The organism is Rhodoferax ferrireducens (assembly GCF_003347515.1).
GTDB lineage: Bacteria > Pseudomonadota > Gammaproteobacteria > Burkholderiales > Burkholderiaceae_C > Rhodoferax.
Window position 1 is genome coordinate 1 of sequence record NZ_QEII01000313.1, and the last position, 57,132, is coordinate 57,132.

Here is a 57,132-nt window from a genome sequence, read left to right on the forward strand (position 1 = left end):
TTCGCATCCGCTTGAACTACGCCTTCTGATCGATCGAATCCCCCGAACTTAACCACTCGGGGGATTGCGCTTCTCTTTTTCCAAGATGGGGATTTACAGGTGCTCGCAAGAGCACCTTTTTTTCGTCGGTGTAGCCGGCCCGCATGGCGTTGATTTGGTCCTTCGTTGCTTCCTTCCTCACAATATGCGGCGGACCAGACCAATCCGGTTGACGCGCAGATTTTTTGTCCCTAGTATCTTTTTCATCCAAGACACACGGAGGTCATCATGGCCTCACAGCGCGGATGGCTTCAATCACCAAGGGAGTATGGATATGAGCTGGATCATCTCGTTGATTATTGGCGGCATCGTTGGCTGGTTGGCGAGCATCGTCATGAAGACCAACGCCCAGATGGGCTGGATCGCCAATGTGCTGGTGGGCGTGGTGGGCTCGCTGCTGGGCTACTGGATCGCCGGACTGGTGGGTATCGCCGCCACCGGCGGCCTGCTGCGCTTTGTGGTCGCGGTGGCCGGCGCGGTGCTGCTGATCTTCATCCTGCGCAAGCTCGGCGTGTTCGGGAAAACGTAGGGCCACGTAGCGCCGAATCCCGCAATAGCGGCATTGCGTCGGTCAAGTCGGATGGAATGACCAAGACGGTGAAGGACAACACCTGAATCGATAGCGCGCCTTAGCGTGAAAGTCAGACCTGCGCCGCCCTGATCAAATCAGCCGCCTTCTCGGCAATCATGATCACCGGCGCATTGGTGTTGCCCGCCACCAGGCGCGGCATGACGGAGGCGTCCACCACGCGCAACGCCTCAATTCCGCGCACGCGCAACTGCGCATCTACCACGTCCAGGGTCCCCGGGCCCATGCGGCAGGTGCCGGCCGGATGGTAGATCGTGTCGGCGTGGTCACGGATGAAATGCTCGATCTCGGCGTCGGTCCGGGCGCGGGCTGACGCCGCCAGCTCCCTGCCACCAATCGCGGCCAGCGCGGGCTGCGCAAGAATCTGGCGCATCAGCTTGAAGCCGCGAATCAGCCGATCCATGTCGTCGCGCTCGCCCAGAAAGTTGGGGTCGATCAAGGGCGGCTCGAGTGGGTCTTTGCTGGCCAGGGTGACGCTGCCACGGCTGCGCGGGCGCAGCAGGCAGACATGGCACGAGTAGCCATGACCGAAGGTGGTGGTGCGGCCGTGGTTGACCAGTTTGCCGACCACAAAGTGCAGCTGCAGGTCCGGGATCGGCTCGCTGACCTGGCTCTTGATGAAGCCGCCCGCCTCGGCGAAATTGCTGGTGAGCAGGCCGCTGCGGTGGCGGCGCCATTCGAAAATGCCCTGGATGGCGCGCACCATGCCGCTGAAGGAAAGACCAAACAAATCCTTGGCCTGTGGCGCATCCACCACCAGCACGACATCCGGGTGGTCATGCAGGTTTTGCCCCACGCCGGGGAGGTCGTGCAGGGTGGCGATGCCGTTTTCCAGCAGGTGCGCGTGCGGACCCACGCCCGACAGCATCAGGATCTGCGGCGACTGCAGGGCGCCGGCGCACAGCAGCACCTCGCGCGAAGCCTTGAGTTGCTTCACCGCGCCCTCGTGATGGAACTCCACGCCGACCGCGCGTTTGCGCTCCAGCAGGATGCGGGTGACGTGCGCACCGGTGAACACGCGCAGGTTGGGGCGCGTCAGGTTGGGCGTCAGGTAGGCCTTGGCGGCACTGAAGCGCTCGCCATTTTTGTGCGTGACCTGGTACAGGCCGACGCCGTCCTGGCGCTCGGCGTTGAAGTCAGGGTTGGGCTCGAAGCCGGCCTGCAGCGCGGCCTCGACAAACACCGGACCAAAGCGGTTGGGCTGGGCCAGATCCATCACGTTGAGTGGGCCGCTGGCGCCGTGGAAGGCATCGGCCCCGCGCTGGTTGTGTTCGGCACGTTTGAAATAGGGCAGCACGTCCTCATAGGCCCAGCCGGGGTTGCCTTGCGCCGCCCAGTGGTCATAGTCGGCCCGGTGGCCACGGGTGTAAATCATGGCGTTGACGGAACTGGAGCCACCCAGCACCTTGCCGCGTGGCTGGTAGCCGGCGCGGCCATTCAGGCCGGCTTGCGGCACGGTCTGGAACTGCCAGTTGGCCTGGCCCGTCTTGGCCAGCACGGCCAGGCCGGCCGGGCAGTGGATCAGTACGCTGGTGTCGGGCGGGCCAGCTTCGAGCAGGGCCACGCTGATGTCGGGGTTTTCGCTCAGCCGCGCCGCCAGCACGCAGCCGGCCGAGCCGCCGCCGATGATGAGGTAGTCAAACATGGAGTTCTCCCGGGCACGTTGAGAATCATTTTGCGGTGTGCCCGGCGTGCACCTTACCGCAAACGCTGCCCGGGTTTTAGAGGGCCGGCCCCAAGGGCACAGCCGCAGAAGCCCACGACGAGATGGCTGCTTGATTATTGAATTGTACACAATTTAATTGTGTGCTACAATTCAACCATGACAACACAACATCCGGCCCCCGCCTCCGATCCCGCCCTGCTGCTGGACAACCAGTTGTGCTTTGCGCTGTATTCCACTTCGCTGGCCATGACCAAGCTCTACAAGCCGCTGCTGGCCGAGTTGGGATTGACCTACCCGCAATACCTGGTGATGTTGGTGCTGTGGGAACAGGATGACGTCAGCGTCTCCGCGCTGGGCGAGCGCCTGTTTCTGGACTCCGGCACGCTGACGCCGCTGCTCAAGCGCATGGAAGGAGCCGGTCTGCTGCTGCGCACACGTTCCCCGCAGGACGAACGGCGGGTGCAAATTTGCCTCACCGCTGCCGGGCGCGAACTCAAGGCCCGGGCCGCCAAGGTGCCGGCTTGCGTGGTCAGCGCCACCCATTGTCCCGTCCCCGAATTGATGGCGCTGACAAAGACCGTGCAGGCCCTGCGCCAGCAATTGGCGGCCTGATGCGCCACTGATTTTTCTGCCCTCCCTTTTTTTAACCCGCTTCACCTCGAAGTATTTTTCCAAGGAAACACCATGGTCACCAAAGTCGAAAAAGTCGTTTACCAAGCCCACGCTACCTCCACCGGCGGCCGTGACGGCACCACCAAAACATCGGACGGTTTGCTGGAACTCAGGCTGGCCGTGCCCAAGGAAATGGGCGGCGCCGGCGGCGGTGTCAACCCCGAGCAGCTGTTTGCCGCGGGCTACAGCGCCTGCTTCATCGGCGCCATGAAATACGTGGCTGGCACGCAAAAGCTGGCCATGCCGGCGGATGCCTCCATCAACGCCACCGTGGGTATCGGCGCCATTCCGGCCGGCTTCGGTATCGAGGTGCAGATGGTGGTGAACCTGCCAGGCATGGAGCGCGAAGCCGCCCTGGCGCTGATCAACAAGGCGCATGAGGTGTGCCCGTATTCGAACGCCACGCGCGGCAACATTGAAGTGACGCTGACGCTGGCGTAGTCTTCCTGTCACCTTGGTGGCCCGCCCCGGTTGTCGGCGCGGGCCACATCGTTTATGGTGCGCCCATGACGACACTTGATTTTCTGGTCCGCAAAGACCAACTCGCCAGCACCGAGCTGCGCAGCACGCCAGACCGGCCTTTGGACAGCGGCGAGATCCGCTTGCGCATTGACAAATTCGCGCTGACCTCCAACAACATCACCTACGCCGCGTTTGGCGAGGCGATGAATTATTGGTCCTTCTTCCCGGTCAGCGCCGCTGACGATCAGGGCTGGGGCCGCATTCCGGTGTGGGGGTTTTCTACCGTGGTGCAGTCATTGCATGCGGGTGTGGCGGTGGGCGAGAAGCTCTACGGCTACTACCCCATGTCCAACAGCGTGGTGTTGCAGCCCACGCGTCTGTCGCCGGCCGGATTCTCGGACGGCGTGGCGCACCGGGCCGGCCTGCACCCGGTGTACAACCAGTACCAGCGCTGCAGCGCCGACCCGTTTTACACCGTCGACAGTGAAGACACGCAAGCGCTGCTTCGGCCGCTGTTCATCACTTCGTGGCTGATAGACGATTTTCTGGCCGACAACGACTTCTTTGGCGCGGTGGGGGCAGAGGGCCAACCGGCGCTCATGCTGCTGTCCAGCGCGTCGAGCAAAACGGCGTATGGCACGGCCTTCCAGCTGGCCCAGCGCCAGGGGATTGAGGTGGTGGGCCTGACATCGGCGGGCAACGTCGGTTTTTGCGAAAGCCTGGGTTGCTACCACCGCGTGCTGCGCTACGACCAGCTCGACCAGATCGACGCCGACGCGGCCTGCGTCTACATCGACTTTGCCGGCGATGCCGGGCTGCGCCGCGCCATTCACACCCGTCTTGCAAACCTGAAGTACAGCAGCTCCATCGGCGGCACGCACGTCGAACAACTGGGCGGCGCCCAAGACCTGCCCGGCCCCCGGGCAACGCTGTTTTTTGCCCCGGCCCAGATCAAGAAGCGCAACGCGGATTGGGGCGCGCAAGGGCTGGGTCAGCGCCTGCTGCAAGCCTGGCAGGCCTTTGTCGCCCAGGTCAACGACCCGGCGGGTCCGTGGCTGATCGCAGAGCAGCATCAGGGACCGTTGGCGGTGCAGGCCGCCTACCAGCAGGTGCTGGGCGGACGCGGCGACCCGCGCCGGGGGCATATGCTGTCGCTGAGCTGAAGCGGCCTGGCCCTAGGACGTTTCGCGCCGGGCCTTGAATTCGCGCAGCTCGTCATGCAGGCTGCGCACCTCCAGCCGCAGCGCGCCGATCTCCTGCATCAGGTCGCGCTCGATCTGGCGCTCTTCGGTTTCAACGAACATGGCCGCCACCGAGGCCGTGACCAGCGACAGCACGGCCAGGCCGAGCAGCACCACCAGCACCGAGAACATGCGTGAGGCGTGAGTGCTGGGCACGATGTCGCCATAGCCCACCGTGGCAGCCGTGGTGAAGGCCAGCCACAGGCCGTCACTCAAGGTGAGGGCGCTGGGCTCCACGATCCAGAACCCCACGCCGCCCAGGCCCAGGATCAGCAGACAGAGCAGCAGCGAGTAAATCAGGCCGCGCCGGGTAATGAATCGTTTACGTTGTTGCCATTTCATAACCGGGGACTGTACAGGGCAGGGTTGGCGCAGAGGTTTGATAATGGGCACATGTTGTCAACTTCCCCCACTTCTTCCAATCTTCACGCGTTCGAGGGGCTGACGCCCGACGTGGTCATGGACGCGCTGGCCAGCGTCGGCCTCTATGGCGACGGCCGGCAACTGGCCCTGAGTTCGTATGAGAACCGCGTCTACCAGCTGCACCTGGAAGACGGCCCGGCGGTGGTCGCCAAGTTTTACCGTCCCGAGCGTTGGAGCGAGGCGCAGATTCTGGAGGAACATGCGTTCTCGGCCGAGCTGATGGCGGCGGAGATTCCGGTGGTCGGGCCGCTGGTCTTGAATGGCACGACACTCAATCACTTTGGCGGCTTCGCCTTCAGCGTCAGCCCTAGCCGGGGTGGCCGTCCGCCCGAGCTGGACGACCCGGACGTGCTGGAGTGGATTGGCCGCTTTCTGGCGCGCATCCACACCGTCGGCGCCGCCAAACCTTTCGTCAGCCGGCCGGCGCTGGACCTGCAAAGCTTTGGCATCGACTCGCGCGAATGGCTGCTGAGCCACGACAAGGTGCCGCTGGACGTGCAGTCGGCTTGGGCCAAGGTGTCGCAGGATGCTATTGACTTGATAGCTGGTTACGCATGTCTAACGGGGGCTGGAGGCAAAAAAGACCCTTATTCCGAGCCGATCAAGCAGATCCGCCTGCATGGTGACTGCCATCCAGGCAACATCCTGTGGACGCCGCTGGACTCGCCGGCCAGCGCCGGACCGGGACCGCATTTTGTCGATCTGGACGACGCCCGCAGCGGCCCGGCGGTGCAAGACCTGTGGATGCTGCTCAGCGGCGACCGCCAGCAGCGCAGCCGCCAGCTCGGCGCCCTGGTTGACGGTTACGAGCAGTTCCGGGAATTTGACCGGCGCGAACTGGCGCTGATCGAACCGCTGCGCACGCTGCGTCTGATTCACTACAGCGCCTGGCTGGCGCGGCGCTGGGATGACCCGTCATTCCCCATCAACTTCCCCTGGTTCGGCTCCAGCGACTACTGGCAGGGCCAGGTGCAGATGCTGGAAGAGCAGATGGAAGCGATGCAGGAAGAGCCGCTGGTGGTGTGAGAGCCCCGGCGCCTGGCCACCTCAGCACTTGACCCACGTCGTTTCGGCTCGTTATGATCATTTAATCGATCACCCATCGATTGCCGTGCCCATCATCGGGCCTGTTGCGTCTGTCCACCAAGGAGCTATCCATGAGAATAACGCTATCCCTGATCCCTGTTGCCGTGCTGCTCGCCGCCTGTGTCACCACACCGCCGGCGCCATCGGCGGCCGCGCAACTCGCACCGACCCAGGGCAACACGGCGATCGGCAGCGTCAAGTTTGTCAGCCAAGGCGGCAAGATCATCGTCAGCGGCGAGGTCAGCGGCCTCAAACCGAATGCCGTTCACGGTTTTCACATTCACGACAAGGGGGACTGCTCCAGCGGGGACGGCATGAGTGCAGGCGGGCATTTCAACCCCGAAGGAAAACCGCATGGTGCCGCTGACGCCGCGACCCACCACGCGGGTGACCTGCCCAGTTTGAAAGCCGATGCCCGCGGCGTCGCCACCTTCAGCTTCGAGTCCACGAGCTTGAGGGTCGGCGAGGGCATGACGGATGTGATCGGTCATGGCCTGATTGTTCACCGCGATCCAGATGATTTCACCACCCAGCCTACCGGCAACTCGGGTGCACGCATCGCCTGCGGCGTCATCACGCGCCGGTAAAGCGCTAGTCAGGGCCGACCCGCTTCAATGGATGTGCGGTCCGGCGTTACCCGTCGGCTCGGGTGAACTCCGGTAGCCACGCAGCTGCGCATATCGCGCATTCTGTTCTGCGCTGAGGATCGCAACCTGGTGCAGATGTGCCTCCAAGTGTGTTTCGCGCACTTTGGCCTGGAGCACGCCAATGTCCTGGAGCGATCGGGCCAGCAGTTCGGCCGTCACGGCACGGCTGGCGAACAGCCGGTCGAGTTCGCGCTCTTGCGCGACCAGCGCCTGGCCTAGCGGAATCGCTTTCGCGGTCATGGCGGCAAAGAGGGCTTCGGTGCGGCTGCGTTGCTCAGGCGTCAGGGCCAGCGGCGTGGCAAGCTCCAGCACGTGAGCCGGACCCGCATAGCCGTTGAGTTCTGCAGCCCGGGCCAGACCCATGCCCTTGCCCGACAGATAAGCACTGATGTCTTCGGGGGACAGGGCCTTGATGTCGCGGTCCTCCTGCCCGGCATAGGCCGACGCAGGCGCGGCCATCGACACGGAGGGAGCCAGGCAAAGGGACGCGATCAGGCAGAAAAAAAGGGGAAGCTTCATGTGAACCTCTGGTGGTAAATGGGGTGGTTGACGGTCAATCAGGCTGCGATTTTCTATCGCCAGAGGCGTCTTCACATATGATTTCGATCATATGACCGCAACCGATACACCACCGCTGCCGCCGGCGCTTCAGGACTTGCTGCCTGCGGACCTCCGGCCCGCCTGCACGTATTTGAAAAGCAAACGGGGAGATCGCCTGTTCACGCTCCGCAAGAAGCCGCAGCGGATGTTTTATGTCGCCAGTGGCGAAGTGGTTTTGCAGCGCGTGGGGGTGCAGGGTGACAGCCTCGTGCTGCAGCGGGTTCGCCAGGGCTTTGTGGCCGAAGCCAGTCTGCAGTCAGCCCATTACCACTGCGACGCGGTGGTGACCTCCCCGGCGGATCTCATTGCCATTCCGATCGAGCCCCTCAGACAAGCGCTGGTGACCGATCCCGCATTTGCAATGCGCTGGATTGCCATGCTGAATCAGGAGCTGAAACGACTTCGGTTGCAATGTGAGCGCCTGTCCCTGCGCGGTGTGGCGGATCGATTGCTGCATTTGATAGAAACAGAAGGCGAGCGCGGGCGCCTGCCGCTCCGGGCCGGGTTGAAATCGGTGGCCGCAGAACTCGGCGTGAGCCATGAAGCCCTGTATCGAACCGTCGCTGAACTGGAGAAACAACAGGTGTTACAGCGCGCAGAGGGGGAGTTGCGGATCCTTTAACCCAAGACAGAGACTGCCAGTGGCGACCGCCGCCGGGATGATCCTTCTTTCTAGCAAGCCCCCGGCTTTTGATACCAGACGATACAGGACGTGCTGCCGCTTAATGCAGTCCCAACGGAACAAACCGGGGTCACCGGTGTGGGCAGTACAACGTCCGTCGTCGCAGGCGGATTGGCGGGATCGAGCGCTGAATAACTGGCGGCATAGCCGATGGAAGAAATGGCGATGTTGCCCGCGCCACTCTTGACCCAGGCGTAGCCAATCGGCCCACATACCGGCCCAGGCGTCATCCACGCCACGTCACCTCCTGCCACCACCGTACCGCTGGTGACCAGCGAAAACAGCGCAGGCGTGGCGTAGACGGCATATCCGTCCTTCGTCTGCAGAAGCGCACCGCCACCGGCAAAGACCGACAGCACCAGCAAAAATACACCACGACCCGATTTGCGGCGGATGAACATCAAGCCGAACAGCGCGAGCATCACGGCCATGGACGCCGTCAGCCACGGCGAGAGGGGCACCGGACTGACAGCACCGCCCGCCCCTGCAAAACCAACAATCACTTGCGCCGATGTGGTCTGCGCGAACGTACCGGCGAGCAAGGCTGCGCCGCCATGGAGAGATAAATCCCGTATCTTCATTTGTGTTTCTCAGTCGTTGATCCATCCCATCCTATAAAGCCACCGTTCGCCAATCGTTCACAGCGTCACTCACCCCGACCATGGCTTAAACACCACATACGCCTATGTCAACTGGCGACCCCTTGTAGTTTGTTTTGGAACGGCAAGCGCCAGTGGGTGTCGCCACACAAGTGCCCGACGTGGCTGTACCGACCACAAGGGCGCCGTTGACATAGGCTTTCTTGCCATAGCCAATGTCGGCAGCTGCGGCCGGAGCGGCCGCTTCCGTGGTGTCCACCACGTTCAAATGGCCACTCACCCCGAAGATGCTCACACCCCGGGTTCCGTCCGTCCTCAGACGCGGAAAGCTTTGGCCAGTCGCGTCGAGAATCCCGGCCAAAACGGGTGTCACGATGGCGGCAAATGCCAGAAGTAGCCATGCATCAAACTTGCGTGCTGAAAACGCCATATTTCTAAAATCCGGTTGATTCAACGTATCCTATAAACCCACCGTTCGCCAATCGTTCATGAACTCACACCCCCCTGATCACGGTCTCCAGCTGATGTTGCTCGGTGGCTTCGAGGCGCGCCTGCAGGGCCGCCCCGTTCCCGGGATCACCTACAACAAGATGCGCGCGCTGCTGGTTTACCTGGCGGTGGAGCGATCGCAGGATCACCCGCGGGAGGTGTTGGCCGAGCTGTTGTGGAGCGGCAACGACCCCACCACGGCGCGCGGCAATCTGCGCCGGACCTTGTCGGACTTGCGCCGGGTGCTGGAGCTGCCCAGCGGCACCGTCATGTTCGCCACCAGCAAGCACACCCTGCGTTTCATTCCGAATGGCTACGTCGATGCGCTGGACTTCACCGGTTCCATGCCAGCCGGGGCCGAAGAGCGGCTCATGGCCCTGTACTGCGGCGAATTCCTGGCGGGCCTGTCCGTGCCGGACAGCCCGGAGTTCGAACGCTGGCTGCAGATCCAGCGCGAAACCCTGCACCGACGCGCCCTGGCCTTGCTGGAGCAACTCGCGAATCGCCATGCGCAGGCGGGCGATAGCGGCCGGGCGCTGCCCTTCGCCTTGCGCTACACGGAGCTGGACCCGTGGGACGAGAACGCCTGCTGCCGGGTCATGCGCCTGTATGCGTTGAATGAGCAGCACAGCGCGGCAGCGCGGCACTACCAGGCCTACTGCCGCCTGTTGAAGGACGAGCTGGGGGCCTTGCCCAACAACGAAACCCGCCAGTTGGCTGAACATATACGCCATGGCCGGCCCGGCGCTGATCTGCCGCAAGCCGTCCCAACGCCGTCACCCGTCCTGGCGCAGCCGCAGGCGGAACGGCGCCAGGTGAGCGTGCTGTACTGCGAATTGACGCTGACCGCGATTGACGATCTGGATGAGGCCATGGCGCTGTTGGCCACGCCCCAGGCACGCTGTGTGCAAATCATCCGCGAGTTTTCAGGGCATATCGTGCAAACGCATGGCGGCGGATTGCTGGCCTATTTCGGTTATCCGCAAGCCCGCGAAGACGCGGCCCGCCATGCGGTGCAGGCGGCCCTGGCCATGACGCGCGAAACGGCCTACGGCATTGAAATCCGCACCAGTGTGCATACCGGACTGGTCATCACCGGCGGCGCGTCTTCCATGCCCGACACCGTCGGCAAGACCTCCCGGCTGGCCATCCAGTTGCGCCAGAATGCGGGGCCTGACGCCGTGGCCATCAGCCAGGACACACACGCCCTGGTGTCCGGCTATTTCGACTGCCTCAGCCTGGGCGTGCAACCCATGCCCGGCCTGGCGCAAGCGCTGGAGGTCTTCAAGGTGCTGCGGGAAAGCGGTGCGCGCACCCGGCTGGATGCAGCCGGGCAGTTGACCCCGCTGGCCGGTCGCCTGGCCGAGACCGCGCAGCTCATGGGCTTGTGGGCCACGGCCGCGCAAGGCGCGCGCCAGGTTGCGCTGGTGCTGGGCGAGGCCGGCATGGGCAAGTCCCGCCTGCTGCACACCTTGAAGGCGCGACTGGCGGACCAGCCTCACACGCTGCGCGAGTTGCGCTGTTTCCCGGAGTTCAGCCAGTCGCCTTTTCAACCGCTGATCGCCATGCTCGAGGCCATTTTTGGCTTCACGCACGGTGACACGCCGGCCGCCAGGTGCGCGCGGCTGGTGCAGTACCTGCAAGTCCATTTCCCGGCCTCGGCGCCACAGGCCATTCCGCTGCTCGCGGAACTGCTGTCCCTGCCACCCGTTGCGCAGTACCCGGTCCCCGATTTCTCGCCGCAAAAACAGAAAGAACAGACGATCGCCCTGCTGCTGGCCTTGCTGCAAACCCTGGCCCTGCAACAACCCGTGTTGCTCATCGTGGAAGACCTGCACTGGGTCGATCCCTCCACGCTGGAATTGTTGACCCTGTTCGTGGAGCAAGCGGGGGCGGGCGCGATTCTCGCGGTGTTCACGGCCCGGCCCGACTTTGATCCGCCCTGGCGGGAATCGCTGGAGTCCACGCTGGCGCTCACGCCACTGGGCGAGGCCGAGGTGCTGGACATGATCGCGTCCTTGCGCGCGGACATTCCGGCGGCGACGATACGACGCATCGTGGAACGCGCCGACGGGGTGCCGCTGTTTGTCGAGGAGATGGCAAAGTTTGCGGGCCTGGACCATCAAGCCGGCGTGCCCAGCACGCTGCACGATCTGCTGGCTGCACGAATGGACACCCTGGGTGAGGCGAAGTACACGGCGCAGCTGGCGGCCACGCTCGGGCGCGAATTCAATCTGGAGGTGCTGCGCCAGGTCTTCCCCCAGGGTCCCGCCCCGCTGGCGCAGGCCCTGAATGCCTTGCAGGAAGCCGGCCTGATCTCCAAGACCAGCGAGGCGGCCTGTCAATTCAAGCATGCCCTGATCCAGGAAGCGGCCTACCAATCCCAAACCCGGGCGGCCCGGCAGGAGGCCCATCAGCGCATCGCGCAGGCCCTGCAAAGTCACTTCCCCACCGTGGTCACGACCCAGCCGGAATTGCTGGCACGGCACTGGTCGGCTGGCGGAGACACCCGCCAGGCCGTGACCTACTGGGTCCAGGCCGGGCAACGCGCCGCCCAGAGTTCCGCCAATACCGAGGCGCTGGGCCACTTCAACGCCGGCCTGCAGCTCCTGATGACGCTGCCCCCCTCGGCCGAACGCGACCCGCTGGAATTTGCCTTGCGCGTGAACCTCGGCACGACACTGTGCGCCACGCAGGGCTATGGCAGCGCCGAGGCGGGCGCGGCCTATGGCCGGGCACTTGAATTAGGCGAGGCCTTGGGCGATGGCCCCGGCCTGTTCAAGGCGACGTGGGGTCTGTGGCTGGGGTCGAGTTCGCGCGTCGGGCACGAGCATGCCCTCGAACTGGCGACCAAGCTGCTGCAACTGGCGCAGCAGGACCGGGATCCGCTGCGACTTCAAAAAGCCCACTACGCCATGGGCAACAGCCTGCTGTGGACCGGCCAACTGAGCGCAGCACGGGCCCATCAGGAACAGGCCATGGCGCTGTACCAGCCCTCTCACCACGACATCATGGTGCGCGAGCTCGGCGAAAACATTTGCGTCTCGACCGGCTCCCAGCTGGCCTGGGTCTTGTGGCTGCAGGGCTTTCCGGATCAGGCGCGGGCCGTCGGCGAGCAGACGCTGACGCTGGCGCGCCAGGTCAACCATCCCTACAGCCGGTGCTATGCCAAAGCCCACGTCATGGTGCTTAGCCGCTGGCTGAGACAGACCGACACCACCCGCCAGTTAGCGGAAGAAACCATGGCGCTGGCCCACCAACACGGGTTCCCGCTCTGGCTGCTCTCGGGCCTGGCGTTCCAGGGCTGGGCCCTGGTTTTGCAAGGCGAGGCGAAAGGCATCGCCCAACTGCAGCAAGCGGTTGACACGGTTCGCGCGGCCATGAGCGGAATCGAGGCGTTCTTTCTGGCGCCGCTGGGCGAGGCCTGCCTGCATTTGGGGCAATGGGAGCAGTCCGCGGCGGTGGCGAATGCCGCCCTCGCGGTCGTGCACGCCAAAGACGACCGCTTTCTGGAAAGCGAGATTCTTCGCCTCAAGGGCGAATGCCTGTTGGCCATGCCCTTGTCCGACACGAAAGAGGCCGAAACCTGTTTCAACCAGGCCCTGGCCATCAGCCGGCGCCAAGGAGCGAAGTCCCTGGAACTGCGGGCGGCCACGAGCCTGGCCCGGCTCTGGCAGCAGCAAGACAAAAAAGAGGATGCGCGCACGATGCTGGAGGACATCTACAACGCGTTCACGGAAGGCCTGGACACCGCCGATCTGCAGGATGCGCGGGCGCTGCTGGATGCGGATGCACTGCACGAACCTGCTTGCTACTAGTTTAATAGCTGCTTGCGCAAACAATACGCGGGCTAGAGGCCTGTTTGATATAAATCACTGGCTCAGTACGGCAGGACGCTCACCAAGCCACGGTACAACTGGCTGGGCGATACTGGTTTGTGCAACAGCGGGACGCCGCTGGCCTGGGCTTCGCGCAGGCGGTCGGGTGCGGTGTCCCCTGTGATCAGCAAAGCGGGCAAGGCGTCCCCGGTCAACTGGCGCAAGGCCACAATGGCCTCGACCCCGGTGCGCTGCTCGCGCAGGCGATAGTCGCTGACCACCACATCCGGCGGAAGGCGGCGTGCCAGTTCAAGGGCCTCCTCTATCGATTCCGCAACCTGGCATTCACAACCCCACGCGCACAGCAGATGCAGCATGCCGGCGCGCACGCTTTCGTCATCGTCGATCACCAGCACGCGCACGTTGAGCATCTGTGTCCGCCCGAGATCGACGACGGCCGGCGCGACAGTCACGGCCGTCGTGGCCAGCGGCAGGAGCAGGCGAAACACGCTGCCGCGATGGGGCGTGGAGGTCAGCGTCAGGCCATGGCCCAGGGCGCGCACCAGCCCGTCCACAATGGCCAGGCCCAGGCCCAGCCCCTTGCGGCGGTCCCGCTCGGGATTGCCCAATTGGTGAAACTCCCGAAACACCTCGCGTTGCTGCGCGGGCTCGATGCCCAGGCCGGTGTCCCACACCTCCAGCACGGCCTGATCGCCATGCCGTCTGCAGACCACCAGCAAGCCGCCGTGGTCGGTGTAGCGAATAGCGTTGGATACCAGATTGCGCAGGATCAACTCGACCAACCCCACGTCGGACTGCACCAGCAGATCCGTTTCGCGCGAACGGTACGAGAGGCCTTTCGCGTCGGCCTGCCGCTCAAATTCCCGCTCGATCTTGTTGAGCAAAGGCTGCATCTGAAACGGCAGCACCTGGGGCTGGATCACACCGGCCTCGATGCGAGAAAAGTCAAGCAGGGTGTTGAGCATGTCCGCAGAGGCTTCGCTCGCCGCGCTGGCACTGGCGAGCAGCTTGCGCTGGTGCGGGCTCAGGTCCGTGCACGACAGGACCTCCAGAAGCAAACCCTGGGCGTGAATCGGTTGGCGCAGATCATGGCTGGCCGCCGCAAGAAACTTGGACTTGGCGGCATTGGCCTGTTCGGCCTCGTGACGGGCCTGTTCGGCAATGGCGGTCTCCATGCGCAGTTTTTCCATCAGCTCTATATTCTCAAAACGCAGATCAATCGACGTGCGCACCGTGCGGGCGGTGTTGACTGACTGGCCCAGCATGATGACCATGTACAAAAAACCGGCGACGGCCAACGCGGTGTACGCCGGATCGCCCAATAAAAGAAGCTTGACCATGGCGACCATGGTTATGAAGGAGGAAAACGCGGCAAAGACCGGCAGCACGGGTGACAGGATGGACATGGCATTGGCGGCCACGGCGGCCAGCACGGCAATGACCAACACGCTGCCGGCCAGGGTACTGGTATCCAATGCAACCCAGGGCAACGCGCCCCAGACGGCGCCATCGATGCCGTTCAGAAAAATCAGAGCCCAGACCACACGGGGCGCCGCATCCCGGCCCATGCCGCGGGAGAGATGGCGACGCCCATGAAGCCAGCAGCCGAGTTTGGAGATGATCACGGCAGCGCACCAACCCGCGAGGTCGGTCGAATCCGCGTTGTGGGCCAGCACCCAAAACAGAAGGATCACGATCAGACAGGTCGGGATGACCGAGCTGCCCTGGTTGCGCATCGACAACCGCAACTGCTCCACCAGAACGCGCCCTTCGGCCAGCTGCAGCAGCTTGATCCTCATGCGGCCGTCATGCCTCAGCCCACCAGCGCCTGACAACGCGCGGCGAACACGGCTTCTGTGCGGCTCGCCACGCCGAAAAACTCCAGGATGTCCTGCACATGCCTGCGCACGGTGTTGTCCGACACCGTCAGCTGGCGCGCAATGAGCTTGTTCGAGAGCCCCTGGTGCAGCAGTTCGAGCACCTCGCACTGACGTGGCGTCAAGCGCCGCGGCGCGGCACGGCTGGCAATGGATGGCAGGCCGCCCACGCTGCCGCGCAAAACCAGAAGGATGGCTTCCACAATTTGTGCGGCCGCCTGGGCCTTGGACACAAAACCGGCGGCACCCCGCGCCAGCGCCAGACGCACGGTCTCAGGCTCATCATGGGATGACAACATCAACACAGGCGTCATAGGCCATTTGTGTTTGAGCAGCCCGATGCCTTCAAGTCCACTCAAGCCATTGAGCCGGATGTCCAGCAACACCACGTCCACATGGTCGGGCGCGCCGGCCAGGGCCTCATCCAGGGAGGCCGCCTCGAAAATCCGGGTACCCGGCATGGCCGTGCCAATGACCATTCCCAGCCCGATACGGAAGATGGCGTGATCGTCAATTAATGCGACGCAGATGGAACTCATGGGTCATTTCATCACGGCGCCGATGCGTCGGGCATGGTCTTTATGGACCATTTCAATGTGCTGCATTGCTACGTACACTCGCGCCCTGTAACTATTTGTAACGATATTTCCTAGCACATCATCCTTTGCATTTGTTTGATCAACCTTAGTAAATAGTAACAAGCTGTTGCCGAATCGTAAACAAATGCAGACAAAGCCCCTGTGGCTGCTTGTTTTCTTCCATTTTTCCTTACCTCTGAGAGGGCACCATGTCTAAATCCCTGTTGTGCGGCCTGCGCCGCGCTCAATGCCGCAGCAGCGGTGCGGCCCGTCGTCAAGGCGGCTTTACCCTGGTCGAAATGGCCATCGTGCTGGTCATCATCGGGCTCATCCTCGGCGCGATCACCATCGGCAAGGACGTGCAGCGCAACGCTGAATACACCAAGGTCAAGCAGAAGTTTGTCGACCAGTGGGTGCTGGCTTACAACGCACATACGCAGCGGACGGGAGTGGTGCCGGGGGATAGCCAGACGGCGCCGCGTTTGATGGTTAACGGCTCGAATTACAACACTGCCTACACTCCAGCCGCTGCCACCCCGCTTTCGGGTGGGAATATGACTGCCGTGCTGCCGGCGGCCGTCACTTCGATTTGTCATGGCGTCATCGGACCGGGTATGACAAGAGCCACCCAAAACGCCACGGGTATCGGTGAATTTGACCTGCGCACCATGATGTTGCAAGTCGGCGTGCGCATGCCCCCCGGCCGGGCTGAGGGCTCCGAAGACCGTTACGTTTACCTCGACTCCAATGGCAACCCGCAGGAAATTCAGGTTTGCTTTCAATGGAATCCACCCATCACCCCCTCTGGCGCAGGCAATGTGATGGTGATTTCCGGTTTGACCCCTGATCTGGCGCGCTCGCTGGACCAAATGATTGACGGCAAGGCTGATGCGCAGGAAGGCATGTTCCGCCAACAAGCTGTCGCCAACGGCGTAGCCAATGCGCCGGGCGTCCAGTGGGCTGCTAACAATACATTCGCCCAAGCCGCCGCCGCCCCCGCAGCCAGCGGCGCGGGGGCGACACTGGATGAAGATCAGGTCTTCACTGTGGTCGCCCATTACAAGATGAACCAATAAGCGCACGACAGGAACCACCATGGCAACCCAAAAAACAACGTTTTCCGCCCGTCACCAGCATGGCTTCACGCTGGTCGAAATGGCGATCGTGCTGGTCATCATCGGCCTCATTCTGGGCGCACTGGCCGTGGGTAAGGACGTAATGCGCAACGCCGAATACCAAAAGGTCGGCAACAAATTCATCTACGAATGGAAGAAGAGTTACGACGGTTATTACCAGCGCGCCGGCGTGGTGCTGGGTGACAGTCAGGTGGCCCCGACCAATATGGTCAACGGGGATGAAACCAAAATTGGCGGCGCACTGGCTTCCGTTGGCAACCTGAATGGCGCACTGGCGGGCGTGCCTGCCAATTACACCAATACCGGCCTGCGCATCTGCAATGGTCAGGGTTTTGTCGCCGATTCCGTCGGTACAGGCGACCCCGCTCTGGCGGTCCAGAATCTGCGTGCCCTGATGCAGCGCATTGGCAATCGCATGCCGCCCGGACGTGGCGAGGGCAAGGAAGACCGTTACGTGTACACCGACAGCAATGGCAACCCGGCCGAATTGCAGGTCTGCTTTCAATTCAATCCGGCCGGAGAAATTCAGGGGGCGGGCAATGTGATGGTCATCCGGGGTTTGACGCCGGATCTGGCGCGTTATCTTGACCAACTGGTGGACGGCAAGCCGGACGCGCTGGAAGGGCGCTTCCGCCAGCAAAACAGGTTAGCCAACACCACATCGACGGCAAATCAGCCGGGCCTGCAATGGGCCGCCAACAACACTTTCGGCCAAACCAATGCAGCTGCCGCCACAGCCTCCGGCACGGGCCTCAGGCTGGATGAAGACCAGGTGGTGCTGGTGACCGCCATCTGGGTCATGGACCAATGAACACCGAGACGTCGGGCCAGGATGTTGGTGCCAGCCGGCCCGGCCGCTCTACCGGGCTGATGTTGCTCGGCGGCGCGGTGGCCGTGCTGCTACTCGGCGTGCTCGGGTTTGACCAGGCCCGCGCGGCTCGCGCCCAGGCGCAACGCGCCATGGCCGATGTGAATGCGATGCTGGCGGACGCGCGCAGCCACGAGGAATTGGCAAAGCGCAACCGCGCGCTGCTGACCGTCTCCGGCACCGTGCAGCAGCGCGCCGAGGCATCCCTGGTGCTGCCGCGCTACTGGAGCGAGCGGCAGATCAGCCTGCGCCAGCAGAGTTTGCCGCGTGAGCAGTTCAATGCCGTGCTGGTGTCCACCGCGCGCAACAGCAACCAGCTCTTGAAACTTGAGGAATTCGACGTGGCTGTGACGCACCCCGATGAAGGTTTGTTTGATGCGCTCGCCGGCGCGCGCTATCCGGTGATGGTGAGCCTGCGCGGCTCGCTCAATTTCCGGATCTCGGATCGGCCGCTATGAAGTCCGCCTTGATACTGTCCTTGCAGGGCGTGTGGTACAGCGAGCACGACGGTGTCTGGGAGACATCGTCCGCCCAGCCGCTACTCGCTCCTCAAAGCCGCATCCTGACTGATTTCGACAATGCGCCGTCCGGTGTGATGGCCGTCGACACCCAGCCCGATTTCGCCGCCGCGGTCATCGAGAAGCACCTGCGCTCCGAAGGCCTGATCGATGGCGAGGCGCATGTGCTCGCGCACCGCATCCTGGCGGCAGGCGGCGGCTCCCGCGCCTACTACACGGCGGTGCCAGTGGCGGCCTGGCAGGATTCGTTCACCTGGCTGCAACAACAGCCCTCCGTCGGTTTGCTGTTTTCGGTCGATGCCGGGATGCTGGCACTGGCGCAGCGCCATGATGCCGTGCTGTGTCGCACCGGGCGTCAGTTCCGCTTCCTGCTGTCGCAACCGGGGGCGCTGGTTTATCTGTCCACCACGGCTTTCTCAGACGACCCCGACGACATCGACACGGCGCTCCTGAACCTGGTCGAGCAGGTGCGCGCTCAGTGGTTGCCACGCCACGAAAAAATGGCGCTCTACTGGTGCGATCTGCTGGCGCCGGACCTTGACGACGGTGCACGACTTCACGCCATCGCTCATCGCCGTCTGGGCGTCAAGGTCGAGTCCGCGCCGGTCGCCCGCTTTACCTCGGAGAGCGGCGCATTGCGCACCGCAGCCCACGCGATGGCGCAAGCGCTCTCGTGGCGCGCTGCGGTCAATCCGTGGATCGACCGCGTCGCCGCGGCCGCGGAGCGCTTCAGCCTGCCGATCGCGGGCGTCACGGCCACCTGCGGGATCGGATTCATGCTGGTCGCCGCCGCCTGGGTCATGCAAACCTTGCAATTGCAGGCGCAAGAGGGTCGCATGCGCGAAGAAATCGCCACCATCACCAGCCGCAATGCCGGGCTGGACGTGGCACCGGCCACCCTGTTGGCCCGGCAAGCCGAAACCCTGGGTTTTCTGGATGCACTGGCAGGCGCTGCCGCCAGCCCTGATCTGCTCGGATTTTTGGACACGGTTCGCAAGGCGTCTGACCAGCGCGTGCGCGTCATGCGCGTGCGTCTGTTGTCCGCCGAAGGACCCCAAGCGGGCTTTCGGGTGGATGGCGTGCCAGTCAACAACGCGGGCTCCGAGCGCGCCCTGTCAGGATTCCTGGCGGCCTTGCGTGCGCAGGGCTACGAGGTGAAGGCAGAAGACCCGGGTTACCAGACGCAGCAACCGGGTTTCTTTTCCTATTCTGTCCGCCGGATTGCGCCTGTCAGCGCAGACATATCATGAAGAAATACGCCGCATTGCTGCTGATGGTGGCCAGTCTCGCCGCGCTGGCCTGGGCCAGTGTGCTGGCCGTGCGCCTGGCCTTGAAAGCAGCGCCGGCATGGTCCGCTTCGGCACCTTCCAGCCTGCACGGCAAGGAAGGCGAAGAGGCGCTGCAACGCTTGCGCAGGATCGATCGCGTGCTCACCCAGATTGACGCACTCAAGCCGCTTGCCTCGCAAGTGGCGACAGGACCGCTGGCGCAACCCGCACCGCCGCCACTCGCGTCGCTGGTCAAACCGGCCGTGCAAGGCAGCACCTCGCAGACCGGTAAAACGGTGACGGTACTGGCCAAGGAAGCACCGGTCATTTCCATGGTCTATCTTTCCACCGACATGCAGCGCGCGGTGATCAACGGCAAGCTGTATGCCAGTGGTGACAGCATGCCCGATGGGGGTCGCTTGGTGGCGATCAGCCTGAACGAGGTGGTGATTGATTACAAGGGCCGGCGCAAAGTGCTGTCGGTACCGCGTAGCCAGGTCTCGGGCAGCACCGCCAGACCCCTGGAAGAGAAGTAGGAGATGGTCTTGAACAAGCGGTTCATGGCTCTGGTCGCGCTGGTTCTGGCCTTGCTGGCCATTGCCATCGTGGTCGGCTGGCGTGCTTCGTCCACTTCTGAGCCACTACCCGGGTCAACGGTCTCGGTGGCGCCGTCGCTAGCCCCGCCGTCCGCCCCTGCCGCAAATTTACCGCGAGCGGGTGACGGCGCGCCGCCTTGGGCGGCGGGTGGCATCCCATCGTCCTCGCAGGTGCAGGCGCAGGCTGACAAGCCGTTGAATGGCCTGCCCATGACGACCGGGCCGGCGGCGACCCAGCGTGAGCTCAAGGAGCTGGAAACGATGCAGCAGGAACTTGCCAACGCCATGCGTGATGGCAAGCAGCCCGACCCCAAAAAGGTCGCAGAAATGCTGACCCGCCTGAAAGAAAAGCATGGCTCGACGGTGGCCGGTGTCAACCTGGATGCCGTGATCAGCAATCTGCAAACTGCGACGGAAATGCAGGCACTGGCACTGGAGATCCAGCACGAAAGCGCCAAGCCGGGCGGTGGTGACGGCAAGAAGATGCAAGGCTACGTCGCGCAGTTGACCAAGTTGCAGTCCCGGATGCGCATGGACATTTCGGTACCCCAGAAACCGGAAGCCACCAAATGACGGGCTCCCATGGCGCTTGTCCGCGCCTGCGCGGATTTTCAATGATCGAGATGGCGGTTTCGCTGGTGGTGATCGGTCTGATGGTGTCGGGCAGCGCGGCCTATCTGGGCCTGTTCAGAAGCGGCAACCAGCTGGGGACCGACGCGCAACTGGTGTCGCTGTCGGAGAGCGTCATGTTGTTTGCCGGCATGCGCAGTCGCTTGCCGTGCCCGGATACGGCGGGCGACGGCTATGAGGCGCTGGTGGCCGGTGCCTGCCCGGCCGGCACCCAGGTGGGCTGGCTGCCTTATCTGTCGATGGGCCTGAGCCAGCCGTCAGCGCGGCAGCGCGCCATTTACGGCGTGTACCGCAACCCGGCGGCCGATCTGGCTGTGAGTACCGCTCCAGCCACGGTCCAGACGGCAGCCGTCCAGCTTGTGCCCAACATCGCATTCGTCTACGTGACCGGCGACGGGACGACGGCCCAGGGCGCCCAAAACTGCGCCGCGAATGTCGTGAGCAATCCGGCTTTTGTGCTTCTGGCGTCCGGCGAAGACCTCGATGGCGATGGCCTGCAGGTGGACGGCATCCACAACACGCTGCCTGCCAACGGGCGTTGCTTTGCATCACCAACGCGCGCAGTGGACACCAATTTCGACGATCGCACCCTGGCGATCAGTTCTAACGCCTTGATGGCACGACTAACCAACAAATTATTGTGAAAAGGCGAGCGACGCAATGAAGATTTTTCCTCTATTCCCCCAGCGCCAGGCGCTCTACAGCGGTCTGCCCCGCGCAGTGTTTCTCCTGGGTGGCGCAGCCCTGCTGGCGGGCTGTGCCAACACCACACCTCGCAGCCTCGGCACCCTGCCGCCCACCGACGAACAAACCATCAGCAAGCTCACCGCCAATCTGGCGCAGGAGTCTGCCAAGCTGGCCGCCGCCCGCGACGAAACCCGGCAGCTGATTGAAAAGAGGGCGGTCCAGCCCGAGCCGCAGGCGATTGCGCCGCGTCACGATCCGATGGAAGACATCATCGTATCGGTCAAGCTGCAGAACGCCACGCTGAGCTCGATGCTGCAGGTCTTCTCGGACCAGGCCCGCATGAACATGCTGGTCGATCCGGAAGTGCTGGCCATCGACAAGCGCGCCAGCTTCTACCTGAACCGCGTCACGGCACGCGAGTTGTACCGGCACATTCTGGATGCCTTTGACCTGTCGGGTCAGGTTGAAGGGAACACCACGAAGATCGGAATGTTCGAGGAGCGATTCTTCAACATCGACTTTCTCAATTCCCGCATGAGTCTGGATGTCACCGCCGGCGGCAATGTGTTCGGTGCCAATACCGGCGGGACGGCCGGCGACCAGATACGCGGCAATATTTCCCTGAGCGGTGGAACCGGCAAGCAAATCGAAAGCTACGACCAGCTCGAAACCAACCTGAAGCAGCTGATTGGCGCCAAGGAAGGCGAGGCCAAGCAGTCCGACAACAAGGAAGAGGACAGAAAACGCACGGTCTACAGCCTTAACAAAAGCTCGGGCACCTTGTTTGTACGCACGCGGCCGTCGCAGATGCGCATGGTCGAAAAAATGATCGATCGCTACAAGGTGGTGCTGCGCCGCCAGGTTCTGATCGAAGCCCAGTTGCTGGATGTGGAACTCAATGACCAGTTCCAATACGGGGTGGACTGGACTTTGCTGCGCAACAACGTCGCCGGCATCGTGGGCGGCGCACCCATTGCGGCCAGCGCCGTGTCCTCGATACTGTCCAGTACCGGTGAAGCAGCGGCGGCGCGCACACTGATCTTTCCATCACAGTCCATCGGCTACGCCGAGGGGCGCTCGGCCGGGCTGGCCTACACCCGCGGCAGCGTTTCCGCAGCCATCAGCCTGTTGCGCGGCTTCGGCAACGTGAAGGTCCTGTCCAACCCTAGCATACGGGTGCGCAACAACGTCCCGGCGCTGTTGAGCGTGGGCAGCTCCAACCGCTATGTGGCCAAGTCCTCGGTGACCGTGACCAATCCGGGTGGCGGCGCCGCCACCACGACGGCCGATGTTCAAACCGACTCAGTCTTCAGCGGCGTCATCATTGGCGTGGTTCCCTTCATCGGGGATCAGGGCAATGTGGAGTTGCTGATCAATCCGATGCAAACCGAAGTCGACGCGGTCAGCCTGGAGTTGCAGGATGTGGGCGGCGGCAACAAGGTCACGCTGCCCAAAGTCAGCTTCAAGGGCATGACCACCACCCTGAACATTCAGGATGGCGACACCGTGATCATTGGCGGCCTGATCGACCAGAACACCTCCGGCACCGATCGCGGAACGCCCGGCCTGTCCGACGTGCCTGTGTTCGGCAAGATGTTCGGCAACGAATCGACCAACCATCACAGCCGCGAGATGGTGATTGTCTTGAAGGTGAAACTGCTGTGAGCCTGATCTATTCAGCCCTGAACAAGCTGGAACAGGAATCCGGCGTAGCGGGCACGCCGGACAAGACCGTGGCCAACCCTTATGCGGCTACGGCACGGAAATCAGGCGCGCCGCGCTGGGTTTATCTGGTCGTGCTGGGCTGCCTGCTGGTCGTGCTGGGCGGCTGGCTGTCCATGAGCGCGCTGAAGGCAAAGTTCGCGGCAGAGCAAGTGCGTGAACCTGACCACCAACCGGCCCCGATGCCCGCAGTGCCTTCGGCACCCGTGCCGCCGATCCAGTTTGCCGAGGCACCAGTCCAGGCGCCGCCTGCGCGCACTGAAATCATGGTACCGGTTTCGACACCGACCAGCGAAAGTCTGGCGGAACCCGCAAAAACCGTGCAGCCCAAGCCCCGCGCCCAGGCCCGGCCGAAACCGCCAGCGCAGGTAGTCACCGAAACAGCGCCGGCTGCGGACGAGATCAATCCGGAAGAAACCAACCGACTCACGCAGGCCGTCAAACGCGCCATTCAGGCGGGACAAAACGAGGAGGCCACAAACTTGCTCAAGCAGTTGGCCACACGTTTGCCGCCCGAGAGCATCACCTTGTTGCGTCTGAACGCCTGGCACCGGATGCAGAGCGGCGATGAGGCGCAGGCGATGGTGCTGTACCGCCAGATTGGCGAGCGCATTCCGGGCGATGAGTCCGCCGGCATCAATCTGGCGCTGCTGAACTGGAAAGCCGGCCGCCAGGAAGAAGCGCGGCGCGTGATCGGCGCGCTGGCGGAGCGCCATCCCGAATCGGAGACCGTGCAACGGTACAGCCGCGAACTGGGAGCGCCCAGATGAATGAGCGTGTGGCCCTGCCACAGCACTTGCGCGCGCTGGGCTTTGAGCGCAATCCGTTTCCGCAGACGCCGGACGCAGACTGCTACTTTCGCACCGAAGCCATTGAGCAGCAATTTGCGGAGACGCTGCATTGCCTCAAGGCGGGCAAAGGTTTTGTGCTGCTGACGGGGGAGGTCGGCACCGGCAAGAGCACCTTCCTGCGTTGCCTGATGGACGATCTGGCGGCGACGGACTGCGCCGTGTCCTTTGTCTTCAACACCTTCCTGCAGGGCCGGGATCTGCTGCTCGCGATCAATCGGGATTTTGGTCTCGCCGGCGGCGCGGACATGGCCGAAGACATTGACCGCCTGAACCACTATCTGATCGAACAGAACACGCAGGGGCGATGCTGTGTGGTGGTGATCGACGATGCGCAGAATCTTGACGCGGCGAGCCTGGAACTGCTGCGCCTGCTGTCCAACCTGGAAACGCGCCAGAACAAGCTGGTGCAGATTGTGTTGTCCGGCCAGCCCGAATTGTTGCTGCTCTTGCGCAAGAATGAAAGCCGGCAACTGGCCAGCCGCATCGTGCAGCACATCGAACTGGCACCCCTGTCGCCCAGCGAGTGCGCGCGCTACATCAGTTTCAGAATCGCACGCGCAGGCACCGATGGCCGCCTGCGCCTGAACGCAGCGGCCCAAGGCGCCCTGCATCGGCACGCGCGCGGCAATCCGCGGCGGCTTCACCTGATCATGGATCGCTGCCTGTACGGTGTGGCGCCGACGGAGCGCCGCGAGATCGACAAGGCATTGATTGAGCTTGCGGCGCGCGAAAGCGGCATCGCGCGCACACCCGGTCGACGCAGCTTCAAATGGCCGCTGATAGGCGGCGGCGTCGCGCTTGCTGTCGGACTGGCCGCCTGGACCGGCGTTGACCGCTTGTCCGCGGCCTTGATGGCACAGGCGAAACCCGCCCCGGCGGCGGTGGCACCCGTAGCGATGCTTCCCGTGGCCAGGGTGCCGGCGGCCGCCGTGAAACAGGATGCGACACAGGATTTACAGGCTTGCCTGCAGGGCTTACGCGCCGGTGCACGCCTGGCCGATATTCAAAACGGTCTGGGTGCCGACACCCGCGGCGCAACACTTCAATTACTCGCCAAGGACGGGCTGGCGCTGTCAGCGGTGCCGGCCGGCATGCAGGTGCCGGATGTCCCTGACGCCCAGGGCCACAAGGCCTGCCGTTGGACGGCTGCGGGCGATCGCTGGGTGCTGTGGCGCCCGGTGCATCTGCCCTTCGCGCTGAGCGAGGGCGCGCAGAGCGAGGCCGTGCGCTGGCTGCAGGTCCAGTTGGTGGCGAACAATTTGTATACCGCGCCAGTGGACGGCATGGCCGGCTGGCGCACGCTGGCGGCGCTCAATGTTTTTCAGCGCCAGCATGGCGTGCCGGCGCAGACCGGTGTGGATGCGTGGACGCTGTTCCTTCTGGAACATGGCACAGCCAAGAGCGCCGTTTGAGCGGATGCGAGCAGAACATGGATAGCGCAATGAACATAGAAGAAACCACGGCGCCTGAAGCCGGCGTGCCGGATCTCATGCAACTGGGCCAGCGCCTGGTCGCGCAAGGCAAGCTGACGCCGGTTCAGCTCGACTACGCGATGCAGAAGCAACAGATCGAAGGGGGCCGGCTCGGGCTCTTGCTGGTCCAGCACGGCTTGCTGACCGAGCGCGATCTGGCGCACAACCTCGCCAGTCAGCGGGGCATCCCCTTTGTGGAAACCGATGCGACGCCAACACCCGATCCGCAGTTGCTGGCGCTGTTCAACCGCGAGCTGTGCCTGACGCGCGGCTTCATGCCGCTGGTGCGCCAGGGCGACTTCGTTCACATCCTGCTGGGCGACGGCAATCCCGACGATTTGCGGGAACTGGTGCAGCGTCGCTGTGGCTGCAGCCCGAAGTTTTTCCAGTCCGAGTTCCGGCATGTATTGCAGCTGGTGCGCCAGACCTATTACTTTGCGCAGAATCCGGCCGAGTCGCTGATCAAGCGGGAGATCTCACTGTTGTCGGACGATGTGGACCACTCGCGCAGTCCGGAAAAGCTGCTGGAGTATGTGCTGCACCTGGCGGTGCGCGAGCGCGCGACTGACGTGCACTTGGCGCCCTCTGCCAGCAGTTATCACCTGCTGTTTCGCATAGACGGCGTGCTGCGCCCGATGTTCGCGCTGCCGATGTCCCTGTCACGCCTGGTGGTGTACGTCAAGCTGGGCGCGACGATGGATATCTCGGAGCAGCGACGGCCGCAGGATGGCAGTTTTCAAACCACGGTTCTGGACGCGCCCTTCACCGTGCGGGTCTCCACCCTCGTCACCGAGTACGGCGAGCGCATGGTGTTGCGCCTGCTGCCGGAGAGTTCGGACCTGTCGCGCCTGGAGCAGCTCGGCTTTCGCGCCGACCACATTGCGCTGCTGCAGCGTGTCTTTGCCAAGCCGTCCGGCATGGTGTTGCTCACCGGGCCCACCGGCTCGGGCAAAAGCACTACGCTGCACGCGGCCTTGCGCCTGCAGGCCCTGATCGAGCGCAATGTGCTGACGGTGGAAGACCCGATCGAATACCGCCTGTCCACCATTGGCCAGACCCAGGTCAACCGGCGCGCCGGCTATGAGTTCAGTACCGCGCTGAGGCACTTTTTGCGACACGATCCGGATGTGATTCTGGTAGGCGAAATCCGCGATGCCGAGACGGCGCAAGCCACGGTGACGGCATCGGCCACCGGCCATCTGGTGCTCTCGACCCTGCACGTCGCCAGTGTGTTTGGCGTGATGAGCCGGCTGGTGCCACTGGGGCTGGGTCCGCAGACCATCGCGGAGAATCTTGTCGCCGTGGTGAATCAGCGCCTGGTCCGGCGCAATTGCCCGTTCTGCAGCGTGCCCGAGCAGCCCACACAGGTTCAACAAGACTGGCTCGGCCGATTCAACAGTGGCAGCGTCATGCACGGTTGCGGCTGTGAGCGCTGTGCCCATACGGGTTTTCTGGGGCGCCTGCCCTTGTACGAAATTCTGAACGTGGACGAGCCCATGGCCAATGCCATCTCGGAAGGCCTCGGCCGCACGGCCTTGCGGCGCATTGCGGTCGAGGCCGGATTCGAGCCCATGCTGGACATGGCGAAGTGGCGCATCGCGCAAGGTCAGACCACCTTTGAGGAAGTCTGGCGCGTGATCGGCGAAAGCCCCGAGTAGACCCGCCATGAATACCTACGCCTACCGACTGTTGCTGGCCAACGGACGCACCCGTTCCGGCATGCTGCGCCTGATGGTGGAGCGCGACCTCTCCGCCCGGCTCTGGCTGGAGCGACATTTCGATGCCGTGGTGCTAAGCCTTTACCGCTTGCCGAACTGGCTGGCGGTCGTATTGGGCGCCAGCGGCAGCGTGACCGGGCAGACGCTGCCGCCCACCGAATTGAGTGGCCTGCTGCGCGACCTGGCGGTCATGACCCGGGCGGGTGTGCCCATCCTGGAGGGCCTCAAGGCCATGGCGGCCGAAACCGACAGTTCGCAACGGCGTATCGCGGCCACCGCCCGCCTGCTGATCTCGGCGCTCGACGCCGGGGCCTCGATCAGTGAGGCCTTTAATCGTTATCCGAATATTTTTCCAGAGTCGGTGCGTAACCTGATGGCCATCGGTGAAGAGTCGGGCACCATCGACCGCATGCTGCTGGAGGCGGCCGAACACATTGAACGCATGACGACACTCGGGCGCAATATGCGTCAGGCTCTGATTTATCCGGCGTTTGTGTTCGCGACCATTCTGGGCGCCGCCCTGTTCTGGATCTATTACGTGATCCCGAATCTGGCGCAATTGTTTTCGCAGATGCAGGTCAAGCTGCCGGCGATCACGCGTGGCGTGATGCAGTTGTCCAAGTGGCTGGAGGGCAACGCCCTGCCATCGTTCATGCTGATGGCCGTGCTCGTGCTGGGCATCTGGCTGCTGCTGAAGTTCAACAAGAAAACGCGCAGGCTGCTGTCCAGCCTGGCCCATCGATTGCCCATCGCCCGCGTGCTGGTCACAGCGTCCGGCATGGCTTTCATCACCGAGCATCTGGCGATCATGATTGCCGCCGGTGTCGACATCATGCGCAGCCTGGGCGTGCTGGAGCGCGCCCTGTCCGACGAGTACTACCGGGAGCGCATCAACAAGGTGCGGGTGGCGGTGGACCGCGGCGAGTTGCTGGGCGCAGCGATGCAACAGGTGGGCGGATTTCCGCCGATGGCCTTGCGCATGATTGCGGTGGGCGAGGAGACCGGCTCACTCGATACCCAGCTCAAACACCTGGCGCAGGAGTACCGCCAGCGCCTGGCGCAGTTGATCGGGACCTTGTCCGAAATCATCAAGCCGGTGGTCATCCTGGTGGCCGGCACCTTCTTCCTGCTGCTGGTGGTGGCCTTGCTCTTGCCGATTTACGATCTGGTGCGCCAGGCGTCACTTGCGCCCATGCACTGATCAGATGAGCATGTTGAGCCACCGATTCACCGGGCGCAGAGGGGCCGGAAAAAGCAGAGGCCGATCGCAACGCGGCTTCTCGCTGTGGGAGCTGGCGGTGCTGGTGGGTCTGCTAGGGCTCGGCATGGCCGCTGGATTCGTTTTCCTGAAAGCCCAGGAGATCAGCCAGCGGGAAACCGAGCGCACCGCGCTGCTGGCCGCGGCCGATCGGGCAGTGGTGAACTTTGCCGCCATCAACGGCTATTTGCCGTGTCCCGATACCACCGGGAGTGGCATTCAAAACTGCGCCGTGGGGGTGCACCAGGGCTGGTTGCCCGTCGCCACGCTGGGCCTGGATGCGAGCGCCCCGGCGCGCGGCGTGACGCGCCTGCGCTACATCGCCTACCGCGGGGCCGGTGCCGACCTGACGACAGGGGTTGACCGATTCAATCCCGCCCGCTGGGACTTTTACGCCAGCCCGTCAGCGGGCACCCATTTTGGCGCGTACGATCCGGCGCAGATCAGCGTCGTGGATTTGTGCCGGGGCTTGATCCTGGCCAGCGGCGACCCCGCCAATACCACGACGGCCCATATTCCCGGCGCTGGCGCCGCCGTGGTCAACGTGGCCTATGCACTGGCCGACGGCGGCAGCGACCTCGACGGTGATGGCAATGTGTTTGACCTCCCCGTGAATACCCTGGCCGCGCCCGGGCTGGACCTGCCTACGCGTCCGGCCGACGCCAATTACGACGATCGTGTGGTGGCGCATGGTTTCTCGGACCTGTCGAATCTGCTCAACTGCGCCACGGCGACCCGCAGCCTGGACGCCATGGGGCAAGCTGTCGAGGTGAACAACGAGGTGAGAAGCCAGGCCGAATCGGCCCGATTGGTGGCCATCGTCATGAGCGTCGTCAACGGCGTGAAGGCCTTGATTCAAACCATCAAGCTGATCGCCTCGGGTGTCGCCCTGGCCACCGCCATTTCGACCTTGGTGGCGGCTGCCTCCGCCCTGGCGGGCGCCATTGGCACCTGCTTTGTCCTGGTCGGCTGTGCCTTGATTCCGGGGTATGCGGCAGCTGTGGCCTCAGCCGCCACCGCCGTGGTGTTGGCGACCACCACGGTGGCCTTGAACGCCGCCGCCGTGGCCTATCACGTCACGGCCACGGTGCAGACAGCCCTGGTGGCGCAAAAAGCATCGGCCGCCGTGGACCCCAGCTCGGTCAATCTGGCGGACTTGCTGGTGCAGGTGCAGCAAGCAGCCGCTGACGCGGCGGTCACCGCCGCTGCATCCAACATCAAAGCCAACGCAGCCGAGGCACAGGCTGCTACAGCGTTGACCACTTATAACAATGCCGTGACGGATGTTCGCAATAAATGGCACAGCTACAACGCTGGTTTTTCGTGGCGCGGCGTGGCAGACCCCAGCCCGAAACCGACAGGGTGGGTCCGCCCCGTGGATGTGGACCCGGGCGACGCCAAATTGAACGCGGTGATCAACAGCTACAAGACCTACGCTGACGCCAAAGAGGCGGCTATCCGGGCCGACGGGCAATACAACAGTGACGTCAAAAACTACAACTATGTTGTCGCCCAAAACGTCGCGGCCAAGGCTGATGCAGAAGCCAATCCGACGGACCAGACCAAGCAACAGTTTTATGCCCTGACCCTGACGCCGGAGGCGCAGTCCTACTTGGCCAATCTGCTGGCCGTGCGGGACCAGTCCGCGATCAACCGGCAGACCGCGATCAACACCCGAGATACGGCAAAAACCGCCTACGACGCGGCCAAGGCTGCGCTGCTGATCGCTTACCCCGAATACGTTAATGATGGATTTTTTGATGCTTTTGGCACTTGGGTCTACGTCTTTTACGGTGTGAACTTGATTGACACCATGACGACTGCCTACGACACGTATTTATCGAAAAACCTCATCGCCAAGGAAGAGCGCAAGGTCGCCACGATTGACGCCAAGAATGCCACCGATGCAACGAACGCGATAACCGCATTGCAGGCGGCCATTGCCGCCCAGCAGGCCAATGGCACGGCCGGCGCCATCGTCGTGCTGCAAGGGGGAGAGGCGATTCTGAAGGCAGCCGATTTGCGGGGGGGTGTCAAATGAAATGGCCATCTCGGCGCGCCGCGATGCGCGGTTTCTCTCTGATCGAACTGGCCGTGGTGATGGCGGTGATCGGTGCCCTGGGCATGGTGTTCTGGCAGTTCTTGCCGCGCATCAGGAGCCTGCCCGTGATTGCCCGTCTGACGGCGCCCACGCTCAGTCGGGCCGAGGACGCCCTCAACGGCTTCATTCTCGCCAACAGCCGTCTGCCCTGTCCCGATACAAGCGGCACGGGCGTGGAGGACTGCAGCGTCACCGCCGGCGTGGCACTCCCGGTCATCGGCGGGCTGCCGTTCAAGACGCTGGGTCTGAGCTTTCTGTCGGAACGGGTACGTTACGGCGTGTACCGCGCACCGGCGGTATTGCCTGCCACCGTGACGACTGATGCGGATCTGACAGTCTTGCTGGATCGCCATCAACCGCTGCTGCCGCCCGGTGTCACTTCAACGGCATCGAACGGCCTTGATTTTTGCGCTGCGTTGCGCAATCTCTCGGCCGCGGCCGCCGCCGTGCCCCCGCCCGTAGCGGTGCTAGGCGCCAACATGGTGTTGAACGCAGCCCAAACCGTGCCGATTGCCTATGGCCTGGCCGTGGCCGGCGCCATCGATGCCGACGGCGACGGCGCGCGCTTCGACGGCGTGAATGTCGTGGCCGGAAGATTTGCCGCCAGCGGCACGCCCCACAGCGCCACCTACGACGACCAGAGCGTCACCGTCGGCATCACCGAACTGTTCACCCGCCTGGGCTGCGCCAGCCGCCTGGCCGAGGCCAACAGCGCAGCGCGCGCCGCCTTTGCCGCCTACGATACCGACCAGTTTGCGACCCGCTACATTGGTTTTCGCAACTTTGCCATTCGCGTGCGCGACATGAATGTGACCGCGGCCAATGTCGGCATTGCCATTTCGACCGCTGACCTGGCGATCGCCGTGGGCGCCAGTTGGTCCGGTGTCGCCTTGGTCGCCGAGACCGCGGGTGCGGCCGGTGCGGCCGTCACGGTCCCGGCCGTGGCCGCCGTGGTCGCCGCTACCGCAGGCCTCGCGGCGGCCGTTGCCAGCAAAGTGCTGGCCGATCAAGCCCTGGTTTTTGCCCACTCCCAGCTACCACCGGCGCAGGCGTTCAAGGTGGCAACGGCTGCCGATTTGTTGGCAGCGGGCACGCGGGCCACCGCGCTGGACTTGAAGGGCCTGCTGCCATGAAGCGTCATTCTTCCCACGGCTACACGCTGATCGAACTGGCACTGGCCATGGTGGTGCTGGGCATGGTGATGGTGATGGTGTGGCGTTTTGGCGTGACGGCCAACCAGCGCATGGTCGAGATCGAAGCGCCGCCGGCATTGACTGCGGCTGATCAGGCCCTGGTAGGTTATGCCGCCGTCCATAGTCGCTTGCCCTGTCCCGACACCACAGGGGATGGCGTGCAGGACTGTGGCGGGAACGCGGTGGGCAATTTGCCGCTGGTGACACTGGGCCTGATGCGCGCCGATTTGCGCGGTGTGCGCTATGGCGTGTTTCGCGCGGCGCAGGCCGATCCCCGGCTGGATGCCGATCTGGCTGCCAGTCCGGCCCTCAAGCCGGCCCTGGACCGCTTCGCGCCTTTGATTGCCATGGGCCATCCCGTGGCCGTGCTGTCTCCCTCGCCCTTACTGGGGAACATCAATGGCATTGACTTTTGCACCGCACTGCGTTTGGGTGGGGCGCTGGCGGCGAGCAACACCCGGCTGCATGTCCAGGATGCCGCTGGCGCCACCCTCAAGAATGTGGCTTATGCACTGGCCTTGCCCGGTGCGATGGATGCCGACAACAATGCCAACCTGTTCGACGGCGCCAACGCCAGCGCGACAGGTTTTGCCAGCCCCGCGCGACCCATTGACACGACTTATGACGATGTGGTGCTGGCGGTGGATTTCAGCCAGATGTTTTCCCGCATGTCCTGCGCCGGGATCTTGGCGGCGGCATCCCACGCCCATGCGAATACGGCCAGCGCAGCCGCCATTCTTCAGTCCGCTTTTAAGGACTACGACGTCCAGTTGCACCTGGCCGACGAAATGGCGCAGGCCAAGGTGTCGTCGGCCACAGCCGGTACATTTTCGGCCGCCGCGGGCATCCCCAAGGCCGGCGCCACCATTGCCATTGCCATCGCACAGTCATTACTGAGCATGGGCGCCACTTCACCCACCATTGCCATCGCGGCGACGGCGGTGGCGTTCAACGCGGCGGCCACGATCAGTGCGGGCGTGGCGCTGGGCCTGGCCATCGACGCCAAGGCGATCTCGGCGCAACGCATCGTGGACTTTGCCCCGCTGCTGACAGATGCCGGCGTGCTGTCCACCAGCATTCTCACGCACGCACTCGCCGCCGACGCTGCTGAGATTTATTAGGAATGAGGAAAACAATGCAAGCAAATCATGCCGCTCGCTCCCCGCGAGCGCGTCCGGCCCCTACGTCCACCAGACGCCGGGGGCAAGCCGGTTTTTCAATACTGGAGCTGTCTGCTGTGCTGGTGGTCATCGGACTGATCGTCGGCGCCGTGACGATTGGCCGGGACGTGCAGCGCAATGCCGTGTACCAGCGCATTGCCAGCGACTTTGTGCAGGGCTGGGCCATTGCCTATGACAGCTTTTTCACTGGCACGGGCCGCCCACCCGGTGACAGCGCCGTGGCACCGACGGGCATCGTCAACGGGGCGATTGCTGCGCCAAGACCACAGCTATGCGGGGCTGACCTGCTCAACGCAATGCAGGCGGCCGGTGTGGACTTGCCGACGGGCCGGACCGAGGGCGCCGCCGACCGCTACGTTTACCTGGACAGCAATGGCAACCCGCAAGAACTGACCATATGCTTTTCCAATGAGGCCTGGAGCGAGCCGGGCGCTGCGGTAGGCACTTTCGTGACGCGACCACGCAATGTGATGGTGCTGAACGGCATGACCCCGGCCCTGGCCACCCTGCTGGACAACTCTTTCGATTCGCATGTCGATGCCACTTTTGGCCGGTTTCGCGAGCAGGCGCAGGCCAACAATGTCAATGCCAATCATCCCGGCCTGGCTTGGAGCCGAGATGATCGTTTTGGCTTTGCGGATGCGGTGGTGCCGGTCGCACCCCAGGATGAGGCGCAGGTGGGGGTGGTCAACGCTTTCCTGAAAATGACGCGCTGAGCCAGAGGGCGGCGCCCGTTTGTGCGACCATCTGCCCTGTTGTCATGATTTTGAATGCGCAGGTGTTTGTATGAACAGCAAGTGGTTGATGTCCTTGCTTCTGGTGGTCAGTTGCGGCCACGCGGGGGCTGAGTGGGTCAAAGTGTCCAGCAACGAGTCGTCGACCTTTTACATGGATACGTCCATATCGAAAAAGGTGGGCGCCAACGTCATGATCTGGGTGGTGCGTGACCATGCAAGTGTTCAATACGGCGAGTCCGGGCCCTACCTCTCGTCCAAAGATCAGATTGAAGTCGACTGCGGCGGGCGGCGAATCCGCAGGATCTATTCATCCGACCATCCGAAACACATGGGCGAGGGAAAGTTCGTGCATTCCGAGCATGGCCCCATGAGCTGGAACGATGCCTCACGCGGTACCGTCGTCCAACGGATCGTGAATATCGCTTGTGCCCATGGCTGAGCGTCAAGGGTGGCAGACGCACGGCGCCATCCACGAAAAAGCCCGGCCAGTCGGGGTCCGACCAGCCGGGCTTGACAGCCCGCATTTACTATTATTTTAATAGCTGCTTACGCAATTAATACGCGGGCTAGAGGCCGATTTAATCAATAAATATCAGACCAGCAGCGCATTCACCCGTTTCACATATGCCGCCGGGTCGGCCGGCAGGCCGCCTTCGGCCAGCAGCGCCTGATCGAACAGGATGTGGGCCAGGTCGTTGAAGTGCACCGAGCCGTCGAGCTTTTTCACCAGCGGGTGTTCGGCGTTCACTTCCAGCACCGGTTTGATGTCCGGTGCCGCTTGACCGGCCTGCTTGAGCATGCGCGCCAGTTGCGTGCTCATGCCGTCGTCCTGCACCACCAGGCAGGCGGCGCTGTCCACCAGGCGGGTGGTGACGCGCACGTCCTCGGCCTTGTCCTTCAGCGCTTCCTTCAGCTTGGCCAGCAAGGGCTTGAAGGACTCGGCCGCTTCCTCGGCCGCTTTCTTTTCGGCTTCGTCCTGCAGCTTGCCCAGATCGACCGCGCCTTTGGCGACGGACTGCAGCGGTGTGCCGTCAAAATCGTGCAGGTAGTTCAGCGCCCACTCGTCGACACGGTCGGTCATCAAAAGCACTTCGATGCCTTTTTTCTTGAACACTTCCAGCTGCGGGCTGTTTTTGGCCGCGGTCGCGGAATCGGCGGTGATGTAGTAGATGGCTTCCTGGCCTTCTTTCATGCGCGCTTTGTAGTCGGCAAAACTGACGCTGACCGTGTCGGTGGTGTTGCTGGCAAAACGCAGCAGCTTGGCCAGGCGGTCCTTGTTGGCATAGTCTTCGCCCAGGCCTTCTTTCAGCACGGCGCCAAACTCACTGTAGAACTTGCTGTATTTGCCGGCATGGGCGGCGGCTTCGGCCTTGTCTTCTTCGCTCACGACGTCGGTCACCGCTGCGGCAGAGTCGGTCACGCCATCGGCCGGTTTTTCGGTTTCCGGCAGCTTGTCGTTTTTGGCCAGGTCTTCCAGCATGCCCAGCACACGCTTGGTGCAGCCTTCACGAATCGCCTTGACGTCGCGGCTTTCCTGCAGCAATTCCCGGCTCACGTTCAGGGGCAGGTCGGACGAGTCGACCACGCCCTTGACAAAGCGCAGGTAGGTGGGCAACAGCGCTTCGGCGTCGTCCATGATGAAAACGCGCTTGACGTAAAGCTTGACGCCAGCCGACTTCTCGCGGTTGTACAGGTCCATCGGCGCCTTGCCCGGGATGTACAGCAGCTGGGTGTACTCGGTGCTGCCTTCGACCCGGTTGTGGGTGTGGGCCAGCGGCGCTTCAAAATCGTGGCTGATCTGTTTGTAAAACTCGGTGTATTGCTCGGGCGTGATGTCCTTCTTGGCACGCGCCCAGATGGCGCTGCCCTTGTTGACGGCTTCCCACTCGCCGGTCTTGAGCATGGCGCCGGGCTGGCGGCCGCCGTTTTCATCACTGGCGTTGATCAGCTCGCCGTCTTTCCATTCTTCCTTTTCCATCAGGATGGGCAGGCTGATGTGGTCGGAATACTTGTTGATGATGCCCTTGAGTTTCCAGGCTGACGCGTAGTCCAGCGCGTCGTCGCGCAGGTGCAGGATGACGCTCGTTCCCCGTGCCGGACGGTCAATGGTTTCGACCTCAAAGTCGCCGGCGCCACCGCTGATCCAGCGCACGCCCTCGGTCGTTTTCATGCCGGCGCGGCGCGACTCGACCGTGATCTTGTCGGCCACGATGAAGCCGGAATAAAAGCCGACGCCGAACTGGCCGATCAGCTGCGAATCCGCCTTCTGATCGCCGGAGAGCTTGCTGACGAAGTCCTTGGTGCCGCTCTTGGCAATGGTGCCGAGGTGGTCGATGGCCTCCTGCGCGCTCATGCCGATGCCGTTGTCGGTGATAGTCAGGGTTTTGGCGTCCTTGTCGAAGGACACCTTGACCGTCAACTCAGAGTCGGCCTCATACAGGCCGCCGTCGTTGATGGCCTCATAACGCAGCTTGTCGCAGGCATCCGACGCGTTGGAGATCAGCTCGCGCAGGAAAATCTCCTTGTTGGAATACAGCGAGTGGGTGACGAGGTGCAGCAGTTGCGCTACTTCGGCCTGGAAGGAGAGGGTTTGTTTGGTCATGTTGGTCTTGAAGGTCTGACAAAGAAAAGAGGAGGTCGGCGAGCCGCCACCCGCCGCCGCCGGAAACCCTCAATTATGGGCGAAGCCCCTCGCTTTCAAGAGCCGGTGAAGCGCGAGGTATTCCTGCGTCCTTACGGGGTTGGCTGGGCCACCACGTTCTGATCGAGCGTGACGGCCGTCTGCGCCAACAGCCTGCCATTCATGGAGGCACCGGTTTTCAGGGCGATCATGGTTTTTGCCAGAATGATGCCTTCAAAGTGGGCCGTCGTTCCAATGGCCACCACGTCCGCCGCTTGCCAGAAGACATTCTTGGCCTGTGCGCCACCGGCCAGGATCACTTTCGTCGCGGCAGCCTGGGTCAGCGTTCCCGCGATCTGGAGAATCCAGACGTCGTTGGGACCACCCGAAAGCGTCACATCCGTGCTGATTGAAACGCCGGTGCCCCATTTGTAAAGGCCCGGCGCAAGGGTGCGTCCGCCAATTTCTCCGGCGCCCAGTTCAATGAAGTCGGGCAAAGCGCGGCCGGCGGCGTCGACACTGGCGGTTTCCATGTCGCCGACTGCCGTGGTCATGTAGCCGGGAATGGGCGCCGTACTGTCGGCGGCGTAGATACGTCCGTGCACCTGGTCCGATGTCGAAAACATGGTCGAACTGTCTGCCGTGACTGAAAACCCGGTGATCGCGGTGTGTGCAATAGGACTCACGCCTATATTGCCGGTGACGACCGAGTTGGGAACGGTTGAGATGCCTGACTTTGACAAAATCGCGAACTTGCGGGCGCTTCCGAGGTTGACCGGCGCTTGGGCCGTAGACGCGATGGCATTGGTGGTGAAGCTCCAGGCTGTGGCGTTGGCGATGGCAACGCCATCGGCGTTCTTCGCCGCAGCGCTCACGGAGGCGAAATAGCGCGTGTTCGGGGTCAGCGTGGCCGCAGTGGGCGTAAAGCGTGCCACCGTCTTTGCGGCATTCATGGCAACCGTCCCGACCACGTTGTGGCCGTTGCTGGCCTTGAGCCTGAAGGTGGGCTGCGTGCCGGCCGGGGACGAATTGATCGTTGCCGGATCCATCGGCTGACTGAAGCTGACGGTCACCACCGTGCCGCTCACCACGTTGCTGCTGCTATTGGCGCTGGTCGGCACATGGGTGGCGTAGTTACCCGGGCTCGCGGCAGCCACCTCGGGAATGGCGTGCCGGTCGCCCAGCGTGTCGCCATCATCCGTTAAGTTGTTAGTACCCGCCAACATCTGTTTGCTCGCGCCATCGGCCGTGGGCTCATCGGTTCCTGCGCCGCCACCACAGCCGGCCACCAACATGGCCAGCAGCAATGCCGTCAACCAAATCAGCGGTTTGAAGATCAGTGATCTGAATAAGCGTTCGATGTTGTTCATTTGCTTTCCTTCCTTCATTTGAGCCCGCAAAATACGGGCAAATAGCCAATCCCGGGTGGGTTCGGCCCCTGATGCGCTGTGCGAGGTTTCGCCGTTGATTTTGTTGACGGCGATGGAGGTAGTTCTTGTGTTGGATGAGCCAGGCGACCCGCTTGCCGGAGACGAGCACTCTCGGCTGGGACGCACATCATTATTGAATTATTAACGCTTCATTAAGTAACATCTGCGTTACAAACGACCTCACTGTTGCGTAACATTTTCGTAACAACTACGTCGGTAAATCCCCATGCTTGGCTCAATTGCCTTGCCTTGTGTGCGCTAGCGCACGGAGCGTGGCAGGCTTATTCCCTACAGTCTGAAGTGGTTTGCCAACATCACGCCGCTGCCTCCATTTCCCCGCCTGCAAGTCGACAAGCCCGAGGGTGCTGCTGATTTGAGAAGACCTTGTTTCAGGTCATGGACAAATTTGCCTTGAAATCTACTCATAAAATTATTGCTTCACTTGCGGGCGCCGCCCTGCTGCTTGCGCTGGGGGTCGGGGTCTTGTTCTGGTCTTTCAACCAGATCGAGGACGCCGCCGAGATGCGCAAGCGCACCCATGGGGTACTCAACAGCGCGGACGATTTGTTGTCTGCCTTGAAAGACGCCGAGACCGGTCAGCGGGGCTATTTATTGACCGGTGATGAGGCTTTTCTGGCGCCGTATCTGGCCGTGCGCGATGACCTCAGCGGCCATCTTGATGCCTTGCGCCTGCTGACCTTGAGCCGCACTGGCGACAAACATCTGGACGCACTGGCGCCCTTGATCGATGCCAAATTGGCGGAGATGTCGCGGCTCATTGCCTTGCGGCGCAGCCATGACGTGGCAGCCGTCCTGAGCCTGGTAAGCGGGGGTCAGGGGAAGCGCTTGATGGATTCGATTCGGGCCGAGATGCAGGGCTTCATCCAGCTGGAAGAAGGCGTGAGGGCGCAGCGCGAAGCAGCGTTCCAATCGGACATGCGCCGCATGTTTGGCCTCATTGTGGCCGTCAGCGTGCTCGCGTTCTTGCTGGCACTATCCTTCGTCTATTTGATCCACCGGGAATCACGGCAGCGGCTCAGGAATCTGGTTCATCTCGAAACACGGCATTTGCTCGAGATTCAGCAAAAAACGAACCACGAACTGCAGCAGGCCAATGCCACCTTGCAGGTCAGCGAAGAAAAACTCGCCGTGACGCTCTACTCCATCGGTGACGGCGTGATCGCTACCGATGCGCAAGCGTGTGTGACGCTGCTGAACCCGGTGGCAGAGCAGCTCACCGGCTGGACCCAGGCGCAAGCCAGCGGTCGCCCGGTGGATGATGTATTTCACATCATCAACAAAGACACCCGTCACCTGGTCACGATCCCGGTTGCCGCCGCGTTGGCGCATGGCACGGTGCAGGGCCTGGCCAACCACACGGTACTGATTTCACGCGATGGCAGTGAACGTGATATCGCCGACAGTTGCGCGCCCATTCGCGATCGCGATGGTCAAGTGGTCGGTGCCGTGCTGGTGTTCCGCAATGTCACCGAGGAATACGCGGCGCAGCAGGCCTTGCGCGACAGTGCGGCCCTGATCCAGACCATACTGAATACCGTGGTGGACGGCATCATCACCCTGCATGCCAGCGGTGGCGTCGTCGAGACCGTGAACCCGGCGGCGGAGCGAATGTTTGGCTATGCGGGAGCCGAACTCATTGGACAAAATTTCAGTCTGCTGATACCGGAGCTGGATCGGGATCTGCGTAGCGGATCTCTTGCGTATTGCAGCCCAAGCGATGAGGCACACGCCGTCGGGCTCGGGCGCGAAGTCATGGGGCGGCGCAAGGATGGCAGCTTTTTCCCGATGGAGCTGGCGCTCAGCGAGATGCGGTTGGGCGAGCGGCGTTTTTTCACCGGAATTTTGCGTGACATCACCACGCGCAAGCAGGCGCAAGCCGAGAAGACGCGGCTCGATCAGCGCCTGAACGACCAGCAGTTCTATACACGCTCTCTCATCGAATCCAATATCGACGCCCTCATGACGACCGATCCTTCCGGCATCATTTCTGACGTCAACCGGCAGATGGAGTCGCTCACCGGCTGTACACGCGACGAACTGATCGGCGCGCCGTTCAAGAATTACTTCACCGATCCCGAGCGGGCCGAGGCCGGCGTCAAGCGGGTGCTGAGTGAAAAGAAAATCACCGACTACGAACTCACCGCCCGTGCCAGAGACGGCAAGGAAACCGTGGTGTCCTACAACGCCACCACCTTCTATGATCGCGAGCGCCGGCTGCAGGGCGTGTTCGCGGCGGCGCGCGACGTGACGGAACGCAAACTGCTGGATCAGGTGTTGCAGGAGAAGAACGTCGAACTGGAGAGCGCCCGCGCGGTGGCCGAAAAGGCCAACCTCGCGAAATCGGATTTCCTCTCCAACATGAGCCACGAGATTCGCACACCGATGAACGCCATCATCGGCATGTCCTATCTGGCACTGAAGACCGAGATGACGCCGCGCCAGCGCGACCACATCATGAAAATCAAGGGCGCCGGCCAGCATCTGCTTAGCATCATCAACGATATTCTCGATCTCTCGAAAATCGAGGCCGGCAAACTGACGGTCGAGCACACCGAGTTCGAACTGGAGAAAGTGCTCGACAACGTCGCCAACCTGATTGCCGCAAAGACCGCCGCCAAGGGACTGGAGCTGGTGTTTGACGTGGACAAGAATGTGCCGGCCCGGCTGATCGGCGATCCGCTGCGACTGGGGCAGGTTCTCATCAATTACAGCAACAATGCCGTCAAGTTCACCGAACAGGGCGAGATTGACATCATCATCCGCATCAAGGAACAGTCCGACCAGGATGTGCTGCTCTACTGCGCCGTGCGCGATACCGGCATCGGCCTGACGCAGGAGCAGATGCGGCGCTTGTTCAAGAGCTTTGTGCAGGCCGACACTTCGACCACCCGCGAATTTGGCGGCACCGGCCTCGGGCTGGTCATTTCCAAAAGGTTGGCCGAACTGATGGGCGGAGAAGTGGGTGTGGACAGCGAGGTCGACATGGGCAGCACCTTCTGGTTCACCGCGCGCCTGGGCAAGGGCGTCGGCCCGCAACGCAAGCTGGCGCTGTCGGGCGACCTGCAGGGCAAGCGTGTGCTGGTGGTGGACGACAACGAGAACGCCCGTCTGGTGTTGGGTGAGCTGCTCGGCAACATGAATTTGCAGGTCGACCAGGTGGCGTCGGGCCAGGCGGCCCTCGGCGCCGTGGCAGGTGCCGAGGCGCAGGGAGCGCCCTACGAGATCGTCTTCCTCGACTGGCAAATGCCGGGCATGGACGGTATCGAGACGGCCAGGCGGCTCATGGCGCTTCCGCTGGACCGCCTGCCGCACATGATGATGGTGACCGCGTACGGCCGCGAGGAAATCATCAAGGGCGCGCAGGAGACGGCCATTGAAGAGGTGCTGATCAAACCGCTGAATGCCTCGGTGCTGTTCGACAGCGTGGTGCGGGTGCTGGGCGTTGTGGTGGATGGCCCGCGAACGGCCCGGGACGCGCCGACTGACACCGTCGAGCAACTCGCCACCATCAGGGGCGCCCGCATCCTGCTGGTGGAGGACAACGGGCTGAATCAGGAAGTGGCAACCGAACTGCTGCGCGATGTCGGCTTCGTCGTCGAGGTCGCCGGAAACGGCCAGATCGCGCTGGACAAGGTCAGAGCCGCCGATTACGACATCGTTCTGATGGACATGCAGATGCCGGTGATGGACGGCGTGACGGCGACCCAGGAAATTCGCAAGGAGGCGCGCTTCGATCAGCTGCCGGTGGTGGCGATGACCGCCAACGCCATGCAGGGTGATCGCGACCGCTGCATGGCGGCGGGCATGAACGATCACGTTGCCAAACCCATCGAACCCGAAGACTTGTGGAAGGCCCTGCTGAAATGGATCAAGCCGCGGCGGGCTACGGCAGTGACGGCAGAGCAGAAGTCACAGGGGGCGCCGGACGCGGATTTGCCCTCCGCCATCGAGGGGCTGGACATGGCCACTGGCCTGCACCGCGTGCTGGGCAAGAAGTCGCTCTATCTCTCGATGCTGCGCAGGTTCGCCGCCGGACAAAAGTCCGCCGTCGCCGACATCCAGGAGGCCTTGGTGAACGACGACCACGCCACGGCCGAACGGCTCGCCCACACCTTGAAAGGCCTTGCCGGCAACATCGGTGCAAGCGGCCTGCAAGCGTTGGCCGAACAGCTGGAAACCGCGATCCGGGAAGCTCAGTCCGACAAGACAATCCATGATCGGGTCACCCAGCTTAAAAAGCCACTCAACGACCTCATCGAACAGCTGGCGCTGAAGTTGCCGCGGGAAGCAAGCAAGACCGTCATGACGGTCGACCCGAAGAAGCTCCAGGCGGTCTGTGACCAGCTTACGGCGCTGCTGGCCGACGACGACGCGCAGGCGAGTGACGTGTTGGATGCGAATACGGACCTGCTCGATGCGGCCTTCCCCAGGCACTTTCGCAAGATCGACCACGACATCCGGTCATTCGATTTCGAGGCGGCACTGGCCGCGCTTGGGGCCGCCCGCACAACCCTCTAACTGAAGGCAATCCCCATGGACGGACTCCGTTACACCCCCCAAGCCACGATCCTGGTCGTCGACGACGCCCCGGATAACCTGGCCCTGATGAGCAGCCTGCTGAAGCAGGACTTCAAGGTGAAGGTTGCCAGCGATGGCGAGAAGGCGCTGAAGATCGCGGCATCCGAGTGGCCGCCCGACCTGATCCTGCTTGACATCATGATGCCAGGCATGGATGGCTATGAGGTATGCCAGCGACTCAAGCACGATCCCAAGACCATGAACATTCCAGTGATCTTCCTCACCGCCAAGGCCGAGGTAGAGGACGAGAAGAAAGGGCTGGAACTCGGCGCGGTCGATTTCATTTCCAAGCCCATCAGTCCGCCCATCGTCATGGCGCGCGTGAAGAACCATCTGGCACTCAAAGCCACGGCTGACTTCCTGCGCGACCAGAACGACTATCTCGAACTTGAGGTGGCGCGGCGCACCGGCGAGGTGACCGCGATCCAGGACGTGACGATTCTCATCATGGCGTCGCTGGCCGAGACGCGCGACGCCGACACCGGCAACCATATCCGGCGCACACAGTTCTACGTCAAGGCGCTGGCCGAGCGGCTGCGCGACCACCCGCGTTTTGCCTGGTTCCTGACCGAGAGCAATATCAAGCTGCTATTCAAGTCGGCGCCGCTGCATGACATCGGCAAGGTGGGTATTCCTGATCGCATTCTGCTCAGGCCAGGCCGCTTCGAACCCCACGAGTTCGACATCATGAAGACGCATACGACGCTGGGCTATGACGCCATCGTGCAGGCCGAGCAGGCACTGGGAATCAACGTCGATTTTCTTTCCTTCGCCAAGTCCATCGCCCTCTCGCACCAGGAAAAGTGGGATGGCAGCGGCTATCCACAGGGGCTCCGTGGTGACGATATTCCGATTCCGGCACGCCTGATGGCGGTGGCTGATGTCTACGACGCGCTGATCTGCCGCCGCGTGTACAAGAAAGGCATGTCGCACGAAAAGGCGGTGCAAATCATGATCGAGGGCCGGGGCACGCATTTCGATGCCGACATGATCGACGCCTTTGTCGAGATCCAGGAGGAGTTCCGCGCCATCGCGCAACGCTTTGCCGACTCCGATGCGGATGTGGACAAGAAACAGGACTTTCTGGCGCACGCCGACCTGTGCTAGCTCAGCGGCTTCAGCCGATGGAAACTGCCGCCAGAGGGGGCTTGAGCTGACAGGTCAGATCAAGCCCGCCGCCTCCTGTGCCGCCACGCGCCCTTCATCGGTGGGCACGACCCACACTTCCACGCGGCTGTCCGGTTGGTGAATCGCCAGCACCTCGTTGCCGCTGGCCTGCTGATTGAGCAGCGGGTCAATCTGCACCCCCATCCAGCCCAGCCGCTCGCACACATGGGCGCGCAGCACACTGTCATGCTCGCCAATGCCGCCACTGAAGGCCAGCACATCCAGCCCGCCCAGACAGGCGGCCAGCGCGCCGGATTCGCGCACCACGCGGTGGGTAAACAGGTCGATCGCCCGCTGAGCGGACGCGCTCCCATCGGCGCGCAGGCGGCGCATGTCGGCGGAGATGCCCGAGACACCGAGCAGGCCGCTTTGTTTGTACAGCAGGGTTTGCAGCCGGCCATGGTCCCAGCCCTGTTCCATCAGGTACAGCAGCACGCCGGCGTCAAGCGAACCGCTGCGCGTGCCCATCATCAGGCCGTCCAGCGCCGAAAAGCCCATGGTGGTGGCGCGGCTGCGCCCGTCCAGAGCGGCGCACAGGCTGGCGCCATTGCCCAGGTGCGCCATCAGCACGCGGCCGCCGGCCTGGGTGCTGCGCTGCTGCAACACGCCCATGATGTACTGGTAGGACAGGCCGTGAAAACCGTAGCGGCGCACGCCCTGTTCGGCCAGCGACTGCGTCAGGGCAAAGCTGTAGTCCACCTCGGGCAGGGTGGCGTGAAAGGCGGTGTCAAAACACGCGACCTGGGGCGTGGCGGGAAACGCTTTTTGAAACGCCCGGATGCCCTGCAGATTGTGCGGCTGGTGTAGCGGCGCCAGCGAATTCAATTGCGCCAGCCGGTTCAGCACGTCCTCGGTGACCCGGACGCTGGCCGAATAATCGCGCCCGCCGTGCACCACGCGGTGGGCAATGACCTGGATGTCGGGAATCGAAGATTTGCGCGTCAGCAGTTCGCTCAGGCTGCGCAGCGCCTCGTCAAACGGGTCGCCGGCCGTGGCGGGCAACGGCAGGTTCTTCTTCTGGCCCTGAAAAGTCCAGTCCAGCACCGGCGCGCCGCCGGGCTCCAGGCCCTGGATGCAGCCGGTGAGCACGCTGGGCTGCACCGCGCCATCTTGCAGCGTGTGGATGGAAAACTTCAGCGTGGAGGAGCCGGCATTGACGGCAAGAATGGCCATGGCTCTGCTTCTTACCAGGGTTGGCGCGGCTGGTCGCGCCGGGCGTTGTGGGCGGCCAGCTGGGCCAGCAGCGCCGAGGCGACCCGGTTCATGGGGCCGTCGGCCCGGCTGGTCAGGGCGATCGGCACGCGCGCGCCCAGCACCAGGCCAGCGCCGCTGGCACCCGCCAGGTACTCCAGCTGCTTGGCCAGCATATTGCCCGACTCCAGATCCGGCACCACCAGAATGTCGGCGTCGCCGGCCACGGCCGATTCGATGTGTTTGACCTGGGCGGCGTGCAGCGAGATGGCGTTATCAAACGCCAGCGGGCCATCCAGGATGCCGCCCTTGATCTGGCCCCGGTCCGCCATCTTGCACAGCGCGGCAGCGTCGAGGGTGGAGGGAATATTGGGGTTGACGGTTTCCACCGCCGACAGAATGGCGACCTTGGGGGTTGCCACGCCCATGATGCGGGCGAAGTCGATGGCGTTCTGGATGATGTCGACCTTCTCCGCCAGGGTCGGGCGGATGTTGAGCGCGGCGTCGGTGATCAACAACGGCTTGGGGTACAGCGGCACATCAAAGCGGAACACATGCGACATGCGCCGCCCGGTGCGCAAGGCGGGCTGGGCCAGCACGGCGTGAATCAGCTCGTCGGTGTGCAGGCTGCCTTTCATCAACACCTCGACCTCGCCTTTGGCCGCCATGTCGGCGGCCAGTTCGGCGGATGCGTGGCTGTGCGACGCGGGGATGATCTCGACGCCGCTCAGGTCAATGCCGGCCTCTTGCGCCAGGTGGCGGATGCGGAGCTCCGGGCCAATCAGCACTGGCACGATCAGGCCATAGCGGGCCGAGTCCATGGCGCCGCTGAGCGATTCGGCATCGCAAGGGTGCACCACGGCACAGCGCACCGCGTCCAGACCTTTGCTGCGCGCCAGCAGCTCCTTGAAGCGGGCTTCCGGGTCAAACAACTGAATCAGCGGCGCATTGACGCGCGGCAAGCGCACCTTGACCGAGGGCGCCAACACCTTGGCCGTGCCGAAGAGCACGCGATCACCCTTCTGGTTGACGACTTCGCAATCGAGTTCAAGCCGCTTTTTGGCGTCGTCCTTGCTCACCACCGTGGCGGTCACGGTGAGCGTGTCGCCGATGCGTACCGGCTTGGTGAAATGCAGCACTTGCTCCAGATAAATCGTGCCGGGACCGGGAAACTGCGTGCCCAGCAAGGCCGAGATCAGGGCACCGCCCCACATGCCGTGGGCGATGACGCCGTGGAACAAGGTGTCGTTGGCGTATTCGGCGTTCAGGTGCGCCGGATTGGTGTCGCCCGAAACGGCGGCAAAAGCCTGGATGTCGGCCAGCGTCAGGGTGCGCAGCAGGCGGGCGCTCTGGCCTACGCTGATCTCGTCGTAAGTGATGTTTTCGATCAGGTCGGTGTTGACGGTGAAATTCATGGCAGTTTTTGTTCTTGCAAGCAGTGCTTGGTGTGGCGGGGGTCAGGCGACGGCGTGGCAGCCGGCATCGACATAAATGGTCTGACCCGTCATGCCCGAGGAGGCATCGGTACAGAGAAAGGTGCAGAGCTGGGCGATCTCAAGCAGCGTCACCAGCCGGCCCAGCGGGGCCTTGCGGATGGCGGTGTCCATCAATTCGTCGAACGCGGCAATGCCGGAGGCAGCACGGGTCAAGATGGGGCCGGGCGACACCGCATGCACCCGGATCCGCTGGGGCCCGAGTTCCAGCGCCATGTAGCGCACCATCGATTCCAGCGCGGCTTTCACCGGACCCATCAGGCCGTAGTGGGGAACGGCTTCGTCGGCGCCGAGATAGGTCATGGTCAGCAGGCTGCCGCCATCAAGCATGTGCGGCGCACAGAGTTTGGCCAGCGTGGCAAACGAGTGGCACGACACCTCCATGGCGCGGGCAAAGCCGGTGCTGCTGCTGTCAATCACCTGACCATGCAGGTCTTCCAGCGGCGCCCAGGCGATGGAGTGCACCACAAAATCGAGTCGGCCCAGTTTGGCGACGGCGTGGTCCACCAGCGCCTGCAACTCACCGGGCTGTTCGACGTCGCACGGCATGAGGTCAATCCCCGCCGCGCGGGTCAGCGGCTCGACAAAGCGCACGGCCTTGGCGTTCAGGCACGAGGCCACCACCTCGGCACCTTGCTGACGCGCCATTTGGGCAGCGCCCCAGGCGATGCTGTGTTCATTGGCCAGGCCCAGGATCAGGCCTTTTTTGCCGGCGAGGCTGAAGGGAGGAGGGTTGGTTGTCATGAAAATATTCCAGGTGAGGGATGCAGTGCGGGGTAGCCAGGGGACCTTGCGGATGCCCCGGCCAGCTTGCCCATTGGAGGCGTGCCGCTTGACAAGCGTGTGTCAGGACTCGTTGAACAGGCGGTCCAGGTTGATGCCATCGGCGCCGGGCTTGAAACCTGCGCGCGTCAAGTGCGCCTCGGCCTCGACCAGTATCCGTCGGGTAGCACTCACACCCACCTCGTCCACGTAGCGCGTTTCGACGCCATAACGCAGCACCAGCAGGCCGCGCAATTCTTCCCACAGGTGGGCGACACGGCGCTCCGAACTCGAATCGGTGCGGGAGGCCCCGCGGCGATCCAGCGTGACCCGGCGCTCCTGCGACACCCGCACGACCTGATGCCGGCTCATCACGCGGACCACCTCGTCGTCACTCTTGAGGGAGACGCCCAACCCAATGGCCAGACGGGCAATACGGGCGTTGAGCGCTTCAAAAGACGATTCCATGTGGTGCAGGCGCTGGATCTGCGGATCACTTTCCGGCAGCGGATCAGTCGGCATAACGCACCATTACATAGTCACCCGGGGCGTCGCACAGCACGTCCGCGGGCTTGATGACAGGCGGCTTCACCGGCTTGCCGGAACGCTCTTGCAGCCAGGCGTGCATGGCTTCCCACCACGAACCTTCAAACAGTGGCGCCTTGGCGACCCATTCGTCGGGTTCGAGCCCAATCTGGTCTTTTTCCGTGACGTCCATTTGGTAGCTGCGGTGGGCATGCCCAGGCTCGGAAACGATGCCCGCGTTGTGCCCCCCGGCGGCCAGAATGAAGGTGATCTGGGTATCGGTAAGCTGGTGGATCTTGTAGACCGACTGCCAGGGCGAGACGTGATCACGCACGGTGCCCACCACCAGCATGGGGGCTTTGATGTCCATCAGCGTCACCCCCACGCCGCCCACGCGGTAGTGGCCCGAGGCCAGCGCATTGTTCAGGAACAGCGAGGACAGGTATTCCGAGTGCATGCGCTCCGGCAGGCGCGTGAGGTCGGCATTCCAGCTCATCATGTCGTTGCCGACCTCGTCCTGGCCCAGCAGGTAGCGGCGCGTGTTGCGCGACCAGATCAGGTCGCGCGAATTCAAGAACTGGAAGGAACCGGCCATCTGCCGGCCCGACAGGTAACCGGTGCGCGCCATGGCCTGGCGCAGTGTGTTGAGCTGGTCATCGTCAATAAAAACACCCAGTTCACCGGGTTCGCTGAAGTCGGTCGACGCCGCCAGCAAGGTGACGGTGGCAAGTTCGGGCAAGGTGTCCAGCGCAATGCCATCTTCCTGTCGGCGATGGGGGTTGCGCCCGCGCACCCGGCTTTGTGAATCTGGCCCGTCATGACCCAGCGCCGCAGCGACAATGGCCAGGAAGGTGCCGCCCAAGCAGTAACCCAAAGCGTGAATGCGGGATGCGCCGGTGCGCAATTTCACCGCCGCCATGGCCTCCATCACGCCCATCTGCAGGTAATCATGCATGCCCAGGTCACGGTCGGAGGCATCGGGGTTGCGCCATGAAATCATGAACACCGTGTGCCCCTGTCCGACCAGGTAGCGCACCATGGAGTTGGCGGGCGACAAATCCAGGATGTAATACTTCATGATGCATGAAGGCACGATCAGCAGTGGCTCGGGATACACCTTGTCCGTGGTGGGGGTGTACTGGATCAGCTCGATCAGGTGGTTGCGAAACACCACCTTGCCCGGCGTCACCGCCACGTCCTTGCCGACCTCGAAATCCAGTGGGTGGAGCCTATCGCCATCGACGATGCGACGGGCCTTCTGGTATTCCATCAGGTCCTTGGCATAGCTTTGGTAGCCACGGAGCCAACTCAAGCCCAGGGTCTCCCGGCCTTTTTTGAGCACTTCGGGATTGGTGGTGGGCCAGTTCGACGGCGCCAGCGCGTCCAGGGCCTGGCGATTGAAAAAGCTCACCATGTGCTGGTGGTGACTGGACACACCGTCGACGTGGGTGGACTCACGCCACCAGGTCTCGCTGGCCTTGAAACTCTCCTTCAGGGCGTTGAAGGGCCACTTGGCCCAGCCGGGGTCACTGAAGCGTGGGTCCATGTCGGGCACCGGCTTGTCATCGGCATCGACGCCTGGCGCGCAGGGCAGGGAATTCCTCAAGGCCTGTTGTGAAAGCGCCGCCGCTTGCTGGGCCAGCAGCAGCTGCCGGCCGGGCGAAGTGGCCAAATGCATGGCCCAGTCCGCATAAGCCAAGGTCAGCGAAATGGGAGACAAGCCCAGGTTGGCCTTGGCCAGTTGCGCATGAAAAGCTTCGTCGATGGACTTGGCAACGTCGCGTTGCCGTTCAAGCGGCAAGACGGGTGAAGTTGGTTTTTCCATAGCAATGACCTTGAATCCTGTGGGATGGGAGAAGTTCTAGTATGCACGGGTAAACCCCATATCACCTGACACAAGTGGTAACACAAAACCCATAATATTGATTCAGATCAACTTTTGAAACCACCATTTCTCGCAATGTTCATCCGCAGCGCCGAAACGACGCTTGACGCTGAAACCTGAAAATGCGAACAAAGGCGCGACCGTTAAGATTGGTTTTTTAATTGATTGGAGTCCTTCAGCATGAATATCACCACCGTCGGCATCATCGGTGCAGGCACCATGGGTAACGGCATTGCGCAGGCCTGCGCCGTGTCCGGCATCAACGTCGTGATGATTGACATTTCTGACGCTGCCGTGGCCAAAGGTATTGCCACCGTCTCAGGTAGTCTGGACCGGTTGCTGAAAAAGGAAAAAATCACTGTTGCCGATAAGGACACAGCCCTGGCCCGGATCAAGGGCAGCACGAGCTACGACGACCTCAAGGCGGCCCAATTGGTCATTGAAGCGGCGACCGAAAATTACGATCTGAAAGTGAAAATCCTGAAGCAGATCGACGCCGTGGTGGCACCGGACGTCATCGTGGCGACCAACACCTCGTCCATCTCGATCACCAAGCTGGCGGCCGTCACCACGCGCGCCGACCGCTTTATCGGCATGCACTTCTTCAACCCGGTGCCCATGATGGCACTGGTCGAAATCATCCGCGGCCTGCAGACCAGCGACGCGACCCATGCCGCCGTGCACGCCATGGCCACCGCCCTGGGCAAGACGCCGATCACGGTGAAGAATGCGCCGGGCTTCGTGGTCAACCGCATCCTGGTCCCGATGATCAACGAAGCTTTCTTTGTCCTGGCCGAAGGCCTGGCCACGCCAGAGGATATCGATGCCGGCATGAAACTCGGCTGCAACCAGCCGATTGGCCCACTGGCATTGGCCGACATGATCGGTCTGGATGTGTGCCTGGCGGTGATGGACGTGTACTTGAGCGAGTATGGCGACAGCAAATACCGGCCCTGCCCCTTGCTCAAGGAAATGGTGGCGGCCGGCCGTCTGGGACGCAAGACGGGTCAGGGCGTTTACAAGTATTGAGTACCAGCGGCCCGGCTATCGCGCAAGCGAATGCCGGGCTTTCAGGGCTGTTGGCGGGGTTATCCAGCTTGTGGATAAATTCTTGATAAATTACAATCCAAGGCGCAGTAATTTAAAACTATCCACAGAAACCTATACCAATAATGACAGAGGGACAATACGCCAGCCAGCCTGGTTCGACAGGCGAGGGCGCTGGACAAAGCCTGTGGCAGGCGTGCATCGACCAACTGGCGCAGGAACTCCCTGAACAGCAGTTCAACACCTGGATCAAGCCCCTGTCGGCGCAGATCACGGACGACCTCGCCAAAGTCACCATTTTTGTCGCCAACCGCTTCAAACTGGACTGGATCAGGGCCCAATACAGCAACCGGATTTCCGGCCTGTTGGAGAAGTTTTCGGGCCAGTCGGTTCAGATAGAGTTAGCACTTGCTCCGCGGGAGAACATTGCCAGAAGCCGCTCTCCTCAGCATGCTGTTGAGCCGATTCCGATGGAAGAGGCAGCGGAGTTGGGCGACGAGCGAACCCCGAACAGCCTCAAGAACCGCCTCAATACGGCGCTGACTTTTGACACCCTGATTGAGGGTACGGCCAACCGCATGGCGCGCGCGGCGGCCATGCATGTGGCCGGCATGCCGGGGCACCTGTACAACCCTCTTTTTATCTACGGCGGCGTCGGCCTGGGCAAAACCCACTTGATGCATGCGGTGGGCAACCGGTTGCTGGCCGACATGCCTTCCGCCAAAGTTCTCTACATCCATGCTGAACAATTTGTTTCGGATGTGGTTAAAGCTTACCAGCGCAAGACTTTTGACGAGTTCAAAGAGCGCTACCACTCGCTGGATCTGCTGCTGATCGATGACGTCCAGTTCTTCGCCAACAAGGAACGCACGCAGGAAGAATTCTTCAACGCCTTCGAGGCTTTGCTGGCCAAGAAGTCGCACATCGTGATGACCAGTGACACCTACCCCAAGGGCTTGACCGATATTCACGAGCGCCTGGTGTCGCGCTTTGACTCCGGCCTGACCGTGGCCATCGAGCCGCCCGAACTGGAAATGCGGGTGGCGATTCTGATCAACAAGGCACGGGTTGAAGGCATCGACATGCCCGAAGAAGTGGCCTTCTTTGTCGCCAAGAATGTGCGCTCCAACGTGCGCGAACTGGAAGGCGCCTTGCGCAAAATTCTGGCTTATTCCCGTTTCAACCAGAAAGAGATCTCGATTTTGCTGGCCCGGGAAGCCTTGCGCGACCTGCTGTCGATCCAGAACCGCCAGATATCGGTGGAAAACATCCAGAAAACGGTGGCGGACTACTACAAAATCAAGATCGCGGACATGTATTCCAAGAAGCGGCCGGCCAGCATTGCCCGGCCCCGCCAGATTGCCATGTACCTAGCCAAGGAACTGACACAAAAAAGCCTTCCCGAAATTGGAGAATTGTTTGGTGGGCGCGACCACACCACCGTCTTGCATGCTGTCCGCAAGATCGGCGGCGAGCGTCAGCAAATGACCGAGCTCAATCAGCAACTTCACGTGTTGGAGCAGACGCTCAAAGGCTGATATTGAGAATAAAAAAAGGGGAAAATGCGTGTTGAAAAATGCGCCCCCCTGTCTGTTATTGATTTGAAATTATTAAATAAACAAAAGGTTGACATGATCGTCCTGAAGGCCACACAAGACAAAGTTTTATCGGTTTTGCAATCTGTCGCCGGCATCGTCGAGCGCCGGCATACCTTGCCCATTCTGGCCAATGTGCTGATTCGGAAAACCGGCGCATCGGTGCAACTCACCACCAGTGATCTCGAAATCCAGATCCGCACCACGGCGGAGCTGGACGGCGATATGGGCGATTTCACCACCACGGTGGGCGCACGCAAGCTGATCGACATTCTGCGCACCATGCCCTCGGATCAAACTGTCTCGCTGGAATCGAGCGCCGCCAAGCTCATCCTCAAGGGTGGCAAAAGCAAGTTCACCCTGCAAACCATGGCCGCCGAAGATTTCCCGCTGGTGCAGGAAGCGGCCAACTTCGGCCCGGTGTTCAGCGTGCCGCAAAAGACACTGAAAGACTTGTTGAACCAGGTGTCGTTTGCCATGGCTGTGCATGACATTCGTTACTACCTCAACGGCATTCTGTTCGTCGCCGAAGGCAAGCAGCTGAGTCTCGTGGCCACCGACGGTCACCGCCTGGCCTTCGCCTCGGCCACGCTGGACGTGGAAGTGCCCAAGCAAGAGGTCATCCTGCCGCGCAAAACCGTGATCGAGTTGCAACGCCTGCTCTCAGACGCCGAAGGCGCGATTGAAATGCAGTTTGCCAACAACCAGGCCAAGTTCACCTTTGGCGGCATGGAGTTCGTCACCAAGCTGGTCGAGGGCAAGTTTCCCGACTACAACCGCGTGATTCCCAAGAACCACAAAAACAGCATCACGCTGGGCCGCGCGGCCCTGCTGGCCACCCTGCAGCGCACCGCCATCCTGACCAGCGACAAGTTCAAGGGCGTGCGCTTGAACATCGACCCCGGCACCTTGCGTGTGGCATCCAACAACGCCGAGCAGGAAGAGGCGATGGACGAGCTGGACATTGATTACGGCGGTGACAGCATCGAGATTGGTTTCAACGTGACTTATCTCATCGATGCGCTGACCAACATGAGCCAGGACATGGTGCAGCTGGAGCTGTCTGACGGCAACAGCTCGGCGCTGTTCACCATCCCCGACAACGCCACCTTCAAATACGTGGTGATGCCGATGCGTATTTGACGCCGCAAAATTTGTAGCAATACAAAGCCCGAACCCGCGATCAACGAAACGTTCATTGCGGGTTTGGTCATTCAAGAGTTTGAGAAATCGTTAGAGAAGTTAGCCATGACCGAAGAAAACAAGCCAGTCCAGACCCCCGAAAATGACGCGGATGCCGTGAACACGGGCGAAGGAACCGCTGACAGCTCCAACTTCCAGCCCACCATTGATGCGCACCAGGCCGGCGCTTCCGAGGCCTACGGCGAAGGCTCGATCCAGATTCTGGAAGGGCTGGAGGCGGTGCGCAAGCGTCCCGGCATGTACATCGGCGACACCTCGGACGGTACCGGCCTGCACCACCTGGTGTTCGAGGTGGTGGACAACTCGATTGATGAATCGCTGGCAGGCCATTGCGATGACATTCTGGTCACCATTCACTCCGACAACTCTGTGTCAGTGGTGGACAACGGGCGCGGCATTCCGACTGGCGTCAAGATGGACGACAAGCACGAGCCCAAGCGCTCCGCCGCCGAGATCGCCTTGACCGAACTGCACGCAGGCGGCAAGTTCAACCAGAACAGCTACAAGGTCTCCGGCGGTCTGCACGGCGTCGGCGTGAGCTGCGTCAATGCGCTGTCCAAAATGCTGCGCCTGACCATCCGGCGCGATGGCAAAGTGCATGTGATGGAGTTCAGCAAAGGCTTTGTACAAAACCGCATCATCGAGACGGTAAATGGCGTCGAAGTTTCGCCCATGAAAGTGATTGGCGAGACCGAAAAACGCGGCACCGAAGTGCACTTTTTACCCGATCTGGAAATCTTCCAGACCAATACAGACTTTCACTACGAAATTTTGAGCAAGCGTCTGCGTGAACTCAGCTTTTTGAACAACGGCGTCAAGATCAGATTGAAAGACGAGCGCACCGGCAAGGAAGACGACTTCTCCGGCGCCGGCGGCGTCAAGGGCTTTGTGAACTTCATCAACAAAGGCAAGACGGTGTTGAACCCCAACATCTTCCACGCCATGGGTGACCGCCAGAGCGACCAGAACACCAACATCGGTGTCGAGGTCGCGATGCAGTGGAACAGCGGCTACAACGAGCAGGTGCTGTGCTTCACCAACAACATCCCGCAACGCGACGGCGGCACCCACCTGACCGGCCTGCGCGCCGCCATGACGCGCGTCATCAACAAATACATTGACGACAGCGAAATCGCCAAAAAAGCCAAAGTCGAAGTCACCGGTGACGACATGCGCGAAGGACTGTGTTGCGTGCTCAGCGTCAAAGTGCCCGAGCCCAAATTCAGCAGCCAGACCAAGGACAAGCTGGTCAGCTCCGAGGTGCGCGGCCCGGTGGAAGACATTGTCAGCAAACTGCTGTACGACTACCTGCAAGAACGCCCGGCCGATGCCAAGATCATCGTCGGCAAGATCATCGAAGCGGCGCGCGCCCGTGAAGCCGCCCGCAAGGCACGCGACATGACGCGCCGCAAAGGCGTGCTCGACGGCATGGGCCTGCCCGGCAAACTGGCCGACTGCCAGGAAAAAGACCCGGCGATGTGCGAAATCTACATCGTCGAGGGCGACTCCGCCGGCGGCTCCGCCAAGCAAGGCCGCGACCGTAAATTCCAGGCCATTTTGCCGCTGCGCGGCAAGATTTTGAATGTGGAAAAAGCGCGCTACGAAAAGCTGCTGACCAGCAACGAAATTCTGACCCTCATCACGGCCTTGGGCACCGGTATCGGCAAGGCCGGCGGCACCACCGGCAATGACGACTTCAACGTCGCCAAGCTGCGCTACCACCGCATCATCATCATGACCGATGCCGACGTTGACGGCGCCCACATCCGCACCCTGCTGCTGACCTTCTTCTACCGCCAGATGACCGAACTGGTCGAGCGTGGCCACATCTACATCGCGCAGCCGCCGCTGTACAAGGTGAAGGCCGGCAAGGAAGAGCTGTACCTGAAAGACGCACCCGCACTGGACGGTTTCCTGATGCGGATTGCACTGGTCAATGCGTCCGTTTACACCGGTGGCGAAAACGGCAGCACCATCAGCGGTGACACGCTGGCTGAGCTGGCGCGCAAGCACCAGGTGGCGCAAAACGTGATTGCGCGCCTGAAAAACTTCATGGATGCCGAGGCCCTGCGTTCGGTCGCCGACGGTGTCGCCCTGAACCTGGATACGGTGGCCGAGGCGGAAATTTCGGCGGCCGCACTGCAAGCCAGGCTGCCCGATGCCGAAGTGGCCGGTGAGTTTGACGTGCGCACCGACAAGCCTATTTTGCGCATCAGCCGCCGCCACCATGGCAACGTCAAGAGCAGTGTGCTCACGCAAGATTTTGTGCATGGCGCCGACTACGCCGCACTGGCCGAGGCGGCGAATACCTTCAAGGGTTTGCTCAGCGAAGGCGCCAAAGTGATGCGCGGCGAAGGCGAGCGCCAAAAAGAAGAAAAAGTTACGGACTTCCGCGAAGCCATGGCCTGGCTGATTGCACAGGCGGAACACGCCACCTCGCGCCAGCGCTACAAAGGTCTGGGTGAAATGAACCCCTCACAGCTGTGGGAAACCACCATGGACCCGACCGTGCGCCGTCTGCTCAAGGTGCAAATCGACGACGCAATCGAGGCCGACCGCGTGTTCACCATGCTGATGGGCGACGAGGTGGAGCCGCGCCGCGAATTCATCGAAACCAACGCGTTGCGCGCCGGGAATATCGACATTTAACTTGGGCGTTCCAAGAATTGGCTTTGTTTTTCTCACTGAAATTTGTAGGTTAGGATTTTTGCAATGATTTTGAGGTTATTGGCACCATCTTTTGCGCAATCACTGCAAAAGTCATTGATTTGCCGTTAGCGGTTTTTGCAAGAATTTTGAGAACCTACAAACTGTCGGCTGACCGCAGGCACTTCGGTGCCTATGCGAAAAATCTATTCCTCGATATTCTCATGGTGCGCCACGGCGCCACGTTTCCAGTACGCCGCCGCCCGAATCGCGTGACGGTCAAGACCTTTCTCCTCGACCAGCACGCGGCGCAGCGTCGCCATGGCGCTGGCCTCTCCGGCGCACCATGCATAGCCATCCCCGCCGGGCAGCGCCAGCGCGCGGACAGCGCTGACCAAGTCATCCGATTCGGCGATCCAATGCACGCTGAGGTCGGCGGCACTGGCCAGGGCACGGCGATCAGCCTCGTCACTCACGTGAAGCAGCACGATCGCCCTGACGCCGGCAGGCAGCTCCTCCAGCCTGCGCGCAATCGCGGGCAGGGCGGTTTCGTCGCCAATCAACAAATGCCAGTCAAAGTCCAGGGGGATGACGAAAGAGCCGCGCGGCCCGGCGATGGTGGCGCGCTGGCCGGGCGCGGCCTGGGCGGCCCAGTTCGCCGCCGGACCATCGCCATGCAATGCGAACTCAATCGTCAATTCGCAGGCAGTGGTGTCAAAACGCCGTGGCGTGTAATCGCGCCGCACCGACTCCGCACCGTCGCCATCCAGGAACAGCTTGACGTGATCGTCGAATGACGCGCTAACAAAGTCGCTCAGGGAATCACCGGCAAATGTGACGCTTCGAAAATGCGGACTGAGTGCGTCCACACGCACGACCTGCAAGTCGCGGCGCTTGATCTCATGGCGCACGCGTTGCACTTGCCGTGCGGGAAGGGTTGACATCATGGGCTGCTCTCTTAAATAGTTGATAATGTCTTCTATCATGCCAAAATCAGTAGACAATGTCAACCATATGAGGCCTTCGCCGGAAAACAATCCGCTGGAGCTGATTCACACCGTGATGCACCATTACCGTTCGCGGCAATTCCAGGTGTTGCGCGATGGCGGTCATGACATCACGCACATGGAAAGCAAGGTGCTGGGCTACATCCAGCACCATCCCGGCGCCACGCAGAGCGATCTGGCGCGCCACAATGGCCGCGACAAGGCGCAAATCGCCCGACTGATCAAGGGTTTGCGGGAGCGGGAATTCCTGGTCGGAGAGGCCGACGAAACCGATCGGCGCAACGTGAGGTTGTCGCTCACCGAGAAGGGCCTGTCCGTGTTGCAGGTGCTGCAGCAGCAATCCCAGCAATTGGCCACGCAGGCGGTCGCCGGATTGACTATCGCCGAACAACAACAACTGGTCGCATTACTTCGGCAAGTATGTGAAAACTTCGAATCCCAGAAGTGATCCCCCTCGCAAAGATTCGGTATATTGCTATATATTTAATAGCAATATTCAATCTGCCTTCCCATTAAACTTCTGCGCTCATGAAAAAT

At 62.3% G+C, this 57,132-nt stretch carries 47 protein-coding genes; 32 read left to right on the forward strand and 15 right to left on the reverse strand.

The features are described 5' to 3' along the window. Positions 1-313: 313 nt before the first annotated feature. Complete coding sequence (locus C5P05_RS25720) at positions 314-568, forward strand: GlsB/YeaQ/YmgE family stress response membrane protein (RefSeq protein WP_114972716.1); 255 nt, start codon at positions 314-316, stop codon at positions 566-568. Positions 569-680: 112 nt separating this feature from the next. On the opposite strand, the gene C5P05_RS25725 is transcribed toward C5P05_RS25720, so the two are convergent. Further along, a complete protein-coding gene (locus C5P05_RS25725) occupies positions 681-2,273 on the reverse strand; it encodes a GMC family oxidoreductase (protein ID WP_114972717.1) in 1,593 nt (530 codons plus the stop codon). A gap of 177 nt (positions 2,274-2,450) precedes the next feature. Here C5P05_RS25725 and C5P05_RS25730 point away from each other — a divergent pair, with 177 nt between their 5' ends. The 3 genes from C5P05_RS25730 to C5P05_RS25740 all read left to right on the forward strand — a co-directional run bounded on the left by C5P05_RS25730 (position 2,451) and on the right by C5P05_RS25740 (position 4,591). Beyond that, complete coding sequence (locus tag C5P05_RS25730) at positions 2,451-2,906, forward strand: MarR family winged helix-turn-helix transcriptional regulator (protein ID WP_114972718.1); 456 nt, start codon at positions 2,451-2,453, stop codon at positions 2,904-2,906. A 72-nt stretch (positions 2,907-2,978) separates the two neighbouring features. Beyond that, positions 2,979-3,407 carry an organic hydroperoxide resistance protein gene (locus C5P05_RS25735; protein ID WP_114972719.1) on the forward strand — a complete coding sequence of 143 codons (429 nt, stop codon included), beginning with the start codon at positions 2,979-2,981 and terminating at the stop codon, positions 3,405-3,407. Between the two features lie 65 nt (positions 3,408-3,472). Continuing rightward, positions 3,473-4,591 carry a DUF2855 family protein gene (locus C5P05_RS25740; RefSeq protein WP_114972720.1) on the forward strand — a complete coding sequence of 373 codons (1,119 nt, stop codon included), beginning with the start codon at positions 3,473-3,475 and terminating at the stop codon, positions 4,589-4,591. A gap of 12 nt (positions 4,592-4,603) precedes the next feature. On the opposite strand, the gene C5P05_RS25745 is transcribed toward C5P05_RS25740, so the two are convergent. Beyond that, positions 4,604-5,011: a potassium channel family protein gene (locus C5P05_RS25745; protein WP_114972721.1), complete on the reverse strand. Its 408-nt coding sequence runs from the start codon at positions 5,009-5,011 to the stop codon at positions 4,604-4,606. A gap of 51 nt (positions 5,012-5,062) precedes the next feature. Between C5P05_RS25745 and C5P05_RS25750 the strand changes: the two genes are divergently transcribed. Together C5P05_RS25750 and C5P05_RS25755 are read left to right on the forward strand one after the other, a co-directional pair. After that, positions 5,063-6,118 carry a serine/threonine protein kinase gene (locus tag C5P05_RS25750; RefSeq protein ID WP_114972722.1) on the forward strand — a complete coding sequence of 352 codons (1,056 nt, stop codon included), beginning with the start codon at positions 5,063-5,065 and terminating at the stop codon, positions 6,116-6,118. Between the two features lie 131 nt (positions 6,119-6,249). Next, the gene (locus tag C5P05_RS25755) at positions 6,250-6,765 is read left to right on the forward strand and encodes a superoxide dismutase family protein (RefSeq protein ID WP_114972723.1); all 516 of its coding nucleotides are present in this window, start codon (positions 6,250-6,252) and stop codon (positions 6,763-6,765) included. 24 nt (positions 6,766-6,789) lie between these two features. Here C5P05_RS25755 and C5P05_RS25760 read toward each other — a convergent pair whose 3' ends face one another. Further along, on the reverse strand, positions 6,790-7,344 hold the full coding sequence (locus tag C5P05_RS25760) for a Spy/CpxP family protein refolding chaperone (protein WP_114972724.1): 555 nt from the start codon (positions 7,342-7,344) through the stop codon (positions 6,790-6,792). A 91-nt stretch (positions 7,345-7,435) separates the two neighbouring features. Between C5P05_RS25760 and C5P05_RS25765 the strand changes: the two genes are divergently transcribed. Beyond that, the gene (locus tag C5P05_RS25765) at positions 7,436-8,047 is read left to right on the forward strand and encodes a Crp/Fnr family transcriptional regulator (RefSeq protein ID WP_114972725.1); all 612 of its coding nucleotides are present in this window, start codon (positions 7,436-7,438) and stop codon (positions 8,045-8,047) included. A gap of 50 nt (positions 8,048-8,097) precedes the next feature. Here C5P05_RS25765 and C5P05_RS25770 read toward each other — a convergent pair whose 3' ends face one another. Further along, positions 8,098-8,688: a hypothetical protein gene (locus tag C5P05_RS25770; RefSeq protein WP_114972726.1), complete on the reverse strand. Its 591-nt coding sequence runs from the start codon at positions 8,686-8,688 to the stop codon at positions 8,098-8,100. A gap of 85 nt (positions 8,689-8,773) precedes the next feature. Continuing rightward, entirely contained in the window at positions 8,774-9,136 is a 363-nt protein-coding gene (locus tag C5P05_RS25775; protein WP_114972727.1) for a hypothetical protein, read from the reverse strand. Positions 9,137-9,194: 58 nt separating this feature from the next. Between C5P05_RS25775 and C5P05_RS25780 the strand changes: the two genes are divergently transcribed. Further along, positions 9,195-13,013 (forward strand): AAA family ATPase, encoded by a 3,819-nt coding sequence (locus C5P05_RS25780; protein WP_114972728.1) that lies wholly within the window; start codon positions 9,195-9,197, stop codon positions 13,011-13,013. Between the two features lie 62 nt (positions 13,014-13,075). Here the strand turns inward: C5P05_RS25780 and C5P05_RS25785 are convergent, their stop codons facing one another. Together C5P05_RS25785 and C5P05_RS25790 are read right to left on the reverse strand one after the other, a co-directional pair. Then, positions 13,076-14,833 (reverse strand): hybrid sensor histidine kinase/response regulator, encoded by a 1,758-nt coding sequence (locus C5P05_RS25785; protein WP_114972729.1) that lies wholly within the window; start codon positions 14,831-14,833, stop codon positions 13,076-13,078. A 14-nt stretch (positions 14,834-14,847) separates the two neighbouring features. Next, positions 14,848-15,450, reverse strand: a complete 603-nt coding sequence (locus C5P05_RS25790; protein ID WP_114972730.1) for a response regulator transcription factor — start codon at positions 15,448-15,450, stop codon at positions 14,848-14,850. Between the two features lie 248 nt (positions 15,451-15,698). Between C5P05_RS25790 and C5P05_RS25795 the strand changes: the two genes are divergently transcribed. The 17 genes from C5P05_RS25795 (at position 15,699) to C5P05_RS25875 (ending at position 33,864) form a co-directional block, all read left to right on the forward strand. Further along, positions 15,699-16,565 carry a type IV pilin protein gene (locus C5P05_RS25795; RefSeq protein WP_114972731.1) on the forward strand — a complete coding sequence of 289 codons (867 nt, stop codon included), beginning with the start codon at positions 15,699-15,701 and terminating at the stop codon, positions 16,563-16,565. 19 nt (positions 16,566-16,584) lie between these two features. Next, positions 16,585-17,436, forward strand: coding sequence for a type II secretion system protein (locus C5P05_RS25800; RefSeq protein WP_114972732.1), 852 nt, complete (start codon positions 16,585-16,587; stop codon positions 17,434-17,436). Beyond that, positions 17,433-17,951 carry a hypothetical protein gene (locus C5P05_RS25805; protein WP_114972733.1) on the forward strand — a complete coding sequence of 173 codons (519 nt, stop codon included), beginning with the start codon at positions 17,433-17,435 and terminating at the stop codon, positions 17,949-17,951. Before C5P05_RS25800 ends, C5P05_RS25805 begins: the two co-directional genes overlap by 4 nt. Continuing rightward, the gene (locus C5P05_RS25810) at positions 17,948-19,261 is read left to right on the forward strand and encodes a hypothetical protein (RefSeq protein ID WP_114972734.1); all 1,314 of its coding nucleotides are present in this window, start codon (positions 17,948-17,950) and stop codon (positions 19,259-19,261) included. Before C5P05_RS25805 ends, C5P05_RS25810 begins: the two co-directional genes overlap by 4 nt. Beyond that, the gene (locus C5P05_RS25815) at positions 19,258-19,815 is read left to right on the forward strand and encodes a hypothetical protein (protein ID WP_114972735.1); all 558 of its coding nucleotides are present in this window, start codon (positions 19,258-19,260) and stop codon (positions 19,813-19,815) included. The genes C5P05_RS25810 and C5P05_RS25815 overlap by 4 nt, the downstream gene beginning before the upstream one ends. A 9-nt stretch (positions 19,816-19,824) precedes the next feature. Beyond that, positions 19,825-20,448, forward strand: a complete 624-nt coding sequence (locus tag C5P05_RS25820) for a hypothetical protein (RefSeq protein ID WP_157979458.1) — start codon at positions 19,825-19,827, stop codon at positions 20,446-20,448. Then, positions 20,445-21,149, forward strand: a complete 705-nt coding sequence (locus tag C5P05_RS25825) for a prepilin-type N-terminal cleavage/methylation domain-containing protein (protein ID WP_114972737.1) — start codon at positions 20,445-20,447, stop codon at positions 21,147-21,149. The genes C5P05_RS25820 and C5P05_RS25825 overlap by 4 nt, the downstream gene beginning before the upstream one ends. Before the next feature lie 16 nt (positions 21,150-21,165). Continuing rightward, on the forward strand, positions 21,166-22,857 hold the full coding sequence (gene mshL / locus C5P05_RS25830; protein ID WP_114972738.1) for a pilus (MSHA type) biogenesis protein MshL: 1,692 nt from the start codon (positions 21,166-21,168) through the stop codon (positions 22,855-22,857). After that, a complete protein-coding gene (locus tag C5P05_RS25835) occupies positions 22,854-23,684 on the forward strand; it encodes a tetratricopeptide repeat protein (protein WP_114972739.1) in 831 nt (276 codons plus the stop codon). The genes mshL and C5P05_RS25835 overlap by 4 nt, the downstream gene beginning before the upstream one ends. Then, the gene (locus C5P05_RS25840) at positions 23,681-25,177 is read left to right on the forward strand and encodes an AAA family ATPase (RefSeq protein WP_114972740.1); all 1,497 of its coding nucleotides are present in this window, start codon (positions 23,681-23,683) and stop codon (positions 25,175-25,177) included. Before C5P05_RS25835 ends, C5P05_RS25840 begins: the two co-directional genes overlap by 4 nt. 29 nt (positions 25,178-25,206) lie before the next feature. Further along, positions 25,207-26,895 carry a GspE/PulE family protein gene (locus C5P05_RS25845; protein WP_232834666.1) on the forward strand — a complete coding sequence of 563 codons (1,689 nt, stop codon included), beginning with the start codon at positions 25,207-25,209 and terminating at the stop codon, positions 26,893-26,895. 7 nt (positions 26,896-26,902) lie between these two features. Continuing rightward, on the forward strand, positions 26,903-28,156 hold the full coding sequence (locus C5P05_RS25850; protein WP_114972741.1) for a type II secretion system F family protein: 1,254 nt from the start codon (positions 26,903-26,905) through the stop codon (positions 28,154-28,156). Positions 28,157-28,166: 10 nt separating this feature from the next. Continuing rightward, positions 28,167-30,254: a hypothetical protein gene (locus C5P05_RS25855; RefSeq protein WP_114972742.1), complete on the forward strand. Its 2,088-nt coding sequence runs from the start codon at positions 28,167-28,169 to the stop codon at positions 30,252-30,254. After that, positions 30,251-31,447 (forward strand): type II secretion system protein, encoded by a 1,197-nt coding sequence (locus C5P05_RS25860; protein ID WP_114972743.1) that lies wholly within the window; start codon positions 30,251-30,253, stop codon positions 31,445-31,447. The genes C5P05_RS25855 and C5P05_RS25860 overlap by 4 nt, the downstream gene beginning before the upstream one ends. Continuing rightward, positions 31,444-32,628 carry a prepilin-type N-terminal cleavage/methylation domain-containing protein gene (locus C5P05_RS25865; RefSeq protein WP_114972744.1) on the forward strand — a complete coding sequence of 395 codons (1,185 nt, stop codon included), beginning with the start codon at positions 31,444-31,446 and terminating at the stop codon, positions 32,626-32,628. The genes C5P05_RS25860 and C5P05_RS25865 overlap by 4 nt, the downstream gene beginning before the upstream one ends. Before the next feature lie 14 nt (positions 32,629-32,642). Continuing rightward, positions 32,643-33,404: a type II secretion system protein gene (locus tag C5P05_RS25870; protein ID WP_114972745.1), complete on the forward strand. Its 762-nt coding sequence runs from the start codon at positions 32,643-32,645 to the stop codon at positions 33,402-33,404. Between the two features lie 70 nt (positions 33,405-33,474). Next, positions 33,475-33,864 (forward strand): surface-adhesin E family protein, encoded by a 390-nt coding sequence (locus C5P05_RS25875; protein WP_114972746.1) that lies wholly within the window; start codon positions 33,475-33,477, stop codon positions 33,862-33,864. A gap of 153 nt (positions 33,865-34,017) precedes the next feature. Here C5P05_RS25875 and htpG read toward each other — a convergent pair whose 3' ends face one another. Further along, positions 34,018-36,027, reverse strand: a complete 2,010-nt coding sequence (gene htpG, locus C5P05_RS25880) for a molecular chaperone HtpG (RefSeq protein WP_114972747.1) — start codon at positions 36,025-36,027, stop codon at positions 34,018-34,020. A gap of 131 nt (positions 36,028-36,158) precedes the next feature. After that, positions 36,159-37,415 carry an ice-binding family protein gene (locus C5P05_RS25885; RefSeq protein ID WP_198674867.1) on the reverse strand — a complete coding sequence of 419 codons (1,257 nt, stop codon included), beginning with the start codon at positions 37,413-37,415 and terminating at the stop codon, positions 36,159-36,161. A 471-nt stretch (positions 37,416-37,886) separates the two neighbouring features. Between C5P05_RS25885 and C5P05_RS25890 the strand changes: the two genes are divergently transcribed. Beyond that, positions 37,887-42,014 (forward strand): PAS domain S-box protein, encoded by a 4,128-nt coding sequence (locus tag C5P05_RS25890; protein ID WP_198674868.1) that lies wholly within the window; start codon positions 37,887-37,889, stop codon positions 42,012-42,014. A gap of 15 nt (positions 42,015-42,029) precedes the next feature. Continuing rightward, positions 42,030-43,181: a response regulator gene (locus tag C5P05_RS25895; protein ID WP_114972749.1), complete on the forward strand. Its 1,152-nt coding sequence runs from the start codon at positions 42,030-42,032 to the stop codon at positions 43,179-43,181. Between the two features lie 54 nt (positions 43,182-43,235). Here C5P05_RS25895 and C5P05_RS25900 read toward each other — a convergent pair whose 3' ends face one another. The 5 genes from C5P05_RS25900 to C5P05_RS25920 form a co-directional block, all read right to left on the reverse strand. Next, positions 43,236-44,414 (reverse strand): acetate/propionate family kinase, encoded by a 1,179-nt coding sequence (locus C5P05_RS25900; protein WP_114972750.1) that lies wholly within the window; start codon positions 44,412-44,414, stop codon positions 43,236-43,238. Between the two features lie 11 nt (positions 44,415-44,425). Continuing rightward, positions 44,426-45,847, reverse strand: a complete 1,422-nt coding sequence (locus C5P05_RS25905) for a bifunctional enoyl-CoA hydratase/phosphate acetyltransferase (RefSeq protein ID WP_114972751.1) — start codon at positions 45,845-45,847, stop codon at positions 44,426-44,428. 42 nt (positions 45,848-45,889) lie between these two features. Next, a complete protein-coding gene (gene fabI / locus C5P05_RS25910; RefSeq protein ID WP_114972752.1) occupies positions 45,890-46,669 on the reverse strand; it encodes an enoyl-ACP reductase FabI in 780 nt (259 codons plus the stop codon). A gap of 102 nt (positions 46,670-46,771) precedes the next feature. Further along, positions 46,772-47,209: a hypothetical protein gene (locus tag C5P05_RS25915; protein ID WP_114972753.1), complete on the reverse strand. Its 438-nt coding sequence runs from the start codon at positions 47,207-47,209 to the stop codon at positions 46,772-46,774. Then, positions 47,199-49,037: a PHA/PHB synthase family protein gene (locus C5P05_RS25920; RefSeq protein ID WP_114972754.1), complete on the reverse strand. Its 1,839-nt coding sequence runs from the start codon at positions 49,035-49,037 to the stop codon at positions 47,199-47,201. The genes C5P05_RS25915 and C5P05_RS25920 overlap by 11 nt, the downstream gene beginning before the upstream one ends. A gap of 240 nt (positions 49,038-49,277) precedes the next feature. Here C5P05_RS25920 and C5P05_RS25925 point away from each other — a divergent pair, with 240 nt between their 5' ends. The 4 genes from C5P05_RS25925 to gyrB all read left to right on the forward strand — a co-directional run bounded on the left by C5P05_RS25925 (position 49,278) and on the right by gyrB (position 55,591). Beyond that, on the forward strand, positions 49,278-50,126 hold the full coding sequence (locus tag C5P05_RS25925; protein WP_114972755.1) for a 3-hydroxybutyryl-CoA dehydrogenase: 849 nt from the start codon (positions 49,278-49,280) through the stop codon (positions 50,124-50,126). Positions 50,127-50,269: 143 nt separating this feature from the next. Further along, entirely contained in the window at positions 50,270-51,682 is a 1,413-nt protein-coding gene (dnaA, locus tag C5P05_RS25930; RefSeq protein WP_114972756.1) for a chromosomal replication initiator protein DnaA, read from the forward strand. A 93-nt stretch (positions 51,683-51,775) separates the two neighbouring features. Further along, positions 51,776-52,882, forward strand: coding sequence for a DNA polymerase III subunit beta (dnaN, locus tag C5P05_RS25935; RefSeq protein ID WP_114972757.1), 1,107 nt, complete (start codon positions 51,776-51,778; stop codon positions 52,880-52,882). A gap of 105 nt (positions 52,883-52,987) precedes the next feature. Beyond that, a complete protein-coding gene (gene gyrB, locus C5P05_RS25940) occupies positions 52,988-55,591 on the forward strand; it encodes a DNA topoisomerase (ATP-hydrolyzing) subunit B (RefSeq protein ID WP_198674869.1) in 2,604 nt (867 codons plus the stop codon). Between the two features lie 203 nt (positions 55,592-55,794). On the opposite strand, the gene C5P05_RS25945 is transcribed toward gyrB, so the two are convergent. Continuing rightward, complete coding sequence (locus C5P05_RS25945; RefSeq protein ID WP_114972758.1) at positions 55,795-56,535, reverse strand: siderophore-interacting protein; 741 nt, start codon at positions 56,533-56,535, stop codon at positions 55,795-55,797. A 67-nt stretch (positions 56,536-56,602) separates the two neighbouring features. On the opposite strand from C5P05_RS25945, the gene C5P05_RS25950 reads away from it, so the two are divergent. Then, positions 56,603-57,043 (forward strand): MarR family winged helix-turn-helix transcriptional regulator, encoded by a 441-nt coding sequence (locus tag C5P05_RS25950; RefSeq protein ID WP_232834667.1) that lies wholly within the window; start codon positions 56,603-56,605, stop codon positions 57,041-57,043. Positions 57,044-57,132 lie beyond the last annotated feature (89 nt).

What these genes read in the sequence shown, in the direction of transcription:
- C5P05_RS25720 (WP_114972716.1), top strand. Translation starts at nt 314, where the DNA reads ATGAGCTGGATCATCTCGTTGATTATTGGCGGCATCGTTGGCTGGTTG.
- C5P05_RS25725 (WP_114972717.1), bottom strand. Translation starts at nt 2,273, where the DNA reads ATGTTTGACTACCTCATCATCGGCGGCGGCTCGGCCGGCTGCGTGCTG.
- C5P05_RS25730 (WP_114972718.1), top strand. Translation starts at nt 2,451, where the DNA reads ATGACAACACAACATCCGGCCCCCGCCTCCGATCCCGCCCTGCTGCTG.
- C5P05_RS25735 (WP_114972719.1), top strand. Translation starts at nt 2,979, where the DNA reads ATGGTCACCAAAGTCGAAAAAGTCGTTTACCAAGCCCACGCTACCTCC.
- C5P05_RS25740 (WP_114972720.1), top strand. Translation starts at nt 3,473, where the DNA reads ATGACGACACTTGATTTTCTGGTCCGCAAAGACCAACTCGCCAGCACC.
- C5P05_RS25745 (WP_114972721.1), bottom strand. Translation starts at nt 5,011, where the DNA reads ATGAAATGGCAACAACGTAAACGATTCATTACCCGGCGCGGCCTGATT.
- C5P05_RS25750 (WP_114972722.1), top strand. Translation starts at nt 5,063, where the DNA reads ATGTTGTCAACTTCCCCCACTTCTTCCAATCTTCACGCGTTCGAGGGG.
- C5P05_RS25755 (WP_114972723.1), top strand. Translation starts at nt 6,250, where the DNA reads ATGAGAATAACGCTATCCCTGATCCCTGTTGCCGTGCTGCTCGCCGCC.
- C5P05_RS25760 (WP_114972724.1), bottom strand. Translation starts at nt 7,344, where the DNA reads ATGAAGCTTCCCCTTTTTTTCTGCCTGATCGCGTCCCTTTGCCTGGCT.
- C5P05_RS25765 (WP_114972725.1), top strand. Translation starts at nt 7,436, where the DNA reads ATGACCGCAACCGATACACCACCGCTGCCGCCGGCGCTTCAGGACTTG.
- C5P05_RS25770 (WP_114972726.1), bottom strand. Translation starts at nt 8,688, where the DNA reads ATGAAGATACGGGATTTATCTCTCCATGGCGGCGCAGCCTTGCTCGCC.
- C5P05_RS25775 (WP_114972727.1), bottom strand. Translation starts at nt 9,136, where the DNA reads ATGGCGTTTTCAGCACGCAAGTTTGATGCATGGCTACTTCTGGCATTT.
- C5P05_RS25780 (WP_114972728.1), top strand. Translation starts at nt 9,195, where the DNA reads ATGAACTCACACCCCCCTGATCACGGTCTCCAGCTGATGTTGCTCGGT.
- C5P05_RS25785 (WP_114972729.1), bottom strand. Translation starts at nt 14,833, where the DNA reads ATGAGGATCAAGCTGCTGCAGCTGGCCGAAGGGCGCGTTCTGGTGGAG.
- C5P05_RS25790 (WP_114972730.1), bottom strand. Translation starts at nt 15,450, where the DNA reads ATGAGTTCCATCTGCGTCGCATTAATTGACGATCACGCCATCTTCCGT.
- C5P05_RS25795 (WP_114972731.1), top strand. Translation starts at nt 15,699, where the DNA reads ATGTCTAAATCCCTGTTGTGCGGCCTGCGCCGCGCTCAATGCCGCAGC.
- C5P05_RS25800 (WP_114972732.1), top strand. Translation starts at nt 16,585, where the DNA reads ATGGCAACCCAAAAAACAACGTTTTCCGCCCGTCACCAGCATGGCTTC.
- C5P05_RS25805 (WP_114972733.1), top strand. Translation starts at nt 17,433, where the DNA reads ATGAACACCGAGACGTCGGGCCAGGATGTTGGTGCCAGCCGGCCCGGC.
- C5P05_RS25810 (WP_114972734.1), top strand. Translation starts at nt 17,948, where the DNA reads ATGAAGTCCGCCTTGATACTGTCCTTGCAGGGCGTGTGGTACAGCGAG.
- C5P05_RS25815 (WP_114972735.1), top strand. Translation starts at nt 19,258, where the DNA reads ATGAAGAAATACGCCGCATTGCTGCTGATGGTGGCCAGTCTCGCCGCG.
- C5P05_RS25825 (WP_114972737.1), top strand. Translation starts at nt 20,445, where the DNA reads ATGACGGGCTCCCATGGCGCTTGTCCGCGCCTGCGCGGATTTTCAATG.
- mshL (WP_114972738.1), top strand. Translation starts at nt 21,166, where the DNA reads ATGAAGATTTTTCCTCTATTCCCCCAGCGCCAGGCGCTCTACAGCGGT.
- C5P05_RS25840 (WP_114972740.1), top strand. Translation starts at nt 23,681, where the DNA reads ATGAATGAGCGTGTGGCCCTGCCACAGCACTTGCGCGCGCTGGGCTTT.
- C5P05_RS25845 (WP_232834666.1), top strand. Translation starts at nt 25,207, where the DNA reads ATGAACATAGAAGAAACCACGGCGCCTGAAGCCGGCGTGCCGGATCTC.
- C5P05_RS25850 (WP_114972741.1), top strand. Translation starts at nt 26,903, where the DNA reads ATGAATACCTACGCCTACCGACTGTTGCTGGCCAACGGACGCACCCGT.
- C5P05_RS25855 (WP_114972742.1), top strand. Translation starts at nt 28,167, where the DNA reads ATGTTGAGCCACCGATTCACCGGGCGCAGAGGGGCCGGAAAAAGCAGA.
- C5P05_RS25860 (WP_114972743.1), top strand. Translation starts at nt 30,251, where the DNA reads ATGAAATGGCCATCTCGGCGCGCCGCGATGCGCGGTTTCTCTCTGATC.
- C5P05_RS25865 (WP_114972744.1), top strand. Translation starts at nt 31,444, where the DNA reads ATGAAGCGTCATTCTTCCCACGGCTACACGCTGATCGAACTGGCACTG.
- C5P05_RS25870 (WP_114972745.1), top strand. Translation starts at nt 32,643, where the DNA reads ATGCAAGCAAATCATGCCGCTCGCTCCCCGCGAGCGCGTCCGGCCCCT.
- C5P05_RS25875 (WP_114972746.1), top strand. Translation starts at nt 33,475, where the DNA reads ATGAACAGCAAGTGGTTGATGTCCTTGCTTCTGGTGGTCAGTTGCGGC.
- htpG (WP_114972747.1), bottom strand. Translation starts at nt 36,027, where the DNA reads ATGACCAAACAAACCCTCTCCTTCCAGGCCGAAGTAGCGCAACTGCTG.
- C5P05_RS25885 (WP_198674867.1), bottom strand. Translation starts at nt 37,415, where the DNA reads ATGAACAACATCGAACGCTTATTCAGATCACTGATCTTCAAACCGCTG.
- C5P05_RS25895 (WP_114972749.1), top strand. Translation starts at nt 42,030, where the DNA reads ATGGACGGACTCCGTTACACCCCCCAAGCCACGATCCTGGTCGTCGAC.
- C5P05_RS25900 (WP_114972750.1), bottom strand. Translation starts at nt 44,414, where the DNA reads ATGGCCATTCTTGCCGTCAATGCCGGCTCCTCCACGCTGAAGTTTTCC.
- C5P05_RS25905 (WP_114972751.1), bottom strand. Translation starts at nt 45,847, where the DNA reads ATGAATTTCACCGTCAACACCGACCTGATCGAAAACATCACTTACGAC.
- fabI (WP_114972752.1), bottom strand. Translation starts at nt 46,669, where the DNA reads ATGACAACCAACCCTCCTCCCTTCAGCCTCGCCGGCAAAAAAGGCCTG.
- C5P05_RS25915 (WP_114972753.1), bottom strand. Translation starts at nt 47,209, where the DNA reads ATGCCGACTGATCCGCTGCCGGAAAGTGATCCGCAGATCCAGCGCCTG.
- C5P05_RS25920 (WP_114972754.1), bottom strand. Translation starts at nt 49,037, where the DNA reads ATGGAAAAACCAACTTCACCCGTCTTGCCGCTTGAACGGCAACGCGAC.
- C5P05_RS25925 (WP_114972755.1), top strand. Translation starts at nt 49,278, where the DNA reads ATGAATATCACCACCGTCGGCATCATCGGTGCAGGCACCATGGGTAAC.
- dnaA (WP_114972756.1), top strand. Translation starts at nt 50,270, where the DNA reads ATGACAGAGGGACAATACGCCAGCCAGCCTGGTTCGACAGGCGAGGGC.
- dnaN (WP_114972757.1), top strand. Translation starts at nt 51,776, where the DNA reads ATGATCGTCCTGAAGGCCACACAAGACAAAGTTTTATCGGTTTTGCAA.
- gyrB (WP_198674869.1), top strand. Translation starts at nt 52,988, where the DNA reads ATGACCGAAGAAAACAAGCCAGTCCAGACCCCCGAAAATGACGCGGAT.
- C5P05_RS25945 (WP_114972758.1), bottom strand. Translation starts at nt 56,535, where the DNA reads ATGATGTCAACCCTTCCCGCACGGCAAGTGCAACGCGTGCGCCATGAG.
- C5P05_RS25950 (WP_232834667.1), top strand. Translation starts at nt 56,603, where the DNA reads ATGAGGCCTTCGCCGGAAAACAATCCGCTGGAGCTGATTCACACCGTG.